General features: G+C 55.4%; 49 protein-coding genes (1 of these 49 running past the window's edge). 18 read left to right on the forward strand and 31 right to left on the reverse strand.

Annotated elements, in window-relative coordinates:
• Positions 1-34: 34 nt before the first annotated feature.
• Together SHIM_RS08280 and SHIM_RS08285 are read right to left on the reverse strand one after the other, a co-directional pair.
• Positions 35-490, reverse strand: coding sequence for a cupin domain-containing protein (locus SHIM_RS08280; RefSeq protein ID WP_054002185.1), 456 nt, complete (start codon positions 488-490; stop codon positions 35-37).
• Between the two features lie 90 nt (positions 491-580).
• Positions 581-1,012, reverse strand: a complete 432-nt coding sequence (locus SHIM_RS08285; RefSeq protein ID WP_054002186.1) for a DUF1489 family protein — start codon at positions 1,010-1,012, stop codon at positions 581-583.
• Between the two features lie 189 nt (positions 1,013-1,201).
• Between SHIM_RS08285 and SHIM_RS08290 the strand changes: the two genes are divergently transcribed.
• The 5 genes from SHIM_RS08290 to SHIM_RS08310 all read left to right on the forward strand — a co-directional run bounded on the left by SHIM_RS08290 (position 1,202) and on the right by SHIM_RS08310 (position 8,520).
• On the forward strand, positions 1,202-3,484 hold the full coding sequence (locus SHIM_RS08290; protein ID WP_054002187.1) for an adenosylcobalamin-dependent ribonucleoside-diphosphate reductase: 2,283 nt from the start codon (positions 1,202-1,204) through the stop codon (positions 3,482-3,484).
• Positions 3,485-4,210: 726 nt separating this feature from the next.
• Entirely contained in the window at positions 4,211-5,215 is a 1,005-nt protein-coding gene (locus SHIM_RS08295; protein WP_082358332.1) for a lipase family protein, read from the forward strand.
• Positions 5,216-5,357: 142 nt separating this feature from the next.
• Entirely contained in the window at positions 5,358-6,401 is a 1,044-nt protein-coding gene (locus tag SHIM_RS08300; protein ID WP_054002189.1) for a catalase, read from the forward strand.
• The gene (locus tag SHIM_RS08305; protein WP_054002190.1) at positions 6,398-7,114 is read left to right on the forward strand and encodes a hypothetical protein; all 717 of its coding nucleotides are present in this window, start codon (positions 6,398-6,400) and stop codon (positions 7,112-7,114) included. Before SHIM_RS08300 ends, SHIM_RS08305 begins: the two co-directional genes overlap by 4 nt.
• Entirely contained in the window at positions 7,114-8,520 is a 1,407-nt protein-coding gene (locus SHIM_RS08310; RefSeq protein WP_054002191.1) for a Dyp-type peroxidase, read from the forward strand. Before SHIM_RS08305 ends, SHIM_RS08310 begins: the two co-directional genes overlap by 1 nt.
• On the opposite strand, the gene SHIM_RS08315 is transcribed toward SHIM_RS08310, so the two are convergent.
• The 12 genes from SHIM_RS08315 to SHIM_RS08370 form a co-directional block, all read right to left on the reverse strand.
• Positions 8,517-11,714 (reverse strand): ATP-binding protein, encoded by a 3,198-nt coding sequence (locus tag SHIM_RS08315; RefSeq protein WP_082358333.1) that lies wholly within the window; start codon positions 11,712-11,714, stop codon positions 8,517-8,519. The genes SHIM_RS08310 and SHIM_RS08315 overlap by 4 nt on opposite strands.
• A gap of 120 nt (positions 11,715-11,834) precedes the next feature.
• The gene (locus SHIM_RS08320) at positions 11,835-12,812 is read right to left on the reverse strand and encodes an SMP-30/gluconolactonase/LRE family protein (RefSeq protein ID WP_054002193.1); all 978 of its coding nucleotides are present in this window, start codon (positions 12,810-12,812) and stop codon (positions 11,835-11,837) included.
• A 726-nt stretch (positions 12,813-13,538) separates the two neighbouring features.
• Positions 13,539-14,474 (reverse strand): 3-keto-5-aminohexanoate cleavage protein, encoded by a 936-nt coding sequence (locus SHIM_RS08325; RefSeq protein WP_054002194.1) that lies wholly within the window; start codon positions 14,472-14,474, stop codon positions 13,539-13,541.
• Between the two features lie 12 nt (positions 14,475-14,486).
• Positions 14,487-15,506: a branched-chain amino acid ABC transporter permease gene (locus SHIM_RS08330; RefSeq protein ID WP_054002195.1), complete on the reverse strand. Its 1,020-nt coding sequence runs from the start codon at positions 15,504-15,506 to the stop codon at positions 14,487-14,489.
• Entirely contained in the window at positions 15,503-16,366 is an 864-nt protein-coding gene (locus tag SHIM_RS08335; RefSeq protein WP_054002196.1) for a branched-chain amino acid ABC transporter permease, read from the reverse strand. The genes SHIM_RS08330 and SHIM_RS08335 overlap by 4 nt, the downstream gene beginning before the upstream one ends.
• A gap of 1 nt (position 16,367) precedes the next feature.
• Positions 16,368-17,075: an ABC transporter ATP-binding protein gene (locus SHIM_RS08340; protein WP_054002197.1), complete on the reverse strand. Its 708-nt coding sequence runs from the start codon at positions 17,073-17,075 to the stop codon at positions 16,368-16,370.
• A complete protein-coding gene (locus SHIM_RS08345; RefSeq protein ID WP_054002198.1) occupies positions 17,068-17,796 on the reverse strand; it encodes an ABC transporter ATP-binding protein in 729 nt (242 codons plus the stop codon). The genes SHIM_RS08340 and SHIM_RS08345 overlap by 8 nt, the downstream gene beginning before the upstream one ends.
• Before the next feature lie 61 nt (positions 17,797-17,857).
• Positions 17,858-19,138, reverse strand: coding sequence for an ABC transporter substrate-binding protein (locus SHIM_RS08350; protein ID WP_054002199.1), 1,281 nt, complete (start codon positions 19,136-19,138; stop codon positions 17,858-17,860).
• Between the two features lie 46 nt (positions 19,139-19,184).
• Positions 19,185-20,111, reverse strand: a complete 927-nt coding sequence (locus SHIM_RS08355; protein ID WP_054002200.1) for a 3-hydroxyacyl-CoA dehydrogenase family protein — start codon at positions 20,109-20,111, stop codon at positions 19,185-19,187.
• 3 nt (positions 20,112-20,114) lie between these two features.
• A complete protein-coding gene (locus tag SHIM_RS08360) occupies positions 20,115-20,900 on the reverse strand; it encodes an SDR family NAD(P)-dependent oxidoreductase (protein WP_054002201.1) in 786 nt (261 codons plus the stop codon).
• A 3-nt stretch (positions 20,901-20,903) separates the two neighbouring features.
• Positions 20,904-21,260, reverse strand: coding sequence for a cupin domain-containing protein (locus tag SHIM_RS08365; RefSeq protein ID WP_054002202.1), 357 nt, complete (start codon positions 21,258-21,260; stop codon positions 20,904-20,906).
• A gap of 60 nt (positions 21,261-21,320) precedes the next feature.
• Positions 21,321-22,157 carry a cyclase family protein gene (locus SHIM_RS08370; RefSeq protein ID WP_206541359.1) on the reverse strand — a complete coding sequence of 279 codons (837 nt, stop codon included), beginning with the start codon at positions 22,155-22,157 and terminating at the stop codon, positions 21,321-21,323.
• A 214-nt stretch (positions 22,158-22,371) separates the two neighbouring features.
• Here SHIM_RS08370 and SHIM_RS08375 point away from each other — a divergent pair, with 214 nt between their 5' ends.
• Positions 22,372-23,127 (forward strand): IclR family transcriptional regulator, encoded by a 756-nt coding sequence (locus tag SHIM_RS08375; RefSeq protein WP_054002204.1) that lies wholly within the window; start codon positions 22,372-22,374, stop codon positions 23,125-23,127.
• Positions 23,128-23,609: 482 nt separating this feature from the next.
• Here the strand turns inward: SHIM_RS08375 and SHIM_RS08380 are convergent, their stop codons facing one another.
• From SHIM_RS08380 to SHIM_RS08405, 6 genes are all read right to left on the reverse strand, one after another.
• Positions 23,610-25,133, reverse strand: a complete 1,524-nt coding sequence (locus SHIM_RS08380) for a mannitol dehydrogenase family protein (protein ID WP_054002205.1) — start codon at positions 25,131-25,133, stop codon at positions 23,610-23,612.
• Between the two features lie 45 nt (positions 25,134-25,178).
• Positions 25,179-26,183 carry an ABC transporter ATP-binding protein gene (locus SHIM_RS08385; RefSeq protein WP_054002206.1) on the reverse strand — a complete coding sequence of 335 codons (1,005 nt, stop codon included), beginning with the start codon at positions 26,181-26,183 and terminating at the stop codon, positions 25,179-25,181.
• 9 nt (positions 26,184-26,192) lie between these two features.
• Positions 26,193-27,026 (reverse strand): carbohydrate ABC transporter permease, encoded by an 834-nt coding sequence (locus SHIM_RS08390; protein WP_054002207.1) that lies wholly within the window; start codon positions 27,024-27,026, stop codon positions 26,193-26,195.
• Positions 27,027-27,037: 11 nt separating this feature from the next.
• Complete coding sequence (locus SHIM_RS08395) at positions 27,038-27,784, reverse strand: carbohydrate ABC transporter permease (RefSeq protein WP_446740602.1); 747 nt, start codon at positions 27,782-27,784, stop codon at positions 27,038-27,040.
• Positions 27,785-28,128: 344 nt separating this feature from the next.
• Positions 28,129-29,412 (reverse strand): ABC transporter substrate-binding protein, encoded by a 1,284-nt coding sequence (locus tag SHIM_RS08400; protein WP_054002209.1) that lies wholly within the window; start codon positions 29,410-29,412, stop codon positions 28,129-28,131.
• Positions 29,413-29,528: 116 nt separating this feature from the next.
• Positions 29,529-30,560 (reverse strand): LacI family DNA-binding transcriptional regulator, encoded by a 1,032-nt coding sequence (locus SHIM_RS08405; protein WP_054002210.1) that lies wholly within the window; start codon positions 30,558-30,560, stop codon positions 29,529-29,531.
• A gap of 952 nt (positions 30,561-31,512) precedes the next feature.
• Here SHIM_RS08405 and SHIM_RS08415 point away from each other — a divergent pair.
• Both SHIM_RS08415 and SHIM_RS08420 read left to right on the forward strand, forming a co-directional pair.
• Positions 31,513-32,805: a 3-deoxy-D-manno-octulosonic acid transferase gene (locus tag SHIM_RS08415; RefSeq protein ID WP_193749889.1), complete on the forward strand. Its 1,293-nt coding sequence runs from the start codon at positions 31,513-31,515 to the stop codon at positions 32,803-32,805.
• Positions 32,802-34,127, forward strand: a complete 1,326-nt coding sequence (locus SHIM_RS08420; protein ID WP_054002213.1) for a 3-deoxy-D-manno-octulosonic acid transferase — start codon at positions 32,802-32,804, stop codon at positions 34,125-34,127. Before SHIM_RS08415 ends, SHIM_RS08420 begins: the two co-directional genes overlap by 4 nt.
• Before the next feature lie 315 nt (positions 34,128-34,442).
• Here SHIM_RS08420 and SHIM_RS08425 read toward each other — a convergent pair whose 3' ends face one another.
• Positions 34,443-36,335 (reverse strand): propionyl-CoA synthetase, encoded by a 1,893-nt coding sequence (locus SHIM_RS08425; RefSeq protein ID WP_054002214.1) that lies wholly within the window; start codon positions 36,333-36,335, stop codon positions 34,443-34,445.
• 290 nt (positions 36,336-36,625) lie between these two features.
• On the opposite strand from SHIM_RS08425, the gene SHIM_RS08430 reads away from it, so the two are divergent.
• Positions 36,626-37,861, forward strand: coding sequence for a hypothetical protein (locus tag SHIM_RS08430; RefSeq protein ID WP_054002215.1), 1,236 nt, complete (start codon positions 36,626-36,628; stop codon positions 37,859-37,861).
• Positions 37,862-37,935: 74 nt separating this feature from the next.
• Here the strand turns inward: SHIM_RS08430 and SHIM_RS08435 are convergent, their stop codons facing one another.
• A complete protein-coding gene (locus SHIM_RS08435) occupies positions 37,936-40,215 on the reverse strand; it encodes an NADP-dependent malic enzyme (protein WP_054002216.1) in 2,280 nt (759 codons plus the stop codon).
• A 149-nt stretch (positions 40,216-40,364) separates the two neighbouring features.
• On the opposite strand from SHIM_RS08435, the gene SHIM_RS08440 reads away from it, so the two are divergent.
• Genes SHIM_RS08440 through upp form a run of 6 tightly spaced genes read left to right on the forward strand, consistent with a single transcriptional unit; the run spans position 40,365 to position 46,012 of the window.
• Positions 40,365-41,456 carry a cupin domain-containing protein gene (locus tag SHIM_RS08440; protein WP_054002455.1) on the forward strand — a complete coding sequence of 364 codons (1,092 nt, stop codon included), beginning with the start codon at positions 40,365-40,367 and terminating at the stop codon, positions 41,454-41,456.
• Positions 41,453-41,872: a cytidine deaminase gene (locus tag SHIM_RS08445; protein WP_054002217.1), complete on the forward strand. Its 420-nt coding sequence runs from the start codon at positions 41,453-41,455 to the stop codon at positions 41,870-41,872. Before SHIM_RS08440 ends, SHIM_RS08445 begins: the two co-directional genes overlap by 4 nt.
• A 15-nt stretch (positions 41,873-41,887) precedes the next feature.
• Positions 41,888-43,192, forward strand: a complete 1,305-nt coding sequence (locus SHIM_RS08450) for a thymidine phosphorylase (protein WP_193749890.1) — start codon at positions 41,888-41,890, stop codon at positions 43,190-43,192.
• Complete coding sequence (locus tag SHIM_RS08455; protein ID WP_054002219.1) at positions 43,192-44,400, forward strand: phosphopentomutase; 1,209 nt, start codon at positions 43,192-43,194, stop codon at positions 44,398-44,400. The genes SHIM_RS08450 and SHIM_RS08455 overlap by 1 nt, the downstream gene beginning before the upstream one ends.
• Positions 44,397-45,383 carry an adenosine deaminase gene (locus SHIM_RS08460; RefSeq protein ID WP_054002220.1) on the forward strand — a complete coding sequence of 329 codons (987 nt, stop codon included), beginning with the start codon at positions 44,397-44,399 and terminating at the stop codon, positions 45,381-45,383. The genes SHIM_RS08455 and SHIM_RS08460 overlap by 4 nt, the downstream gene beginning before the upstream one ends.
• Positions 45,380-46,012, forward strand: a complete 633-nt coding sequence (upp, locus tag SHIM_RS08465; RefSeq protein ID WP_054002221.1) for a uracil phosphoribosyltransferase — start codon at positions 45,380-45,382, stop codon at positions 46,010-46,012. The genes SHIM_RS08460 and upp overlap by 4 nt, the downstream gene beginning before the upstream one ends.
• 382 nt (positions 46,013-46,394) lie before the next feature.
• On the opposite strand, the gene SHIM_RS20390 is transcribed toward upp, so the two are convergent.
• Entirely contained in the window at positions 46,395-46,655 is a 261-nt protein-coding gene (locus tag SHIM_RS20390; protein WP_193749891.1) for a hypothetical protein, read from the reverse strand.
• Positions 46,656-46,734: 79 nt separating this feature from the next.
• Between SHIM_RS20390 and SHIM_RS20395 the strand changes: the two genes are divergently transcribed.
• The gene (locus SHIM_RS20395) at positions 46,735-47,427 is read left to right on the forward strand and encodes an SPOR domain-containing protein (RefSeq protein ID WP_193749892.1); all 693 of its coding nucleotides are present in this window, start codon (positions 46,735-46,737) and stop codon (positions 47,425-47,427) included.
• A 47-nt stretch (positions 47,428-47,474) separates the two neighbouring features.
• Here the strand turns inward: SHIM_RS20395 and SHIM_RS08475 are convergent, their stop codons facing one another.
• Together SHIM_RS08475 and SHIM_RS08480 are read right to left on the reverse strand one after the other, a co-directional pair.
• The gene (locus SHIM_RS08475; RefSeq protein WP_054002223.1) at positions 47,475-48,482 is read right to left on the reverse strand and encodes a hypothetical protein; all 1,008 of its coding nucleotides are present in this window, start codon (positions 48,480-48,482) and stop codon (positions 47,475-47,477) included.
• 106 nt (positions 48,483-48,588) lie between these two features.
• Positions 48,589-50,220 (reverse strand): AMP-binding protein, encoded by a 1,632-nt coding sequence (locus SHIM_RS08480; RefSeq protein ID WP_054002224.1) that lies wholly within the window; start codon positions 50,218-50,220, stop codon positions 48,589-48,591.
• Positions 50,221-50,578: 358 nt separating this feature from the next.
• On the opposite strand from SHIM_RS08480, the gene SHIM_RS08485 reads away from it, so the two are divergent.
• Both SHIM_RS08485 and SHIM_RS20400 read left to right on the forward strand, forming a co-directional pair.
• Positions 50,579-51,217, forward strand: a complete 639-nt coding sequence (locus SHIM_RS08485; RefSeq protein ID WP_054002225.1) for a Hint domain-containing protein — start codon at positions 50,579-50,581, stop codon at positions 51,215-51,217.
• Between the two features lie 255 nt (positions 51,218-51,472).
• A complete protein-coding gene (locus SHIM_RS20400) occupies positions 51,473-51,634 on the forward strand; it encodes a hypothetical protein (RefSeq protein WP_193749893.1) in 162 nt (53 codons plus the stop codon).
• Positions 51,635-51,743: 109 nt separating this feature from the next.
• On the opposite strand, the gene SHIM_RS08495 is transcribed toward SHIM_RS20400, so the two are convergent.
• The 6 genes in view from SHIM_RS08495 to SHIM_RS08520 are tightly spaced (at most 59 nt apart) and all read right to left on the reverse strand, a layout consistent with a single transcriptional unit that may run on beyond the window.
• Positions 51,744-53,942 (reverse strand): 3-hydroxyacyl-CoA dehydrogenase NAD-binding domain-containing protein, encoded by a 2,199-nt coding sequence (locus tag SHIM_RS08495; protein WP_054002227.1) that lies wholly within the window; start codon positions 53,940-53,942, stop codon positions 51,744-51,746.
• Between the two features lie 24 nt (positions 53,943-53,966).
• Positions 53,967-55,178, reverse strand: a complete 1,212-nt coding sequence (locus SHIM_RS08500; protein ID WP_054002228.1) for an acetyl-CoA C-acetyltransferase — start codon at positions 55,176-55,178, stop codon at positions 53,967-53,969.
• A gap of 10 nt (positions 55,179-55,188) precedes the next feature.
• Positions 55,189-55,482 carry a hypothetical protein gene (locus SHIM_RS08505; protein WP_054002229.1) on the reverse strand — a complete coding sequence of 98 codons (294 nt, stop codon included), beginning with the start codon at positions 55,480-55,482 and terminating at the stop codon, positions 55,189-55,191.
• Between the two features lie 4 nt (positions 55,483-55,486).
• The gene (locus tag SHIM_RS08510; RefSeq protein WP_054002230.1) at positions 55,487-56,125 is read right to left on the reverse strand and encodes a glutathione S-transferase family protein; all 639 of its coding nucleotides are present in this window, start codon (positions 56,123-56,125) and stop codon (positions 55,487-55,489) included.
• Positions 56,126-56,162: 37 nt separating this feature from the next.
• Positions 56,163-56,375 carry a hypothetical protein gene (locus tag SHIM_RS08515; protein ID WP_054002231.1) on the reverse strand — a complete coding sequence of 71 codons (213 nt, stop codon included), beginning with the start codon at positions 56,373-56,375 and terminating at the stop codon, positions 56,163-56,165.
• Between the two features lie 59 nt (positions 56,376-56,434).
• Positions 56,435-57,671: the 3' portion of an acyl-CoA dehydrogenase C-terminal domain-containing protein gene (locus SHIM_RS08520; protein ID WP_054002232.1), read on the reverse strand. It continues 539 nt past the right edge of the window; 1,237 of the gene's 1,776 nt are visible here — the last part of the coding sequence; its start codon lies beyond the right edge, outside the window; the stop codon is at positions 56,435-56,437.

Raw genomic sequence — 57,671 nt, forward strand, 5'->3', positions numbered from 1 at the left:
CCATACGGGCCGCGCTTTTGTTTTTGGTGCTGGCCTATAGCGGCGGGCCGACAAATTCCTGACCGTTGTCCTGTGCAATTTGTGCCATCACGTCTTGGGTGATTGCGCCGGTTTGCGCGGCGGCATGAAAGGCGCGGAACATGGTTTCCATTTTCAATGCGGGGGTGAAGACATACCGCAGGCGGCCTTTGGTCGCGCCGACATTTTTAAACGCATGCACCGTGCCGCGCGGGATAAAGGCGACGTCGCCGGGGGACATTTCGTGCAATACCCCGTCGATTTCGACAACAAAGTCACCTTCGAGGAAAAAGAAGGTTTCGTCCTGATCGTGATGAATGTGGCGACCGGGACCGATGCCGGGATGCACGATGTCCTCAAAGATCTCCTGTGCACCGCCAGTGTCGTCCCCGGTCAGCAAAATACGCAAGGTAATCGCGCCGGGAAAATCCAGTGTTTCGGCGGTGGCGTAAGCGGTGTGAGTGGTGGGCATGGCGTGTCTCCTTGTGTTGGAGACACGATGACAGATGTGTGAATTTGCATAAATACCGCCATCGATAGAGGTATCTGTGCAAATTTGCGGCTATAGCACGCCGATGTCCGCCAGTGCGCGGTTGAGGTCGTCGGGCAGGGTGTCGTCGTTGGCGCGCGACTTCGGAAGATCTGCGGGGGCGTCCTCAGGTTTGAGATACCGCCAGCCTTGGAAGGCACGTTTGGTGGCGTTGGCAGTGCGGCGAATTTCCGGGTCCAGCACAATTGCACAGCGGCGGATGCCGTCGTCGCCTCGCACCTCGTCCAGACGCATAATCCGTTGGCGGCATTGGATAACCCCTTTGATCACCCAAAAAATGGAGCCGCCCGCCAAAATCTCGACCTCGCGTTTGGGCCACATCCGGGTCACGTGCCGAGGCAGCGAGTCGGGCATTTGGGCGCGCCGCATCTCCTGCCATGCGATCAGGCTGTCGACACTTTCGGTGCCGACGCTGAGTTTTACGAGGTTGATTAAATTATCCACAGGTTGCCCACAGATTCGTCCCAAGGTACGCATGATATTGTATGTTATAGGGGGGGCGCCGCAACCTGTTGTGCCATCTTCGTGAAATTCTTTGTGCGTTCCCTCGCGTTCACAGTTGTGCCGCGCGTGTGATCCATTATAGATTGGGGCCTCTTCACAATAATGCGCAGAACCTACAGGGAATCCACAATGAGTCGTTTCGCCGCCCCCATCGCCGAGCAAATCTGGGACATGAAATATCGTTTCAAAGAGGCGGATGGTGCTCCGATCGATATCACTGTGGAAGACAGTTGGCGCAGGATCGCGCGCGATCTGGCGAAGGTTGAAAAAGACCCCAAAGCTTGGGAAGACAAGTTTTACGCCGCGCTGGAAGATTTCAAATATCTGCCAGCAGGCCGCATCACTGCGGGCGCGGGCACGGCGCGTCAGGTGACACTGTTTAACTGTTTTGTGATGGGCACGGTGCCGGACAGCATGGGCGGCATTTTCGACATGTTGAAAGAGGCGGCCCTGACGATGCAGCAGGGTGGCGGGATCGGCTATGACTTTTCCACCATTCGCCCGCGTGGTGCGGATGTGATGGGTGTGGCCGCGGATGCTTCTGGTCCGTTGTCGTTCATGGATGTGTGGGATGCGATGTGCCGGACCATTATGTCTGCCGGTTCGCGTCGTGGCGCGATGATGGCAACCATGCGCTGTGACCATCCCGACATTGAAAGCTTTATCACTGCGAAATCAGACCCCGCACGCCTGCGTATGTTCAACATGTCCGTTCTCGTGACGGACGCATTTATGGAAGCGGTCAAGGCCGATGGTCCTTGGGAGTTGACCTTTGGCGATCGTGTTTACCACACGGTTGAGGCGCGTGATCTGTGGAACAAGATCATGCAGGGCACATATGATTACGCGGAACCCGGCGTGATTTTCATCGACCGCATCAACCAGCGCAACAACCTGAGTTATGTCGAAGAGATTGCCGCGACAAACCCCTGCGGGGAGCAACCTTTGCCGCCATATGGCGCGTGTTTGTTGGGGTCGATCAACCTTGCGCGGTTGGTCAGCAATCCGTTTGAAGCCAATGCAGAGCTGAACGAAGCAGCGATGTCTGACCTTGTGGCAACGGCCGTGCGGATGATGGACAACGTCGTTGACGCATCAAAATTCCCGCTGGAACAGCAGGCCCAAGAAGCTCAAGCCAAGCGCCGGATTGGCCTTGGCGTGACGGGTTTGGCGGATGCGTTGCTGATGCTCGGGCTGAAATACGGCTCGGAAGAAGCGGCGCAGCAGACTGAGGCCTGGATGAGAGCGATTGCGCGGGCGTCTTATCTGGCGTCGGTGGATTTGGCGAAAGAAAAGGGTGCCTTCCCGCTGTTTGACAAGGATAAGTACCTTGCTGGTGGCATGGTGCAGGATCTGGACGAAGATGTGCGCGCGGCGATTGGCGAGCATGGCATTCGCAACGCGTTGCTGACGTCGATTGCGCCAACAGGCACAATCAGCCTTTATGCAGGCAACGTCAGTTCCGGCATCGAGCCGGTGTTCGCATACGCCTATACGCGCAAGGTGTTGCAGAAAGACGGGTCACGCACCGAAGAGGAAGTCGTTGATTACGCTGTGCAAATGTGGCGCGACAAGTTTGGTGACAAGGAGTTACCGGACTATTTTGTGAATGCACAGACGCTTGAACCTGCCGCGCACGTGCGCATGCAGGCGGCGGCGCAGAAATGGATCGACAGCTCGATCTCCAAGACCATCAACTGCCCCGAAGACATCGGTTTTGAAGAGTTCAAAAACGTCTACATGCAGGCGTGGGACACCGGCTGTAAGGGCTGCACCACCTATCGCCCCAATGACGTGACTGGTTCGGTTCTGACCGTTTCTGAAAGCTCCGAGGACGCGCCGGGTGAAAAGCCCGCGGATCACGTCGCAGACGGCGGTGAAGTGATTTATATGTCTGACCCGCTTGAGCGTCCGCAAAGCCTTGAGGGCGCGACCTACAAGCTGAAATGGCCTGATAGTGAGCACGCGATTTACTTGACGGTGAATGATGTGATCATCAACGGTCATCGTCGGCCGTTTGAAGTCTTTATAAACTCCAAAAACATGGAGCATTATGCGTGGACACTGGCGTTGACACGGATGATTTCGGCGGTGTTCCGTCGCGGTGGGGATGTGTCCTTCGTGGTTGAGGAGCTGAAGGCGGTGTTTGATCCGCGCGGTGGCGCTTGGATGGAAGGCAAATATATCCCGTCCATTCTGGCCGCGATTGGTGGCGTGTTGGAGCGTCACATGATCGCGATTGGCTTCATCGAGGGCGAAGGCATGGGGCTAAAGGCGGACCCGCAATCTGAGGTTATGGCAGTCGGTGAAGCGCCACGCGGCAAGGCGTGCCCGAGTTGTGGTCAGTTTGAATTGCAGATGGTGGAAGGCTGCATGACGTGCCGCAGTTGTGGCCACAGTAAGTGCGGGTAGACCAAGCTGCTCTGTTTGTTTGTGGTCCGACAAGGAAAGTCCATTCTTGCGACAAAAGACGGATTTTTGAGACCCCCTGTAGATTGAGCCTAGGCTAAGAGTGGATGGCGGCACGGTTGTGTCGCCATTTCCTTTTTGGCGGCCTGCCGTTTTAGGGAAAAATGCATCCGTCGGAACGGGACAGTTGGTGCCAGAGGACCGACGCAATTGTACTCGCTTCGGACATTGCGCGGTACAAGAATTGGAACTAGCTCAATAACTTGGGGCCAGGTCAACTTTGGCCCACACCGGACCTTGGCCAGATGTCTAACCGCTGCGTTGCAGCTTCCCCGAAGCGGCCGTTGGCGCATAGGAGCAACATTGTGGATCTGCCAAGGTCAACAGTGGGGGACAATGTTGACTGTTGCGCGGTTCGCCTTGGATGAACATCGCTCCGGAATGAGCCACGCTTCGTAATCCAGTCAGGCGCCGACACCGGCCCGCGCGCCTTGGGAGGAACATCCCCCCTTAACAATCACAGAGAGACCAAAATTCTGCGCGATAGACTCAACGGCGACCGCACGATAGTGTTAACTTCTGATTAATAGAAAGTTGTTTAGCGAAGATCCAACAAGGAACCGCATCTCTGGAAGCCCGGCCGCAAGGCCACATGTGGCGCAATCTAGCTCGTTCAACCTCGATTGGTGGGATTGGCCGTAGGCTGTGCCAAGGAAGGGAGAGACCCAAGTGATAGCAGATCCGAACATGGCGCGCAGGATGATAAATGCCTGCGTTTGCGCCTACGAGATCCACCATGACGAAGAGGAGGCCGCCGTCTCCTCCAATATCCTGCGGCGGGTCGATAATGGCGATGGCTGCGTTTATGACGTTGATGCGGAAATACAAGGTGCGGTTGGCTTTGTAGAAGGCCCCGAGACTTATGCACCTGCTTTTATTTGTTCAGGCGAAGACCACATCAATGGGTGTCTCGTTGGGTTGACCGAAGATGGCTATGCGGTTGTATCCGTGCGCGGCACCCTTCCACCGGAGCTTGATCATCATAACATTATGGGGTGGGTCAAGGACTGGGTTAATGACGCCCATATGCGCCCGCTGAAATGGATTTTGGGAAAGGCGCATCTGGGTCACGCAGAACGCGGATTTGCTGAAGCGGCGCAGGAATTGTGGCCTTGGGTCCAAGAGCAACTGGGTTTGATCCTCGATCAGGCTCCAAATGGTGTGCTTATTACCGGGCACAGCAAAGGCGGCGCGATGACCTATTTGATGGCGTCACTCGTTCACCAAACCTGGCCGGATCTCGAAGGCAAAATCGAAGTTTACGCCTTTGCTCCGGCCGTATCAGTCGACGAAGCTTTCGCCGAAGGCTATTCGGCTTCTGGCCTTGCCGAAAAGACCTATCGGTTTCAGCACGAAAACGATCTCGTACCCTTTTTGCCCAATTGGACAAGAGCCAGCATATGGAAGGCCGTGAGCTTTAAGGGCTTCCTGCACGAGGCCGAATGGCTCGCCCTGACCGCTTTCGTCGGATCCCGGACCGGTGCCGGATATTGGGCTCCAGGTCATTTAATATATTTCGACAGCAATTTCCGTTACGTGGATGATCCGAACCCGGTTGACCGAGCACTGGCAGCTGTCGCCTCGGCCTTGCAGGCAGGGGAGTTCAAAAAAGTTGGCGCTGCCCACAGCGCACGTGACAGTTATTTGCGATGTTTCCCGCCTGCCGCGGAATAATATTCTTCCGCGCCATTTTTGGTTTTACGCCGTCCGAATTGCTAACCGAGCCGGCCAATTTTTTCGGCTGAACCGAAGGCTGTAACTATTATCCGCACACCGTTGTGCTCAGCTTGTCAAATCCTGATTGCAGAGGAATGCCATGGAAGATCCACAACTTGTTGAAGACATCGTTCACGCCTTGGATTTGCCTCCCCCTGCGGGCTCCACCAAAAGACGCCCGGTACACACTGTTGGCGTGGGTGTTCAAGGACACTTCGTGCCGTCAGCGGTTGCGTCCGGCTACTGTGTCGCCGAGCATTTCCAGACCAGGACAGACGGAAAGGCATTAAAGGTCAATGTCCGATTTTCCAACGGCATGGGGGTCGTGCAAGAGCATGATGGCTGGTCCGATGTGCGGGGCATGGCCGTGCGTTTTCATCTCGACGACAAACGGTCTACCGACCTTGTGGCGATGACATTGCCAGTGTTCTTTGCCCCCTCGCCCAAAACATTCCTCGAATTTGCATTGCACGCCCGGCCAGCGCCGTGCAGGCGCCTGACACCCTGGGAGAAAATCAAGCAGTATCTAAAACTGCAATTGCCGATGCCCGACCCCTATCCGGATCAAGACGAGCGACCGAATGAAGGCGCGACCAGCTATGCCGACGCTCACATTTGGGCCCAACCTGCGGTTCTGGACGCATCAGTGATCGGCGCGCCGGTGAGCTACGTGCGCACGGCGTATCATGCCGTGCATACATTTGTCGTTACGGGCAGCAACAAGGAAAAGCGCTACGTTCGCTTCACTTGGGCTCCGGTTGCGGGTGTCCTGAACAAAGATCCCACCAAACCCCCAGAAAATGAATATTTGCAGAGTGAACTAAAAACCCGGCTTGAGAATGGCACGGCACGTTTTTCTTTGATGATGCAAGTCGGCGAAACCGGGGATGATTTCAACGATTCCACACGCCAATGGCCGCCTCATCGCAAAAGGATCATGATGGGCACGCTAACGCTTGAGAGCATGCCTGAAGATCAACAGACATATAATGAAAAACTGAGCTTCAACCCTTGCCACCTCATTGATGGGATTGAGCCGTCAGGCGATCCTGTGCTGCACATTCGCAAGGACGTCTACGAATATTCAAGCAACAGACGCGGCGGTAATCCGTGTCCATTCAGCGGCCAGGGAGGTACGTCATGAGCGACCAAGGTGGATGGCTGAACAGCTATATCAACAGCCTGCCGGAGCGGGGATGGTTCCAATTCCTGTCCAAGTACGTTGTTGTGCCCTATTGGGTGTGGCGAAGCGGCAAAAAGAAGCTTCCGGGTGGACCCCGTGAAACGATGCAACCAAGCGACAGTTCACAACGCATGATGAACCTGCTCATGCCCCTAAAGGACAAGTCGCCGATCGGTCGTGCAAAGGCGGTCATGGCGCTGGCCCAGAACGTGGACGAAGTGTTCGCCGGTCTGGATAATGTCGGAACAGTTCATTCCGCGCGTTTTCTTTTGGTCGAAGATTATATTTGTATGATTTCTGTCTACGACGGAGACTTCAGCAACTATATCCGCGATTTCATTGCGACGATCGGCAGTGTTTTTGATGCCCTGATGCTTGTCGTCGAAGGCGGCGACAAGGTGTATCCGTGCGAAGAAAATGTCGAAGCGTTCATCGATTGGGTACGCGACCACGACCTGTTTCAGGCACCTGACTATCCGATCGAATTGTTTGGCCTTCAGGACATGGCAGAAGGTCGAAAACCCAACGACCCTCCACACGCGTTGGAAAGCCTTCCTCGCGAACTGATCCTGCAGTTACACGCGAACCCGAACATTTCGTTGGGCGGTGGCTATCGAGGGTATCCGGGCTTCTCTGCCGCACAAATTCGCAACAAACTTGGGGTGGGATGGTAATGACCAAATTCAATTCTGAAGAGGTTCAGGGCAATATCCTGCGAGGATATCGCAAGAACAACGTGCGCCACCTCATGCTGGAAGTGACTGATCGCGGCAAAGCGCGGCAATTTCTCGCGCAAAGCGCCGATGGAGATCACCCGCAGGATGTGCCACCTATTACTCGGTCTGCGAATTGGGACGATGCCCCTCAAGTTTGCTTCAATGTCGGAATCACCTTTGAAGGTTTGCGCGCACTCGGCCTGCCTCGCCGGAGCCTTGACACCTTTCCGACGGAGTACAAAGAAGGCATGGCAAATCGTGCAAACAAGCTAGGGGATGTCGGAGCCAGCGCGCCCGACAAATGGCCAGTCCCCTTTCGTGAACTAGATCGCATTCACCTTGTGGTTTCGATCTATTCCAATGATACGGGCGACTTTGACAAGGTTGAAGCGCAAGTCGCGAAAGCCTTTGACGTTCTCGGTGTGCGCAACGGGCGCAACCTTCCCGAAGGAAAGGTATTTTTCGGTTATAAGGACGGTATTTCACAACCGAAGTTCAAGCATATATTTGACCCCGAAAAGGTGGACGTAAACGAACCGAAAGACCCTTTGGGAACAGTTCTTTTGGGCTATCCCACCAACCTTGAGGGCGTGGAATTCACTGTCCCGTATCCCAAAGAGGTTTTCTGCAACGGAGCTTTCAACGCCTTTCGCATTCTAAAACAGGATTCGGCCGGGTTCGAAGACTATTTGACCAAGGTCGCAGACAAATTGATGACACATCCCGACGTGGACAAGCTTCTCCCGGAGGGGGCCGAGAAGGACATCTGCGGCGGTATTGGCCGGCGCGATGCGCTGCGCGAAGTTGTGGCCGCACAAATGTGCGGGCGCTGGCGCAATGGCACAACCTATGAACTGTCACCTAATTCAGACAATGATGACGGCATTTCTGCTACCAATTTCGACTATACGCGCAACTCGCGCTGTCCGGCAGGAGCACATATGCGCCGCGCCAATCCACGAGGCGGCCCGATTGTCCAACGGATCGCCAACCATTCACGTCGTCTGGTTCGGCGCGGCATGTCTTATGGTCCGGATTTCGATCAAGCCCCTCGGACTGTCGAAAATGACAAGGCGGAACGCGGACTTCTCGGCAATTTCATAGGTGCAAATTATGGAGCACAATTTGAGGCTGTTGTTTGCGACTGGATCAATTACGGCCTGCAGGACCCGAATATCACAGGAACGAATGACCCGCTTCTGGGGGCAAATGTGACCGAGACAAGCGCTTTTGATCTGACGTTAAGCGACGGAGGGAGCATCAGGCTGAGCGAGTTTCCGCGATTTGTGGAAACGCGCGGAGGGGCCTATACGTTTTTGCCCAGCCTGCCAGCCGTCCGGTATCTTTCGAAACTAACCGGTTAGGCCGTCAATTCCTCCAACGCATCTTCGATTCTAGCAAGCATGGGGGTTTTGCCACTTGGGGCAATTACCCTCTGTGCGGTTTTCAGGTGCTCAATCGCCTGTGCATTTCGTTTTTTGTGCTTGTGCATCAGGCCAAGGATCATCTCGCCGCGACCAAAGTAGTGGCCATCAGTGTCAAATTGGGTGTTTTCTCTAGCCTTACCAATCAACGCTTTGATCCGTTTTTCGCCCGACAGCATGACCCCGAGCAGCGACCGGAAATTGCGCAACAAAACACCTATCGATGCGTCCCCTTCGCCTGAAAGGATCTGAAGATAGATTTCGCTCAAGAGCAATCGGTTCCAGTCGGCAGCAATGAGAGCCCCTTCCTTTTCGCGGATCTCAATAACACTTTCGATGTGGTGCAGCCCCTCACTGACCTTTCCTTCCAGAGCAAGCCCGACACCCAGCATCCCCTGTGGAACACCGGCAAATAAGGTGCAGCCATCGGCTTCGCGCAAATCGACGTACGTTTGCAGCGTGTCGCGCGCGCCAGGCCGTTCCAAAGCGACCAGCGCGCTAACACGCGAAGATTCCGCGATCGCGATTTCAAACTCGGCGCGCGATAACTCAAGCGCTTCGGTAGACAAATCAAGCGCTGCTTGGTGATCATCCGTGAGGACAGCCACCAAAGCTTTCATGGCCGTGCCGTATCCAAGCGCCCTAGGGTCTTTACGCCGCGTGCCTTCGGCGACCATCTGTTCGGCCGTGGCACGCGCGTTGGCCACACGCCCACGGGTCAGCTCGTTCCAGCCGACCGTCGCCAGATAGAAATTCTGCAAGTATGCATCATCGAAATTGCTCAGTGCGTCCTCGATGATCTCCCTTTTCTCCTGGAACTCTTCGTTTGAAATCGGTGCGGAATAGATCGAGACGGACAGTTCATTGACCATGGCATAGGAAATAGATTTCGGATCTCCCAGCCGCTCCGCCATGGCAGTCAGTTCTTTTTGGACCCTCAGCGCCTCGATAAATTGGGTATTGCACACCAAACAAGACACGTAGTGGTGCAAGAAAAGAATATGATTGGGATTGTCTCCGATCCTTGCCAGAATGGGCTGCATCCTTGGGGCCAGCTTGATCATGGTCATCACATCAAGAGAGATGTTCGTGCAGAGCGCGAAGTTCCCGAGAAACTCTGCAAAAACGTCGTCGGTCGCGCAGCTTGGATCTTGTTCGTATATTGCCAGCGCCGCGGCAAAATATTGATTGGCCTGATCGTCAGAGAAGACGCCCAAGCTCTTCACTCCAGCCAAAGCCGAATAGTGAAAAGCCAAATCTGAACGGTCGGTCTGAGCATAGTGGTAAGCAAGCGTTTCCGCTGCTTCTGGTAATCTGTTCGCGTTGCGGGTTTCCAGCGCTTGGGCGATCGCAAAATGCAGATCCGATCGATGATCGCTCAATAGGCTTTGATAGACGGTATCGCGCAAGAGAACATGCCTGAACATGTAGTCCGAAGAACTCGCCTCGCGGTGAACCAGATCAAGCGCTTCCAACCGCCGTAGCGAAACCCCGGTTTCCTCGGGACGCTCGACGACCAGAGACAACAATCCGGGGTCAAACCGACGCCCGATTGTTGCAGCCGCCTGCAAAAAAGCGCGGTCATCCGGTTGGAGTTGCTGAATGCGCGCTGAAAGCAGGCTCTGCATGCCTGCTGGCAATGCAGTTTCACCTTGCTCGACATCGAAACTAACGGAACCGTCGGCCACCTTCAGTGCACCCTGTTCGACAAGGAAGCTCAGAACCTCCTCAGCAAACAGGGGATTGCCACCGGCGCGTTCCACGACCTGAGACACAAGAGTATCGGGAAGGGACGCAACCCCAAGACGGGTTTGCACAAGGGTTCGAATGTCCTCGGCTTCAAGTGGCTTGAGCGTGATCTGCTTCAAAGCCGGATGGTCTAGCCAGTCAGGTACATATTCGGGGCGTCGCGTGTAAAGGATCAGCAAGTTTGTCTGACCCTCTCGAATGATCCTGCGTATCAGGTCCTCTGAAGCGCTGTCGACCCAATGCATGTCTTCAACCAACAGGATCACAGGCCCCGCATCACATTGCGCTTGCAGCAACGCGGGCAACAGATCCCGCGTCCGCAGGCCGATCAACACCCCGTCCAAACCGTCCAGTTCCCCGTCCTGCAAAGCCAAACCCAAGAGGTTCTTCAATAGCCCCAGGTTTTCGTCTGTAAGAAGATCTGTCCGCTTCAAACCCCGACGCAGCTTAATCGCGATCTCGGTTGGATTGTCCTCATCGTAAAGCTGGAAGGCCCCTCGTACGACCTCAAGAAAGGGAAGAAACGGCACCCGCTGACCCACGGCATTGCACTGACCGGTGAAGATGGGGACATTCGAGGCCTTTGCACGCGCCAAAAATTCAAAAACCAGACGGGTTTTGCCAAGCCCGGGTTCAGCCACAAGATCGGCTACGCACACACCATTCGGAGTTTGCCCAAGCGCTTCTGACAGGACCGAGAGCTCCTTGTCGCGGCCGACATATGCGCTTAGTCCGCGTCCAAGAGATGCGTCAAATCGGGTTGCACCATCATGGACGGCTTGCAGCTGCCAAAGCTTTTGGCGCTTTGACACGCCTTTCATGGTGTGTTCACCGCCAAAACTCAGATCAACCAGCCACTCGACCATTCGGCGGGTGTCGTCGCAAATCAAACAGCCCCCTTCTGGAGCCAGAGCTTGAATGCGCGAGGCGCGGTTTACGGTGTTGCCTACGGCCGTTACGTCCGCGCCTTCGCCTTCGACGGTTGCCATAATAACAGACCCCGAACAGACTCCGACTCGCATAACGGGACGTTTTCCAAATTTCTTGTCAAAGGCCTCACCCGCATCTTCAAACGCCTGGTGAATGGCCATCGCCGTGACGCATGCTCGCAGTCCGGCATCTTCCAATGCTTCAGGTATTCCAAAGATAGCCATAATACTATCTCCGGCAAACCCGCGCACAGTGCCGCCATTTTCCTCCACGACCTTTGTCAGCAACTCATGGAGCGCGCGCGTAAAGTGAACAGCCTTTTCTGCTCCGAGCCCCTCTACCGTCGCAGTGTAGCCCACCATGTCGGTGAACAGGACAGAGGCTATCCTGCGCTCAGCCCGACGACTTTCTGGCATCTTGGAAGTCTCAGCAGCATGTTCCATGGGCTTAAACATATCACGGAAACTGACCGGTCTATCAATTTTCGGCAGCTATTTCACGGATTAAGAGGCGATATTCTATCCAAAGTTGATTCGCTTCTGAAGGCATGCAATTCAAGAATGCAGATGGGGCAATCAGGCCGTGTAAGCAAGTTTCAGACCGGGGCGCGGCCATCGGGTTTTATAGATTTTTTGGGTGCCTGACGCGGTAATCCAAACGTCGCGCATGTCTTCGCCGCCAAAGCACAGGTTCGTCGTGAAGGGATCGGGCAACTCCAGATGCTCAACCGCGCCATCGAGGCTGAAGATGCTGATCCCACCGGTGATGAGCGTGCCAACACAAACTCTGCCGTCCGCTTCCACCTTGAGGCTGTCCAGCCATTGATACCCGTCGAGGGTTTGAATCACTTTGCCGGGCATCCCGACCAACGGGCCTGGTTCCACCTTACCAGCCCCCACAATATTCATCGCCCAAAGCCGCCCAAAAGACGTATCAGAGACGTATAGCGTATCGCCATCTGGTGAAATGCCGATCCCGTTTGGTGTCGGAATGGACGCGACCTTCTCCAACGTCTGACCATCAATGGTTGCATAGTAGACTGCCCCGAAATCGCTGCCTTCCGCGTGCACCGTACCGGTGTCGGTAAACCAGAAGCCCCCGTTTTTCTTGTCAAAAACGATATCATCCGGTGCAATCAGACACTTTCCCTTGTACTTGCAGTAAAGCGTTGTGACCTCTTTTGTTTTCAGATCTACCCGCTGGATTTCTCCGCCCTGGTATTTTGGATTCATCGGGATCGGAACGTTAACCACTCGCGCTGGGTTGGCTTTGCGCCCAGACCCCGGAGGCGCGGAAGGATCCATTTTGGCAAACCCGTAGACACCACCATTGTTGCAGACATATGCGGCCCCATCCGGCCCGATGGCCAGACCGTTCGGCCCACCAGGAAGTGTCGCAATTTCTTCGAGCGTCCCGTCCGGGTGCAGTTGCATCAGGGTTTGGTATTCAATGTCCACGAACAGGATCGACCCATCATCCATCGCCACTGGGCCCTCAGGAAACCCCAACTTGCTCGCCACTTCTTCAACGTTGTCTTCAAGCTTATATGACATCAAAACACTCCATTGAGGTTTTGGCACGCGAGCAATTTTCCGCGTTACCATCTGAACGAATGTACCGTTGAGCGCCCCTATCAAGTCAACAAGTATTAACCCAAGGGTGCCTTTGGCACTTATTCGACCTCGACCCGCCGTCTCAGGATGTCGCGACAGATACCTATTTCGAAACTATCAAGATGTTCGTTCCTGCCGCGTCGCGGAAAAGCAAAGCAGAAACCGTCGCGGCGTTGATCTTTTGAATTTTGATCCAGAACCAGTGATCGGCATTGCCGTTTGAGGAGCTGGGCGTCAATCAGTTGCCGCAATACGATAAAAATGCTGCCCAAGTATCATAGTCGTTTTCTCCATTAGCTATGCTCTGCGGCCGTTGTCCCCGTGGATTTTTCTAACGAAAATGACCGCAGGCAAAAGCAGGTGAAAGTCCGGCAATTTGACATTTGTACGTTACTGAACTTTGAAAGGCTCGGCTCCAGTGCACAGCCGACCTTGGTCCACTGCGCAGCATTTGGGGACACTTCAGGGCGGCCTGAATGGCGGTTTCCAACTGTTCGCGACGGGGATTTTTCTGTTGCTGCTAAAGTCCGGTTTCCGCCCATACTGGCGGGTGACCGATGATTAACTTTGGATGGTATCAAGCACCCGCAACCAACAAAACCAATCGCCAATGCTCTTCATTCAGGCGCCGGGTCATCAACTCTTACCTTATCGCTTGCTACCCTTTCAGAAAGAAACCTTGTCGCCACCTTTGAGGTCCAGAATTTCACGGGCTTCGTCCGGGGTGGCGACTTCGCATCCCAAGTCCTCGACAATGCGCCGGATTTTGGCGACTTGCTGAGCATTGCTTTCAGCCAGTTTTCCGCGGGTGATGAACAGGCTGTCTTCCAGCCCGACGCGCACGTTGCCGCCCATCTGGCTTGCAGTCGAGGCAAGGCCCATTTGAGATCCGCCAGCCCCCAGAACGGACCAACGATAGTCATCGCCAAACAGCCGATCGGCCGTGCGCTTCATGAAGACCAGGTTGTCCACCTCGGGGCCAATGCCGCCAAGGATGCCAAAGATGAACTGAATAAACACAGGCGCCTTGAACAGGCCGATGTCCATGCAGAATTTCAGATTGTAAAGATGGCCGACATCATAACATTCATGTTCGAATTTGATGTCATGCGGGGCGAGGGTGTCTGCGGCTTCTTTGATGTCACGGAACGTGTTGCGAAAGATGTTTTGATCCGAGTTGGCAACATAGTCTTTTTCCCAATCGAATTTCCAATCATCGTCTTTGTAACGGTTCGCCAACGGATGGAACGAGAAGTTCATCGACCCCATATTCATCGAGCACATTTCTGGCGAAAAAGTTTTGGCCGGCGTGATGCGGTCTTGGATCGCCAACGTCAGTGAACCGCCGGTGGAAATATTCAGAACGGCATCTGTCGCTTGCTTGATGCGCGGTAGAAACGGCGCAAAATCGTTAGGGTTCACCGAGGGCGCACCGGTTTCGTTGTCGCGTGCATGTAGGTGCAGGATGGAGGCGCCGGCCTCTGCGGCATCCATCGCCTGTTGGGCGATGTCGTCATAGGTATAGGGCAAGGCGTCCGACATGGTGGGCGTGTGGATCGCGCCGGTTACGGCACAGGTGATGATGGTTTTTTGTTTTGCCATTGGTCTGGCTCCTTAGGATGGGTTGCGTTTGATAACGCGGTAGCCAAGTGGGAAGATTTGGATATCAAAGCGGCTGCGGATCAGGCCCCAGAGACCTTTGGGGGCCTTGAGCATGACAACAATTGCGACAACGCCGAGCACAATCAGATAAGTGGTGCCTAAGTCGGCGAGCGTTTCGCGCAGCAGGAAAAACACCAATGTACCGATGATCGGACCTTCGATGGTGCCGATGCCGCCGATCACAACGATGAAGATCACAAAGGCGGTCCAGTCGTTCACGCTGAAGGCGGCGTCTGGAGAAATCCGCAATTTCTGCAAGAAGATCAGCGCACCGATCATGGCTGTGAAAGCTGATGTCACCACATAGACGATAAATTTGGTGCGCCAGATGTCGATGCCAAGGCTGCTTGCAGCGGTTTCGTTGTCGCGGATGGCAGTCAGAGCCAAGCCTTTGCGAGAGCGAAGGAAGAAGTAGACAGCGGTGATGACCAACACGGCAGCGCCTAGCGCAAGCCAGTATGACAGGCTTTCACGCAAGGCGCGCTTGCTGGCCAGTGATCTGACAATCGCGACGGGTAAGGATGATCCCGAGCCGCCGCCGAGTGTTGATATTTGCGCAAACCCCAGTCGGAACACCTCTGCGATGACCCAGGTGCCGATGGCGAAATACGCGCCGCGAAGGCGGAAAATAAGGACCGCCACCGGGATCGAAATCAACGCGCCCAGAACTCCGGCAAGGGCAATAGCAGCAACAGGGTGCAATCCGCCAAACATTGTCAGTGCAAACAACATGTAGCCGCCAAAGCCGACATATGCCTGTTGGCCGACAGAGACCAAACCTGCATAGCCCGCCATCAGGTTCCACAGGCTGGCAAGCGCAAGATAAAGAAACAGCTCTCCCATCAAGCGCATATCGGCGCGGCCGGCCCACCACGGGGCGGCGATCAGAAGAATGAGAACAAGCCCGCCAAGTGCGGCGCCAACGCGGGCCGCCTGTGAGGAGCGGGTGACGGAATAGGTGGGCGTGGTCATGCCGAAATCCTCGGAAACAGGCCGTTGGGTCGAACGGCAAGGATGATCAAAAAGGCGATGTGGCCGGAAAGGATTTGCCAACCGGGATCGATTTTAGCGCCCACGGTTTGCGCCACGCCCAGGATGACGCCACCAGCAAGCGTGCCCCAAAGGTTGCCCAGACCGCCAATGATCACAGCCTCAAAGCCAAAGATCAGGCGCCCACCGCCGATAGAAGGATCAAAGCTTGTACGAATACCTAGAAGGATGCCCGCAACAGCCGTCACCGCCAGCGCAAGCGCCATAGCGAGGCCAAAAATGTGTCGCCGATTAAGGCCCATCAGCTGCGCGATATCCTGATTGTCGGACACCGCGCGAAAGGCGCGTCCCAAAGGCGTGTGATAAAAGACGCGTTGCAGACCCCAAATCACAACAACGGCAATCGCAAAAGTCAGTGCTGGCAACACACCAAGTGTCAGCCCGCCGAGGCCAAAGCTTGCAGTCTCCAATGCGCCTGCGCTCAGTTTTTGCGGATCCGCGGTGTAGCCTTCCAAAAGGGCGTTCTGGATGATCACACTCAGCCCGAATGTCACCAGCAAAGGCGGCAGAAGATCATCGCCCAGAGTTTGGTTGAGCAAGCCGCGTTGCAATGCGTAGCCGATGGCGGCCATGACAGGGACGACCAACACCAATGCCAGCAAAGGATGCATTCCGGTTGCTGTGGTGACCGTCAGCCCCAAATAAGCTGCCAAAACTATTAAGTCGCCATGGGCGATGTTCACCAAGCGCATGACCCCGAAGATCAGGGACAGCCCCGCGGCAAAGAGCGCATAAAGCCCGCCCAAGAGGGTGCCTTGCACGACTGCGTTCAGCCAATCCATATTATTCGATCCCGAAATAGGCGCGGGAGATATCCTCGCGCGACACAGTGTCAGAGCCGCCTTCCAGCGACACGCGTCCTTCTTGCAAGCAGTAGACCCTTGAGGACACAGAAAGCGCCTTAGTGATGTCCTGTTCGACAATGATGGCGCTCATGCCTTGGCCGATGATGCCGGGCAGAGCTTTGTAAATGTCTTTGATGATCACGGGCGCGAGGCCGAGGCTGATCTCGTCAAACAAGATCAGGTCAGGGTTGGCCATCAATGCCCGGCCAATCGCGACCATCTGTTGCTGCCCACCCGAAAGTGACGTCGATTGCTGATCCCTGCGCTCTTCCAAAATGGGGAACAGATCATAGACGGCATCCAGACTCCAAGGCCCATTGCGCCCGACTTGCGCCCCAATCATTAGGTTTTCTTTGACTGATAGCGACGGAAACAGCTGCCGCCCCTCCGGCACCATTGCAATGCCACGCATGGCAATTTCATCCGCTCGCAGACCGCCGATATCAACACCGCTATGGCTAATCTGGCCAGGCCCGCTTTTGAGCAGGCCCGTAATGGCGCGCATCAGCGTGGTTTTCCCGGCACCATTGGCGCCAATGATGGCGAGCACTTCGCCAGCATCGATGTGCATGTCCACGCCATAAAGCGCCTGGAAATCGCCATAGTGGGCATCAAGCCCAGTCATGTTCAAAAGAGCATCAGGCATCAGCTTCGATCCCCAGATAAATCTCTTTGACCTGCGGGCTTTCCATGATGGCCTTGGGGTCGCCATCTGCGATCAACTTGCCGAAATCAACCACGATCAGACGGTCCACCACGGAGAGCAGCGCGTGCACGACGTGTTCAATCCAAATGATGGTCACGCCGCTGGCGTGAATGTCTTTTATGGTGTGAATCAACGACTGACATTCCGCCTCAGTCAGGCCGCCCGCAATTTCATCCAGCAAAAGGAGGTCCGGTTTTGTGCAGAGCGCGCGGGTGAGTTCCAACCGCTTGCGCTCCAGAAGCGTCAAGCTGCCTGCCAACACGTTGGCTTTCCCCATCAACTCGGTTTGCTCCAGCACTTCGATACAGTGGGCTTCTGCCGCGTGACCATGGAGGCCCGCCGATTGTGTGGCCGCGATCATTGCGTTCTCAAACACTGTCATGCCAGAGAACGGTTGCGGTACCTGAAAGCTGCGTGCGATGCCTGCGTGACTGCGCCGCGCGGCGCTCCAGCCTGAGATGTCTTTGCCTGCAAACTCGATGCGTCCGCTGTTTGCTTTGAGCGTGCCGGTGATCAGGTTGAACATCGAGGTTTTGCCTGCACCATTGGGGCCCAAAATCCCAAGCGCTTCTCCGCGTTGCACCTCATAGCTTTGATTGTCGGCAACAGTGACGGCACCAAATGCTTTTTTGAGGTTTTGGAGTTTTAGGATTGCTGTCATCCGGACTGCTTTCTTGAAGTAAATCCGCGGCGCCAAAAAAGTATGGCGCCGCGCAAATGCGTTAGCCGAGCAGTTTAAGGTCGGCTGTGACAGGGATTTGAGGTGCCGCCGAATTGGCGACGATTTCCAGCTCAAAGCCGCTGTCGCCCTTCTGCCACTGACCTGCGACTAGAGGCGTCTTTGTGACGTTGTTGATCGGGCCGTTGGACCAATCGACAGGACCTACAATTGTGTCCAGCAGCGTGCCGGCAATTGCGGCTGTAATTGCCTTGGGATCTTCGAGATCTGCGGCGCGTTTCACCACATCTGCCACCACTTCAAACAGCGCGTGCTTAAAGCCGATCGGCTGCGTCCATGGGCGACCGCTGTCTGCGGTATAGCCCATGGCCAGTTCTTTGGCCGAAGCGCCCGTCAGTGAAGAGGCAAACGGATGGTTTGGTGACCACCAAACCTCGGAGCTGAGCCCGTCGCCGCGATCTCCTAGGCTTTCGATGACGGATGGGAACAACAGGGCCTTGCCGATCGTCACGATCTTGGGATTAAAGCCCTGCTGGGCCGCTTGCGCCCAGAACGTGGCAAAATCTGGTGGGATCATATTGCCGGTGACGATTTCACAGCCAGCCTCTTTGAAGGCCGCAATATAGTTTGAGAAATCATCTGACAGCGGTTGATACCGACCCGGATCGACCAAGTCATAACCAGCTGCCGCCAAGGGCGTGGGCAGGCCCAGTTCCGGATGTCCCCAAGCGTTGCCGTCTGCGTCGTTGGGGAACAGCCCGCCGACATTTTTGGCGACGCCGCTGCCGCCCCACATGTCAAGAAACGCCCCGATGACGTCCTCAAGTCCCCAGAAGAAGTGATACGTTGAGGCAAAGCCTTCGCCGGGCACGCCGTTGCGGCCAAAGAAATATGGCTGCCACGGACAATCGGTTGTGATGCACGGCACTTCGTTGATCTCGGCCTGATCGGCGACGGGGTTCACGGTGTCTGGCGTTGACGCCGCGACAATGATGTCGACTTCTTCGCCAAGGATCAGATCCGCGGCAACTTCGGCGGCGCGGTTCGGGTTGGACTGACTGTCCTTGGAGATGATCTCTACGTTCCAGTTTTTGCCGTTGTTTTGCAAACCGGACGACAGCGCGGCCTCAATTCCCTTGAGCACAAAATCGTCGGCCTCGGCAAAACCGGCCAGCGGGCCGCTGCGTGGGCTGACATGGCCGATTTTGAGCGTTGGTGTGGCAGCATAGGCCCGCGTTGATTTGAGCAACGCAGGCGCAGCAATCGCTGCTGTTGCCCCGGTCAGAAACGCTCGCCGCGTAGGTGTTCTGAATATCTTGGTCATGTGGTGGTCCTCCCTTATCCCCAGCCTCCCCGCCGGGGTTTCTGATTTATGTTTCCAGAATGGTCTCTAGTTTGGTCAGATGGCTGGCGACTCGCGCCCGCACATCGTCGGCTTCCTGCTGGGTCCAGGTGCGAAACCCCTGACCTGATTTCATGCCAAGCTTGCCGGCCTCGACCAGCCCTTGCAGATACGGCGAAGGGCCTTGTCTCGCTTCGAGATCAAAGAGCACGTTTTCGTGGATATCGAGCGTCAGATCCGTGCCCACCAGATCGGCGTTCTCCAACGGGCCAAGCACGGCCAGACGTCGACCAAAACTGGATTTGATCACCGTATCTACGGCCTCGGCGTCGCAAATGCCGTTTTCCACAAGGCTCACCGCCTCGCGCCACAGCGCATGTTGCAAGCGATTGCCAATGAAACCCGGCACATCTTTGGCCACCATTACCGGAGTTTTTCCAGCGTCAGCCAACAGATCGAACATGGTTTGTGCCACCGCCGTATCCGTCCATTCGGTTTTCACGACTTCGACAAGCGGGATCATGTGTGGCGGGTTCCACCAATGGGTGCCAACTGCGCGGTTTTTCAAACGCAGATCGCTCATGATCTCTGTGATCGGCATCACCGACGTGTTGGACGCCAGAATGCAATCATCCGGAGCGTGCGCTTCGATCTCCGCGAAAATCGCTTTCTTCAGCGTCATCTTTTCAGGCGCCGCTTCAAACACCACGTCGGCGGACGCAACGGCTTCGGCGGTGCTGACTTCGACGTTGATGCACGCTATGGCGCTTGGTAATTCACTGTCTGCGCAGCCCATGTCGGCCATGCTTTGGGCAATACGGTCTTTGACGGACTCACGCGCCGCGTCGACTGGGTCCGTGATCGCCACTTTGTGACCCGCCCGCGCCAAGGTGAGCGCGATACCGTGACCCATCAGGCCGGCGCCGATTACCGCGATGTTTTTGCTAGTCCCCATGGGTCAGCCCGCCGTATATCCACCGTCGGCATACAAAATATGCCCGGTGTAGAAATCGGATGCCTTGGAGGCGAGGAACAGCAGCGGCCCGCCCAGGTCTTCGGGCTCACCCAACCGTCCTTTGGGGACGCGCGCGAGAAACCCGTTGCGTACTTTGGTAGCTTCTTCGGTGTCTTCGTACATCCATGCCGTCAGCGGTGATCTGAAGACGGTTGGCGCAATGGCGTTGACGGTGATCCCTGTGGGACCAAGTTCACATCCAAGCGCCTTGGTGATGCCGTCCACTGCCGCCTTTGACGCGCAATAGGCGGTATAACCGGCTGGATGACCCAGCAAGCCGCGTGCGGAGGAGACGAGCACAATTTTCCCGCCATCACCTTGGGTTTTCATCTGTGCAGCTGCCGCGCGGGCCAATAGCCAGCTTTGTGTGACATTGGCGTCCATCACGGCGCTGAAATCTGACGGCGTCATGTCATTGATTAACGCCACTTTGTTCATGCCAGAGGCAACAACGAGGATATCAAGCCGCCCAAAACCCGCCACCGCTTCGGCGATTAGGGCTTCACAAGCGTCTTCATCGTTAGGGCGGGTGTTTACGGTTACAACAGCCGCACCGATCTCGCGGCATTCTGCGGCGATCTCATCCAACGCAGTCTGGTTGCCAGCGGCCAATACAAGGTTGCAGCCCGATCCGGCCAAAATGCGGGCGGCGACCATGCCAAAGGCGCCGGAAGCGCCAGTAATGAGGGCGACGTCATCCTTAACGTCAAACATTGAAAGCGGGTTCATGGCTTATGCCTCTTGCTTGGTTTCTGGCGGATAGGGGATCACAACGAGCATGGTGCAGGTGTCATTGCGTCGGTTTTCGATTTTGCGGATCTCGCCGGGCGGAATGGTGCAGCTGTCGTGTTTGCAGAGCGTGGTTTCGACGCCATCTATGATCACGGTCATCTCGCCATCCAAAACGACATAGACCTTCTCGAAAGGCGTGGAGTCCGGACCAGCCCCGCCGCCGGGCAAAAACTGGCTCAACCCGACCCATTGGTTGGTGGGGCCACCTTCTTCAAACCCTTGCAGCCGCAACCCATGACAGCCGAAATGGTTGGGGGCCTCATAAGGCTGTGCATCCTGAAAGCGTTTTACGTGCATCTGCGCATTCCTTCGAAAAAGGCCGCCGCCTAGGCAGCGGCCAGTTGGGAGTGGTGTTGCTTAGAAGCCTTCGCCGGGTTCGATGCGGTAGCCTTGGCCTTTGTCCATCATCGCCACGAGGCGAATGATGCAGCCGTCGCCGCGATCCCAGTTCCAAGGGAAGAACGCGAAGGTACAGCGTTTTCCGGTGACCGCATCCAGATCGCCGCCGACATTCTCGATGCCGAGAATTCCTTTGGAGAACAGAAGGTTGTGAACAGGTTCCCACTCGGGGAAATCAACGTCCCAAGGAACGCCGCCGGACCATTCGAGATATTCTTGCTCAAGATGCGGCAAAATCGGGCCGTTGCGTTGTGGACCGATTGCAGTCGCCAAGGGGTGGTCATTGGCCTGTGTATCGTGTCCAACAACTTTGACACCCTTTTCGATCATCCATTCAGCGGCAGAGGACACGAGGCCGGGGCAATAGGCAAAATAGTCGCCGTCCTCATATTGCTTGTGCCAACCGGTGTTGATGATCAACACATCACCCGGTCGGATCGCGTGACCGCACGCTTTCTCAAGGTCGTCGCCCGTGATCTTCTCCCACTTCTTTTTGGGGATCGACACAACCAAACCGGACCCAAAGAAATGCGGCAGCGGCACTTCGTCAATGAACGGTGTGCCGGGGACAACGTGGGCCGGCGCGTCGATATGCGTGGTCACGTGCATTGTGGTGGTGATTGTTTGGCTCAGAACACCGGACTTGGCCATGTAGTGCTTTCGGTCAATCTGAACATCTTTGAAATAGGGCCAGTTCGGGCACTGGAACCCATAGCGGTGGCTGAGGTTATAAAACTCCAGCCCCATGTCGTTGTCAGTGTTTCCCTGAAACTCAATGCCGCGAACTTCTACCATTGGGCACATCTCCTCTGTTCGCCGACCAGCGGCGTTTTCGATTGCAAAATGTCAGGGTGGCTCCTCCCACCTGTCTCGCATAGTGATGCATATGCACCGTATCGCGGTCAACATGTAAATCACAATACGGTTGACATGACCCGCATTGCGGTACAGTAGTGTGTGGCGTGACGAAGTAAGAGGCGCGTACACTTTCTAGCAATCGAGAATTTAAGTGGCTGATACAGAAGACAAAAACTCTAGATCTGGAATTCAGGTCATTGCCCGTGCCGCAGCAGTCCTGCGAATCCTGAAGGATGCTCAAACAGGAATGAGCCTTGGCCAAATCGCAGAACGCGTTGGCTTGCCCCGCTCTACGGTACAGAGAATCACAAGCGCTTTGGCCAAAGAAAACCTTGTCATCGCCGCGCCCCAGGGACGTGGATTGATTTTAGGCCCCGAATTTTCGTCGCTCGCGGGCGCTGCCCCTTACAACATTGTCGAGCATTGCCGCCTGTTGCTGACCGAATTGACGCACAAGACCGGTGAAACCGCTGACCTCGCTGTCATGCGCGGCATTGGTATGGTGTTCTTGGACCAGGTTCCCGGGACGCATCGTTTGACTACAGTTTCGCAGGTCGGTGAGGTTTTTCCTTTGACCACCACGGCAAATGGCAAAGCGTGTTTGGCGCGCCTTCCGCGAGAGGAGGCAATTCCGCTCATTCAAAATGAATGGAGCCGAAATGGCATAACTGGCGACATCGAGGCTTACTTACTTGATCTGGAGAAAGTCGCGCACGAAGGCCTTGCCTATGATTTGGACGAGCATTCAGGAGGCGTGTCTGCAATCGGCTTTGCCTTTGAAGACTGGGCTGGTGATTTACATGCCATTTCGGTGCCAGTTCCCTCGTCGCGTTATGATGCGCAATGCGGCATAATCGAGCGGGCCTTGCGCGAAACCGCGGCCAACATTCAGGCGACTTTCGACTGAAGAAGACTTGGTGTCCACGACGCGGCTCTTCAAATCTTCGGCTTTGGATTGTGGTGTGAACATCCAGTGGACATGCGTTTGATGCGGTGCATGACTGTTTCGCTCGACGGGGTCGACCCAATTCGCCACGACAACGCCTGCCCAAACCCGCACATAATTCAGAAGCCGTCAAACACAGGCAGAAACCAAGAGCTTGAAAGGGAAGGGACAGTTGCAGTGGTTTGAATTGCAGCGCGTCCTTTGCTTCCAACCCAGACGATGTTGCCTGTGCTTTTAAAACGACCATCGCCGCTGTTTGGCCCATCAGTGCGAAGCGGTGATCTCCTGCACGCAGGTTGCCTTGGAGAGCGCAGAACCTAGCTGAAATGTGCTCTCGGGGTGGGCTTATCAAAGTTTCACGCAGGGCGGCAGTTTCCTCGGGCATTTGCGCAAGCGTTTTGCCCGCAAAGCGCTCACCAATGGAGCAGTTTCTTTCATGCCAATCAATTTGGGCTGTACGAGCCGTCTAAGTAGGCCGTAATTGCTGCCTCGCTTCCGGCGTCGCAGATCAGAGTGAACCAGAATTCAAAAGCGCTAGAAAAGCGCGGGTAGTCAGCCAGATCACCATAGATGTGACTTTGCAGTAGCCAGGTTCGAGGAGCGTCGCGCGCCGTTGTGGCAGCCGCGGTCAGCTGCGTCCAAAAGGGATCGTTGGGAGCAATTTTAGATCCGTCTTCACGGGTTCCCCAACACATACGGGCCCACAAAGCCTCAACCAAACTAAGCCCGTCGATGGGGCCTCCAGCAGCTAATGCGTCGCGTAGGATTGGTAAAACAAAACCCGTGTGCCGTGACGATCCGTCGAAGGCCACGCGCCGGGTTGTATCGTGCACTTGCCGGTTGGAAAAACGAATAGCAATGCTAGCGACATAGTCCTTTGGAAGAATGTCTGGCACCGGTGAAACATACGGTGCGATCTCGCTGTGCTGGACCTTGTTAAAAAACGCAAAAATCACCGGATGGTCCATGCAATCTGCTATGGTTTGGACCGACAAAAGCTCACCTACGTTGGCCAATACCTGATGTCCAGCATTCAGGATGCGGATCTTCATAGCTTCAAAATCGTGCACGTCGTCCGTCAGGGTCGCGCCAACTTTGTCCCAGTCCGGTCGCCCGGCGCAAAAGTCATCTTCTATGACCCATTGGCGATAGTTTTCATGGGTCACGGGTGCGGCATCGATGATGCCGACCTTTTCGGCGAGAGCAATCTCTTTTGGGCCGGTCGCTGGTACAATGCAATCCACCATCGAGTTAGGGAATGCGCCGCGAGTTTCGATCCACTTTGCGAGCTCAGGGTCTGAAAGGCTGGCCAGCTTGGTCACCGCTTTGCGGGAAAGTGTGCCGTTGCCTTGAATATTGTCGCAGCTTTGTACCGCGAACGGCTCCAATCCGGTGTCTCTTCGAAGTTTTAGAGCCGCGACCATGGCGCCAAAGACTGTCCGAGGAGCGGTTGGTTGGCGCGTATCATGGCGTATGTCGGCATGATCAATGTCAAATTCTCCGGTGGCCGGGTCAACAAAATAGCCCCCCTCAGTCACAGTGAGCGCGACAATGCGGATACGCGGATCTGCCATCATGGCAATAAGCGCACCATTGCCATCTTCGATCGGTAGAAAGTCGATCATAGATCCAATCACTTCGGCGGAGATGCCTTGCGGATCCAGTTCGATCAGTGTCGTCAGGCAGTCCTGCGCCAACAAACGCTCGCGCATTAGAGAGTCTTGTGGGCGCACGCCGGCCCCGATAATGGCCCAGTCCATAGCCAACCCTTGTTGCATCAAACGATGCAAATACCATGCTTGATGGGCGCGGTGAAAGTTGCCCACACCCACGTGCACAATACCCGGCGAAAGCTCCGAACGATCATAATTTGGCCGCGCTACGCTTGCAGGCAGCGAACCCAATGCGGCATTCGAGAGCACAACGGGTAGGTGCTCCGCACTCGGGTCCTGCGGAGAATCAACCATGGCTGTCCGGCGCCTTAGAGTTTTGGGCGTCGCGTCTTATAGCCGTCATGTGATCCGCAGCCCGACTGCATCAAAGCGATGGATTTTTTCTGCCTTTGGCGTGAGATAAACCGTGTCCCCATGGCGGGCGGAGAATTCGCCATCCACGCGTACGGTCATCGCCTCGCCGCCATCTGTTGGATGCACGTACAAGAAAGTGTCTGAACCCAAATGTTCGGCCACGCCAACCGTGGCTTTCCATGCGCCGTCGGTTGTCGAAATTGCGACGTGTTCCGGACGTACCCCGATAGAATGTGCGCCGAGCTTCGCAGCTTCGTCGCCTTCCAAAAAGTTCATAGTGGGCGAGCCGATAAAGCCCGCCACAAATCGGTTGCAGGGCGTATTGTACAGCTCGAGAGGGCTTCCAACTTGTTCGATCACTCCGGCCTGAAGTACCACGATTTTATCGGCCATGGTCATGGCCTCGATTTGGTCATGGGTCACATAGATCATTGTAGTTTGGAGTCGCTCATGCATCTCGCTGATTTCAAGACGCATGCCGACCCGTAGCGCGGCGTCGAGGTTAGAGAGGGGCTCGTCAAACAAAAACGCAGAGGGATCCCGCACAATTGCGCGTCCGATGGCCACCCGTTGACGCTGCCCACCTGAAAGCTGACCGGGGCGGCGATCAAGGTAATCCGTCAGGTTCAATGCCTTTGCAGCAGCATCAATCCGACGTTCTTGTTCTGCGGCGTCGACTTTGGCCATACGCAACGGAAAGGCGATGTTTTTGCGCACTGACATATGCGGATAAAGCGCATAGGATTGGAACACCATTGCCAGCCCCCGCTTTGACGGCGGCACCTGTGTGGCCACTTCTTCGTCAATGATCACGTCGCCAGAAGTGACTTCTTCCAGCCCGGCAATCAGGCGCAGTAATGTGGATTTTCCGCACCCAGACGGGCCGACAAAAACCGCAAACTCTCCGTCTTCAATTGTCAGATCCAGAGGCGGGATGACTTCGACATCACCAAACTTCTTACTCACTTTATCAAGCACAATGCGTCCCATGATCTTTCCTTATTTCACAGCGCCAAAGGTCAAGCCCTGGACCAATTGTTTCTGACAGAACCACCCGAGGATGATAATCGGACCCACAGCTGCGGCCGAAACCGCAGACAATCGGCCGAAGAACAATCCTTCAGGCGCGCGGTTGCCTTCAATAAGCTTGGAGAGCGTCGCCGCATCGGTGGTGGTGAGCCGGACAGTCCAATAGGCTTCGTTCCAGCAGAAGATGAAGCACAACAGCGCGGTGGACACGATGCCTCCCCAAGCCAGCGGCACCAGAATTTCCTTGAATTCACCCCACGTGTTGACCCCGTCCATCTGCCCTGCCTCGATGATGTCCTTGGGGATTTCCTTAAAGTAGGTGAACAACATCCAAACCACGATTGGCAGGTTGATCAGGCTGAGGACGAGGATCACCAGAAAATGGGTGTCAAACAGGCCGAGTGATTTGGTGAGAAACGTCATCGGATAAAGCACAGCGGCGGCTGGCAACATCTTAGTCGACAGCATCCACATCAACACGTCCTTGGTGGCGCGGCTGGGATTGAAGGCCATTGCATAGGCGCAGGGGATGCCAATAAAGAGTGTGAAAAGCGTGGCCGCGACTGCCGTGATGACCGAGTTCTTGGCAAAGCGCCAGTAGTCGTAGTTCTCGGTCATATTCAGATAGTTTTCCAGTGTTGGTTTGAAAACAAACAGAAATTCTGGCTTCACCGCGTCTGCATCGGTTTTGAAGCTGGTCAAAATCATCCAGAAGATCGGGAAGAAGAACAACAACCCGACAGCCCAAGCCAAGACGGGGCGCCCGACTTTTCCATATTTCGAAGGAGGTGCAACAATTGCCATGATTTTCTCCTCTATTCCATCAACGTCTTGCCAACCATGCGCAGCAAGAAGATCGCGACGATGTTGGCGAGAATGACGGCAAAGATGCCGGTGGCGCTGGCGGCGCCAATGTTGTTGTTGGCGAACTCACCAATTAGGTAGGGCAAATTTTTGTTGCCGTTGCCGCGGCTTACGATCTCGATTTCAGCGTAAAGTGACAGGTGGAAAATCGCTTGGATCATCACCACAATCGCGATCGGACGACCGAGATGCGGTAGTGTCAAAAAACGGAATTGCGACCAAACTCCAGCGCCATCAAGCACGGCGGCCTCTTTCTGCTGTTGGTCTTCTGATTGCAGCGAAGTCATGAATATCAAAACCGCAAAGGGTGTCCATTGCCACGTGACCATCATAATTACCGCATAAGCCGAAGTTTGCGTGGCACGGAAGGAAATCGGTTCAAATTCCGGCCAGAGTGAAAAGAAGCCCCCTACAAGCGGTGCGTTCTGTAAGTTTGCTATAAGGTCGTTGATGCCAGCGACGGCCAATCCATTCAGGCCCAACACCGGATCAAGGATCATATTGATCCACAACACCGCATTTACCGCCGGCATAACGAAAAACGGAGAGATCAAAAGCACTCGAACGATACCCTGACCGGGAAACGCTTTGTTGATCAAGATGGCGATCAGAATGCCTAGAATGACGGTCGCAAATAAAATGCTACAGACAATGAACAGGCTGTTTTGAATGGCGAACCAAAAGTCCTTGGAGTTCATTACGAACTCATAGTTGCCAAAGCCCCGCCAGTTACTCAGGCTTGGCTTTGTCCATTCAGGACGGCGCAAACTATTCAATACGTAGCGGATAAAAGAAAAATAAAGGGTCATCCCAAGTGGGACCAACATCCACACCAAAAGCAGCAAGACCGCAGGCGATTGCAAGAGCCTTGGAAGAGTTCTCGTAGACATGAGGCAGTCCTCCCAGCAAAACGAAGCCGTCGCTTTGCTCGTAAAGTTAAAGGTGCAAAAGATCGGATTTAATTGTCGCTAGTTTGGACACGCAAAACAAGCGACGAATTGGGTTGCCGAGGCCCATCGCAACAGGCCCCGGCGGGGAGTGATCAGTAGTAGCCAGCTTCGCGCATGATCGCATCAGCTGCAGCTTGGGATGCGGCAAGCGCGTCATCCACCGACTTGGCGCCAGACAGAGCTGCCGCCATTTCCTGTGCCACAGCCGAACCCACTTCTGGGAACTCTGGGATCGCTGCAAACTGAACACCAACATATGGTTTCAAATCTGTTGCAGCGGGTGCCGCAGATTCAATTGCTGCCATCTCAGCTGCTGCAAATCCGGCAACCGCTTGGAACTCAGGATAGGCGTAAGTTGAAGCGCGTGTGCCGGTTGGAACCGAGCCCCATCCAAAGTCAGGGTGGTCGGCCACAGCTTTGATGTAAGCTTTGGACGTTGCCCACTCGACGAACGCATGTGCCGCCTCAGAGTTAGGTGAGCCGGCAGGCACAGCCATCGCCCAAGCCCAGAGCCAGTTTGCACCCACTGGGTTACCCGCATTCGGCGATTGTGCATATGCCACGCCGTCAACTTCGAGGAAGGACGCCGCGATTGTGGCGTCAATCCACATGCCGCATTTGCCTTCGTTATAGAGCGCAAGGATTTCGTTGAACGAGTTGCCCTCAGAGCCGGGAGGACCGTAGTTGCCCAGCAAATCTACGTAGAAATTGATCGCAGCCTTCCACTCGTCGCTGTCGATAGTGGGTTTGTAATCCGCATCAAACCACGCGCCGCCGAAGGAGTTAACAACAGTGGTGATAAACGCCATGTTGTCACCCCAGCCTGGCTTGCCGCGCAAACAGGCACCGTACACACCGGTATCAGGGTTGTGAATGGCCGCCGCCGCCGCTTTCACGTTATCCCAGCTGTCGTTGTCCGCAATGGACACACCAGCGGCATCTGTCAGGTCTTTGCGATACATAACCATCGAGCTTTCGCCGTAAAATGGAGCGGCATATAGTGTGCCTTCGTGAGACAGGCCGTTGCGCATCGCCGGCAGCATGTCGTCGAGGTCGTAATCAGCACCAAAATTCAGTGGCTCGATCCAACCCGCGGCACCCCAAATTGGGGCTTCCTGCATGCCGATGTTGATGATGTCGTATTGCCCGCCGCCGGTGGCTGTATCTGACGTGACCTGCTCGCGCAGTACGCCTTCTTCCAGAGAAACCCACTCAAGCTCCACACCGGTTTCTGCGGTGTAGGCTTCAGCAACTTTTTGCATGTTGATCATGTGACCGTTGTTGACGATCGCAATCGTCAGGCTGTCAGCGTAGGCGCCACCCGCTGAAATCAGCGAGAGAGCGGTCGCCGCCCGAATTGTGTTCTTCAAGGACATCCGTTTCCTCCCAATGGTTGGATGTTGCCCTAAAAAGCTACTGCCGAATCTCTCGCTGCGTCAATCGAAATTTAACGCGCGTAAACTTTATTAATTTTACTTCATTAAATCAAATGCTAAGCGGACTCTCTTCGGATCAGTTTGCCTTCAAGCAAGGTTTCCACGCGACGGATTGGGCGCGCATCCGACTCAATCATCTCAAAAAGTGTTTGAGCACTTTTACGTGCAATCGCCTCATAATTTTGGGACACAGTGGTCAGAGTTGGGCACGTATAACGCGAGAAAGGATGGTCATCATGACCGGCAACTCGCAAAGCGTTTCCCGGCCCCGATCCAACCCGCAACCCAAGCTGAAAAGCTGCGGACAGAAACCCAATGGCTAAACGGTCGTTGCTGCAGAGAATGGTGTCAGAAGGCAGATTTCGCTCCGAAATTGCGCGCGTACCATTCTGAAAACCAATTTCCTCGAAATCCCATCCCTCGCCAGGCACCTGAATCAAATGCGGCACATGGCCAAGAGTGTTCATTGCATGCACATAGGCACTTCGTCGTTTTAGCGCGTTCGGGTTAGAGGGCGATTTCATTTCGAAAAACGCGGGCGGCTCACCGGTCTCACAAAGGTAGTCCACCATAATGCCAACACTCTGATTGTTGTCAGACCCGACAAAGGCTTCTCCCACGGTTTCGATATTGGCGTCAAACAGCACAGTTGGCACGTCCGCGCAAAAAGCGCTCAGGCGTTCCGGATCGGACACGCGACCCAAGGGAGCCAGCAGAACCCCGGCAGGTTTGATTACCCGCAGGTTTTCAAGGTTCTCAATTTCCTGATATGGATCACCATGCGAACCAAGCAAAATTGGGCGATATCCAGCCTCCAGAACAAGATTTTCAACGTTCCGTGCGATTTCTGCAAAAAACGGGTCGGCCATATATGGGATGACGATGCCGATGTTTTTAGTTAACCGGCGGTTTTGGTTCATTGCATAGAAATTTGGCTGGTAGTCAAATTTCTCGAGTGCGCCTTCTATGCGAGATCTTGTTGACCGCCGAACACTTGAAGGGTTGTTGAAATATTTGGAGAGCGTTGGACGAGAGATGCCGCTCACAGCGGCGAATTCTTCCATATTCTTGATTTTTGGTTCTTTCATGCGGCTGCGCGCCCTTCGCTCGTTTTCGTCAACCGTAGGCTGCTCATAATTTCTAGATAAGCAGAACCAAACCAAGTTAACAGCAAAGTTTACGCGCGGAAACGTGGATTGTTTTTTGGGGGGGCGCTTGAGAATTGCAAATTCAATTGAACGGGCAAGACTTGGCTGTCAAAAAGCTCGGGTCGTTCCATGTAGTCTTTCGAGGCTCATTCTTTTGCGCGGGAAATGCGTTCCGAGTCCACATAGCCGCTTTGCCAAGCACCAAAACGTGTCCGGTTCTCGAACCCCAAATTTGCCCCAGAAAGTGTTTGGCTCCTGTAGTTGCGGGTTACCGATATGAACTCGAAGTAGCGATATCGGTCCCCTTTTCTGGCCTAGAGAAACCGACTTAATCCAAGTTTAGGAAGACTGAAATTTTCGTAATTGGGTCGATCGGGCCTCAATGGGCAAGAGCGCCGAGTGGTTCCGGAAATTCAAGCCGAACTCCTTAACTGGGGTTGATCAAGTGGAATTGCACGGTCGTGCAAAGCTAAAGACTGCCCTATGAATTCAACCGCCCTCGCTCTAAAAGTGGTGTAGGTTTTGAATGGCCAAGATCGACTTTTCTCAAGAAGCAGGGACAATAGTAGACTATGCGACAGCCCTCGCTACAAAACCCGATCAAAACGCAGGCCACCAATTATTGTGAAATAAGTTTGAGCGACGGTGCGACGCGGCGGGTACCGCAACTGACCCCCAACCGAGTTAACGACCTGAAAGCAAAGAATTTCATTCCGCACCTTGTTCGAGGCCACAGCCGTTCTCGCACCGCAGATAATTTGGTAGAGTGCGACGGCGATACCCAGCCAGGAAACTGGAATCTGGGAGCATATGATCCACAAAAGAATGCCTTAAACATCAACAGTTGGCGGTTGATCGTTGCCAATTGCGAGACGCTTTGATGCAGCGAGGCATGAAAATTGGAGCACAGCTTGGTGCATACCTGCTCCTGAGACCCTTACTGCAACCGTTGATGCGTTTTATCGTTCGTCGCCGGGTAGATAAGGGCAAGGATGACGCCGTTCGAAGCGGGGAAAAGCTCGGCGAGACAAAAATGGCTCGTCCGGAGGGAACCGTTATTTGGGTTCATGCTGTCGGGTTGGGCGAGGTCCTCGCGTTGCGTCCTTTGCTGAACGAATTTCACCGACGGGCGCCCGATATGCATTTTGTCATAACGTCTACAGCGCGTTCCTCAGCAAAAGTGATTGGTGACAACTTGCCACCCAATGCGGTGCATCAATTTCTGCCGTTGGACGGGCCAAAATTTGTACGTCGGTTTCTGGATCACTGGAGGCCTGCCCTTTCGATCTGGTCCGAACAGGATTTTTGGCCTGGCGCGATTTACGACACTTCGCGGAGAGGCATTCCATTGGCCTACATCAACGCGCGAATAAACGCTAAAAGTTACGCAAAACGGCGAAAAATGAAGGGCATATATCGGGCGCTTCTTCCTGAATTCGCGGTTGTCACGGCGCAAGATAACGATACTGCCCAGTACTTGCGTCAGTTAGGTGCGCGCACACCGCAAGTTTCAATGTCGCTTAAGCCCGCCGCGGAACCGCTTCGCGTGGATGACGGCGAATTGGCTCGGTTTCGAGGCAAAATTGGATTGCGCAAAGTTTGGGTGGCTGCCTCAACGCATTTGGCAGATGAAGAAAAGGTGCTTGCAGCGCAAGCGCTGTTGGCGAAGGAAGACAATGCGCCGTTGCTTGTTCTTGTCCCTCGCGTGCCTGACCGCGGCGCGTCGATACGTGAAACAGCCATGGCAAATGGTTTGAGTTGCGTTCAGCGCAGCAAGTGTGAATATCCTGAGCCAGAAACGGCAGTTTTTCTGGCCGATAGCTTTGGTGAACTTGGGCTTTGGTATCAATTGGCGGACGTTGCCTTTGTTGGTGCTTCCTTCGGTGGTCTGGGCGGCCACAATCCCTGGGAGCCTGCTTGTTTTGGGCTCTCAGTTCTTCATGGCCCCGCTACGCAAAACTTTGCCACAGATTATCAAGAGCTGGCCAAAGCAGGTGTCACGCGATTGGTTCCCGAAAATCAGTATACGGCTGAGCGGATTGCAAAATATGTAGAGATGACAATCTGTGATTCCGCTCAATACGGGAAAGAGACCTCGAATGCGGCTCACCTTGTTTCTGAGGCACGTGCGGCCCTTGTTCCACTTGCTGACAAACTTCTTTCTCTGATAGGCCCAACGTCATGATACTGAAGATTTTTATGCTGTTTTACAGATTTCTTTGGGCTGCCTTGCTGCCTTTGATTTTGCTCTACCTCTATGTCCGGGGACGCAAAGACTCGATTTACAGGCTAAACATTGCTGAACGTTTCGGGTTTTATAAAAACGTGCTGCCGCAGAACCCAATCTGGGTGCACGCCGTGAGCCTCGGCGAGGTGCGTTCCGGCATCGCCCTAATTCAAGCGGTGCTTGAGAGAGGCGATACGGTTTTAGTGTCAAATTTCACTCCGGCCGGAAGGCGAGAAGCAGAAAAACAGTTTGCCGCGGAAATTGAGGCAGGTCAGCTTGCCGTGATTTGGGTGCCATTCGACATGAGCTGGTGTCATCGCCGGCTCATAAAGGCATGCCGTCCACGTATTTGCCTCCCATTGGAGGTCGAAGTCTGGCCGGCGATGATCGAAACAATGCGCAAGGCCAAGGTCCCGCTCTACCTGTGTAACGCCCAATACGGGAGCCAACCAATGGCGCGCGACGACCGAGGTCTTCGTGTCCGACGGAAGATTATTGCCCGTTGCACGGGGGCATTTGTGAAATCTGGCGTCCAAAAGGATCGTTTTGAAGCCATCGGTTTACGAAACGTGGTGGTAACCGGGGAGCTGCGATTTGATCAGCCGATACCAAGCGACCTTACCGAGGCGGCTTCTTCGTTACGGCATGCGCTTCAGGCGCCAGAACGCCAAATCTTCACAATCGCCAGCGGTGTGGCTGACGAGGAAGACCTTTATCGCGAAATGATCCTAAGCCTGAGGAAGAAGGCAAAGACGCAGGGTCTGGCTCTGCCGCTCGTCGTTTATGTGCCGCGCGCACCGGAAAGGTTTAGAAGCGTCGGGGACAGCCTGGAGCGCGCAGGACTAAAGGTTTGCCGCCGCTCTGAAGCCTTCTCTGTAGGTACAGAAAACCTGAGCCGCCTGCCGACCTCGTGGGCATCAAATGTCGATGTGTTTTTGGGCGACAGCCTTGGCGAAATGTATTTCTATCTTTCGTTGGCCGACAAAGTCATCGTAGGGGGCGGATTCAATGAGCGCGGTGCCCACAATATCATTGAACCACTGGCGGTGGGAAAGCCGGTTTTGGTCGGACCTCATACATGGCCCATTGAGTTTCCATTTGTGGAGGCCGAAGCAGCGGGCGTGGCGCGTAGTTTTGCGAATCCTGAAGATATGATGTCCGCTCTCCTTTCAGAGGAAAACGTCAGTCCAGCAAAGCTTTCCAGCTTTGTAGGCGAGCATCGCGGTGCCAGTGCGCGTACGTTAGAGGGGATAGATGAGGTTGCGGTTCAGTCTGAGTAAAACAAGAAACTAACACAAGCAGCTGACCTGATCGTATCCACCCGTGGACGCCGAAGGCGGATTAACTCTTGGTCCAAGGGTCACTGAGACTGACGACTAATTTGTTCAACCGGTACCACTTGGCCTATCAAGACACACTTCTTGTCTTAGACGTTCTAAGTTTAGTGGCTGATCTGCATTTGCGTCATCGGAGCGCTTTGTCCGCCTCTGTAGTACGAAGTTTACCCACCGGCCGCGATTTTGGACTCCGGGAGCGGAACAATGGGCGGCGTAAAGTTGCCGCCCATAGGTATGGTAGATGCGGGCACGGCCGCATTAGGCGGCTGCATAGCCGATGCTTTTCAACGCCTCTGTGATTTCGTCCAGAATGGCGGGATCGTCAATGGTTGCGGGCATTTTCCAAGGGGTGCCGTCCGCGATGTTTACCATTGTACCACGCAGGATTTTGCCGGAGCGTGTTTTGGGCAGGCGGTCAACGACAACCGCTATTTTAAAGGCGGCGACTGGGCCGATTTTTTCGCGCACCAGTTTCACCACTTCTGACACGACTTCGCGGTGGTCGCGGTCTGCGCCGACGTTCAGGCAAAGGAACCCAACGGGCATCTGGCCTTTTAGTTGATCCGCCACACCAATCACAGCGCATTCTGCCACGTCCGGGTGGCCTGCAAGGACTTCTTCCATTCCGCCCGTGGAAAGGCGATGACCAGCGACGTTGATGACGTCGTCTGTGCGCGCCATTATGTAGAGATACCCATCTTCGTCGATCATGCCAGCATCGCCGGTTTCGTAGTAGCCCGGAAAGGTCGTGAGGTAGCTTTTTCGAAAGCGTGCCTCGGCATTCCAAAGGCCTGGAAGCGTTCCGGGGGGCAGGGGAAGTTTTATGGCAATGGCGCCAAGTTCGTTTGGACCCATTTGGTTGCCGCCTTCGTCAAGGATTTGAACGTCATAGCCCGGCATAGGTTTGGAGGGGCTGCCTATCTTGACGGGAATCTCTTCGACGCCCAGCGGGTTCGCGGCAATGGCGAACCCGGTTTCCGTCTGCCACCAATGGTCCACCACGGGCACTTTCAGATGGTCAAACGCCCATTGAATGGTGTCTGGGTCGGCGCGCTCGCCGGCGAGAAATAGAGCGCCAAGGTTGGACATGTCGTAGTCCTTGATCAGTTTACCTGTCGGGTCTTCGCGTTTTACAGCTCGGATCGCAGTGGGGGCAGTGAAGAAGCTGCGTACTTTGTGTTCTTCGATCACACGCCAGAAGGAGCCAGCGTCCGGTGTGCCCACAGGTTTGCCTTCGAACACGATGGTGGTGTTGCCATGCAGCAGCGGACCGTAACAGATGTAGCTGTGGCCCACGACCCAACCGACATCCGAAGCGGCCCAGAACACATCGCCGGGTTTGACGTTGTAGATCTTCTCCATCGTCCAATAGAGCGCCACCATATGGCCCGCGGAGGCCCGGATCACACCCTTGGGTGCACCGGTCGTACCAGAGGTATAGAGGATGTAGAGCGGATGATTGCCTGGAACCGAGACACAGTCGGCTTCCGGAGTGTCTTTCTGGAATTCATGCCAATCGACATCGCGGCTTTGATTCAGTTCAGCGTGCTCCTCGTCGCGCTGGAGAATCACACAGAGGTCTGGTTTGTGATCGGCGAGTTCAATTGCGCCATCTACGAGGGGCTTGTAGTGCACGACACGACCTGGCTCCAACCCGCAGGAGGCAGCGATGATCGCTTTGGGTGTGGCGTCATCGATCCGAACAGCCAATTCGTTAGAGGCGAAACCGCCAAACACCACCGAATGAATTGCACCAAGCCGGGCGCAGGCCAGCATCGCCACCAGGGCCTCTGGAACCATGGGCATATAAATGATCACCCGATCGCCCTTGGTTACACCTTTAGCTGCGAGGCCCCCTGCGAGTGAGGCCACTTGATCGCGCAACTCCGCAAAAGAAACATTGCGCTTTTTGCCGGTGATCGGACTGTCATATATGATGGCGGTTTGATCGCCGCGGCCTGCCTCGACGTGGCGATCCACGGCGTTGTAACAGGTGTTGCTCATGCTGTCAGAGAACCATTCATACAGGCCGTTGCCCTTGTCAGTCAGGGCCTTGCTTGGGGCTTTGTCCCAATCGATGTAGCTTGCGGCCTCAAGCCAAAAGCCTTCGTGATCGTTTTCCCAACTCTGGTAGACGTCTTTGTATGACATGGGGGTCCTCCTCTTCCTTGCTCTAGGCATAGGGGAGCGGATGCCGTGGCGGCAAGGGGCGCGCGCAGCCCCGTGTCAGATTATCGCAGGAAATTTGCAGAGTTTGCGATAGTGCACTGCAAAGTTTTGCAAACTTGCGATGAGTGGGGTTGGGCGCAAATAGTCGGGAGGGTATTTGCAAAGTTGCAAACTTGGCCGTCTTGCCAATTCGAATCAACGTGGAATTCTGGGGCGCGCTGTTGACAGGTTCGAGGCGCGCGCGTCATTGTTCAGGCAATTCGAGGAAGGTTATGACAGACATCAATTTACAAACAACCCACGGCACCGGGCTGGGCAGGTTTTTCAAAATGAACTGGGTGTTCAGTGCGCGGCGGGATCTGATATTTTTGATTGGTTCGGTCTTGGCGGGCTGGGCTGTGTTTGGCATGTACCTGGTCATGGGCTGGAATATGATATTGGTCTGGCTGATCTGGGTGATCGTGTTGGACACACCGCATTTCTTTGCCACCTACAGTCGGACCTATCTGGACCGTGAAGCCCGCAAACAGATGCCACGGCTGTTGATCCTTTCGCTGGGGGTGTTTCTGATCGGTCCCGCGGCCCTCATCTTGTCATATGGACTGCAGGGGCTGGGCGCACCATTCTGGAAAACGCCATGGTATGGCTTCATGATAATGGTCAGCCTATGGGCGTATTGGCACGTGACACGCCAGCACTATGGTATTCTGCGCCTGTATCATCGGGTGAACGGCGAGACGGGCACCAAGGATGCGCGGATCGACAGTTGGGTACTTTATGGGTGCTTGCTGGTGCCATTTGTGGCGTTCTTGGCCCGTCATGGCGGCGCGCGGCGGCGGGTCGGGTTAGAAGGGCGCCTGACCTTTCCAGAGCGTGAAGTGGGGCAGGGTTGGATCGACTATGTCGCTGCATTGCAGTGGGAGCTTTGGGTGGTATTGGCAACGATTGTGATCGTTGTGGTATTGCTAGGTGTGTTTGCGGCGAGGCAAGTTCAACGCGTGATACGCGGCGAAAAAATTGCCCTGCCCAAGCTGGCATTTTTGGCAGCTGTGCTGCCGCTGCATCTGTATATGTGCTATTCGGACCATCTGCTGTTCACTGGTCTTTTGGTGTTCACTATGATTGTGACGATTTATCACGACTGTCAGTATCTGGCGATTGTCTGGTTTTATAACGAGAACCGCTATGGCGGTAATCCGCAGAAGGCAGAGAAAACATACGGCATCGCGGCCAAGCTGTCGCGAAATTTTTGGATTTACCTTGGCTTTGCGATTGCGACGATCTCGGTGCCGGTTTGGGGGCTGGGATGTTTAATCGGGCGTATCAATGTTTGCTCTCCAGGACCGGTCTGGGGCGACCAGCTGCAAATTGGAGGCACCACTTGGATAGCGTTTTACGTGATGCTGACACTCGGTTTTCAGATGCACCACTATGTTTTGGATCAGTTCATCTGGCGACCAAGCAAAGACAAAAAGCTGCGCGAAGACTTAAAGATGGAAGAAGCGTAGTCTACGGAACACTGACAAGTTTGTAGTTGTGAAAGTGTACGCCCTCCCGGAAAACCAGGGGAGCGTTTTACATTTTAACCGTAGTGTGTAACAGGCGTGCCAGCGATGGCGGCCATGTTGAGTAAGCCGCGAGCGGTGATGGATTGGCTGACGATGTGCGCTTTGTTGCCCATGCCCATCAAGATCGGACCCACCTCCAGCGCATCGGCACGCATCTTCAGGATATTCCGTACTGCAGAGGCGGCGTCAGCGTGAGCGAAAATCAACACATTGGCGGCGCCTTCGAGGCGGGTGCGGGGGAATATCCGGGCACGCAGGCCTGCATCCAAGGCCGTATCGACGTTCATTTCGCCTTCATAGGCAAAATCACGTGGTCGGCTGTCGAGGATCGCCAGAGCCTCTCGTAAACGTTTGCCGGACCCCTCACGGTGATTGCCGAACTGGCTTTGTGAGCAAAGCGCAATGTTGGGCTCAAGACCAAAACGACGCACATGGCGAGCAGCGCCTTCGGCGATACGGGCAATGTGTTCGGGACTCGGCAATTCGTGCACCTGTGTATCGGCGATAAAAAGCGGACCGTCTTCGAGAATCATGAGTGACAGAGCGCCATCGGGTGCGCGCTGCGCGTTCCCCAGCATTTGTTGCACATAATTCAAATGCCAGCGGTATTCGCCGAAGGTACCGCAGATCATGCTGTCCGCTTCTTCACGGTGCACCATAATGGCGCCAATCGCCGTGGTGTTTGTTCGCATGATGGCTTTGGCCAGATCAGGGGTGACCCCTTCGCGTTCCATTAGCTCGTGATAACTGTTCCAGTAATCAAAATAGCGCGGGTCGTTCTCCGGATTAACAATCTGAAAATCAGTCCCTGGGCGAATTGTGAGGCCAGCACGCTCGCAGCGTGACTCGATCACCTCGGGGCGGCCAATCAAGATTGGCGTTTCTGTGGTTTCTTCTAGAATGGCCTGGGCGGCGCGCAGCACACGTTCGTCTTCGCCTTCGGCAAATACAATGCGGCGCGCGGCGTTTCTGGCGGCTTCAAACACGGGGCGCATTAACAACGCTGACTTGAAAACGGATTGATTGAGTTTGTGCGTGTAAGCCTCGAGGTCTTCGATCGGGCGTTTTGCCACTCCGGACTTCATAGCCGCGCTGGCAACTGCGGCGGAAACCACACCCACAAGACGTGGATCAAACGGTTTCGGAATCAGGTAATCTGCGCCAAAAGTGAGCTGCTCGCCCTTGTAGGCAGCAGCGGCTTCAGCGGATGTGGTCGCACGGGCCAATTCGGCGATGCCGTCGACGCAGGCCACGCACATTTCGTCGTTGATCTCGGTTGCACCGACATCCAATGCGCCGCGGAAGATGAAAGGGAAGCACAGGACGTTGTTGACCTGATTGGGGAAGTCGGAGCGGCCGGTGGCGATGATCGCGTCGGGGGCGACCTTGCGGGCGGCGTCGGGCATGATTTCTGGCGTGGGGTTCGCAAGCGCAAAGACAATCGGGCGCGGGGTCATCCGGGCTACGTGCTCGGGCTTGAGAACGCCTGGGCCGGAAAGGCCAAGAAACATGTCTGCTCCATCCATAACGTCATCGAGCGTTCGCAAATTGGTTTTTTGGGCAAACTCGACTTTTTGCGGGGTCATATCTTCGGTGCGGCCCTCGTAGACCAAACCGTGAATGTCACAGAGCCAGACGTTTTCGCGCTTCACGCCGAGTTTCAGCAGCATGTTGAGGCACGCGATGCCTGCAGCGCCGCCACCTGTCGAGACGATTTTAATGTCCTCGAATTTTTTGCCGGCAACTTGTAACGCGTTGGTGGCGGCTGCGCCGACCACGATGGCAGTGCCGTGTTGGTCGTCATGAAAAACGGGGATGTTCATGCGTTCTCGGCAGAGCTTTTCGACAATAAAGCAGTCTGGCGCCTTTATGTCTTCGAGATTGATCGCGCCAAAAGTAGGTCCCATTGCGCAAACAATGTCCGCCAGCTTTTCCGGATCTTTTTCGTCTAGTTCAATGTCAAAACAGTCGATGTTGGCGAATTTTTTGAACAGAACCGCTTTACCTTCCATCACAGGCTTTGAGGCCAGTGCGCCGATGTTGCCTAGTCCCAATACCGCGGTTCCGTTGGAAACAACAGCAACCAGGTTCTGTCGAGCGGTGTAAAGTGCAGCATTGGCTGGGTCGTCTTTGATCTCCAGGCAAGCTTCAGCCACGCCGGGTGAATAGGCGCGTGAAAGGTCGCGCCCGTTTGCCAATGGTTTGGTGGCACGAATTTCAAGCTTACCCGGCTTGGGTTTTGCGTGGTAGAACAGGGCCGCATCGCGGAGTGACTGGGTGCGGTTGTCGGACATTCGAGATACCTCGGATCAGGGATTTCAGAGATAGTTGAGCCTTAAACTAGTTTTGTAACGGTGGAAATGGGCAATCCTGACGCGGCGGCAGTGTATTGAGTATTTGACCGTTTGGTTTATTATTGATTGAAAGACTCGAGGGAGTGGTGATTTTGGACATACGGGCTGAGGTGCGACTCCCAACATATGAGTTGCGGGACGATATCCCTTTCTACACCAAAACGTTGAAAATGCGGATGGATATGATTTATCCGGCGGACGACCCAACTGTGGCGGTGTTTTCGGGCCATGGATTGCGGCTGCGTATCGAAAAGGGGGCGGTGGAAGCGCCGGGAATGATCCGGGTTCTAACCGATGACCCGGACGGGTTTGCGGATGGCGCTCGGACGTTGGTTGCGCCCAACGGCACCAAAGTGGAAATCGACGAATTGAATCCGCCTTTGGTCTTACCGAAGGTGCAACATTCGTTTGTGGTTCGGAGGCTTGCAGATCAGGCCCCTTGGGTTATCGGTCGGGCAGGTATGCACTATCGCGATCTGGTGCCGGACAGGTTGGGCGGCGCGATGATAGCCAGCCACATTCGCATCCCTGACGGTGGTCCGGTGCCAGATATGGTGCATTTCCACAAAGTGGGGTTTCAACTGATCTTTTGCGTGAACGGCTGGGTTGATGTGCTTTATGAAGATCAGGGCGGAATGCGACGTCTGCATGAAGGCGACTGTTTTATCCAGCCACCGGAAATTCGACATATGGTTTGTGAGGCGAGTGACGATCTACAAGTGATTGAAATTGGCGTGCCGGCGGATCATGTAACCGAGGTCGATCATGAGATGACCCTGCCGACGCCGCATGACAGGCCAAACCGGGAATGGGGCGGGCAGCGGTTTGTACACAATTTGGCAGAGAATGCCGAGTGGAAGGACTTCCGCTTGTCGGGGTTCGTTTGCCGAGACACCACGATTGCTGCCAACACCATGGCGGTCGCCGGTGTTCAGGTGATCCGGCGAGGAGCTGGTGAGCCACAATGGGCGCGTCATGATGCGGATATTCACTTTACCTTTGTGATGAAGGGCACGATGGTTTTGCAGGGGGAGGGCCGCGATCCCTTTGCCTTGGAAACCGGAGATGCCTTTGTAATCCCGCCTGGAATGAAAACCTTATACGCCGAGCCGAGCGTAGACATCGAGTTGCTCGAAGTCACGCTTCCCGGTGCTTTCAAGACGAAAGAGACCAATCAATGAGTGCAGATATTCAATTGGACAAGACGGCGTTTGCTGTGCGCGAGCATGCTTATGCGCCATATTCCAGCTTTAAAGTTGGCGCGGCCGTGCGGTCTGTCAGTGGCGTGGTTTATTCAGGTTGCAACGTAGAAAACATTGCCTACCCCGAAGGCACTTGTGCCGAAGCAGGGGCAATCGCTGCGATGGTCGCCGCAGGCGAAACCCGACTGGTTGAAGTTTTTGTCGTGGCAGACAGCAAGGAGCCTGTAAGCCCTTGCGGTGGCTGTCGTCAAAAGTTGGCGGAGTTTTCCGGCGGTGATGCTGTCGTGACACTCGCCAATCTAGACGGTGTACGTGTGCATATGACCATGGCTGAATTGTTGCCTGGGGCATTTGGTGCAGATCACATGGATGCCGACCACAAAGACCGCGATTAAAGCAGGAGACGCTTGATGGATGCGCGAGCAATTATTGCGGAGTTAAGGCGTGGCGAAGCCCCCAGCGGCGAGGAGTTGGCTTGGTTTGCCCGTGGGCTTTCCGACGGCACCGTGAGCGACGCGCAAGCGGGGGCGTTTGCTATGGGCGTGTGTTTGCGCGGGTTGAGTGAAGAGGGTCGTGTGGCTCTGACATTGGCGATGCGCGACAGTGGAGACACTTTGGCATGGGATGTGCCGGGTCCAGTGCTGGATAAGCATTCCACAGGTGGCGTCGGTGATTGTGTGAGTTTGGTGTTGGCACCTGCATTGGCGGCTTGCGGGGCTTACGTTCCGATGATTTCGGGGCGTGGGCTGGGCCACACCGGAGGAACGCTGGACAAATTGGAGGCCATTCCGGGATATCAAACCGGATTGGACGAAGCGCGGTTTTCGCAAGTGGTGCGTGAGTGTGGTGCATCAATAGTCAGCGCGACCGCCGATATCGCACCAGCGGACAAACGGCTTTATGCGATCCGAGATGTGACCGGCACGGTAGAAAGCCTCGACCTGATCACAGCCTCGATATTGTCCAAGAAGCTGGCCGCTGGATTACATGGCCTTGTGTTAGACGTGAAGGTCGGCTCCGGTGCTTTCATGAAAACTCACAAAGAGGCAGAGGCTCTGGCAGAGTCGTTGGTGAGCACCGCAAATCTTGCGGGGTGTCCAACAAGTGCAGTTATCTCGGATATGAACCAGCCGCTAGCGCCGGCACTGGGCAATTCGCTTGAGGTCGCCGCCAGTATGGAAGTTTTAACCGGAGGTGCTGGCGGTGCAATAGCCGAGCTGAGCGTGTCGTTGGGTGGCGTGTTGTTGGCCAATACGGGGCTTGCGGAGGACGTCGAGGCAGGCGTAGCAAAGATGGTCGAGGTGCTGGCCAGTGGCCGCGCTGCGGACGCCTTTGGAAAGATGGTGGCCGCTCAGGGCGGACCGGTCAAATTTGTCGAAGAGTGGCAGAGGTTCCTGCCCGAGGCGTCTGTGATCCGACCTGTGAAAGCGCTTCGCGCAGGGTATGTCAGCGCGATTGATGGTGAAGCGCTTGGCTTGGCCGTTGTTGGCCTGGGCGGCGGCCGCCAAGTGGAAAGTGACGTGATTGACCCCGCAGTCGGGTTTTCCGAAGTTGCGCGATTGGGGGATCGGGTTGAGCTTGGGGATACGCTGTTGCGATTGCACGCCAGCCGTGAGGACAAGGCGGAAGCCGCGCAGGCGGCGGTGTTTTCAGCAATCACGATTTCGGATGAAATGCCCGAACTCCCGCCGCTTGTGCATGAGAGGAGCCGGTGATGGCGAGAGCGTTTTTGGTGGTGATGGATTCCGTTGGATGCGGTGGCGCGCCGGACGCTGGACGGTTTTACAACGGCGTTGTGCCCGACACCGGATCAAATACGCTGGCGCATATTGCGCAAGCTTGCGCCGCGGGCACAGCCGAGGAAGGACGGTCAGGTCCTTTGAAGGTGCCAAACCTCGACGCGCTGGGGCTTGGTGCAGCGACGCGCCTTTCGAGTGGCGCCAATGTACCAGGATTGGACGCGACTCCGTCCGGCGCCTGGGGCGCAGCGACAGAACACAGTCTGGGCAAGGATACGCCGTCGGGCCATTGGGAGTTGGCCGGTGTGCCGGTGCCGTGGGATTGGGGCTATTTTTCTAAGACAACGCCCTGCTTTCCCGAAGCGCTAGTGGCCAAGGTCTGTGCGTTGGCAGGAACGGAGGGTATCCTTGGGAATTGCCGTGCGTCCGGCACAGTTATCATCGAAGATCTTGCGGAAGCGCATCTGCGAACCGGGTTCCCGATTTGCTATACATCGGCTGACAGCGTGTTTCAGATTGCCGCGCACGAAGAGCATTTCGGCCTGGATCGGTTGCTAAAACTGTGCCGCGATCTGGCGCCAACTCTCCATGCCATGAAAATCGGCCGCGTGATCGCGCGCCCTTTTGTGGGTGATAGAGACGCGGGGTTCTCACGAACCACAAATCGCAGGGACTATGCGATTGCACCGCCGGAACCGGTTTTGACCAATTGGGTGCAGGACGCAGGCGGTAGCGTGCATGGGGTTGGCAAAATCGGCGACATTTTCTCCATGGCGGGCATCGACGACTGTTCCAAAGGCGAGGACGTGACGCTAATGCAGGATTTGCAAAAATGGGCGCATAAAGCCGAGGACGGCAGCCTGACATTTGCGAATTTTGTTGAGTTTGACAGCCTGTATGGTCATCGGCGCGACATCTCGGGCTATGCATGCGCCTTGGAATGGTTTGATGCAGAGATCGGAACATTTATGGACAAAATGCGGGAGGGTGACCTCTTGATCCTAACTGCGGATCACGGCAATGACCCAAGTTGGTCAGGCACGGATCACACGCGCGAACGCGTGCCTGTGCTTTGTGCCGGAGCCGGAACCAAGGAGGTGGGGATCGTCGATTTCATTGATGTCGCTGCCACGATTGCCACACATCTGGGGGTGACCCCACCGCGCGGAAGGACTTTTTTGTGAGCGTAGCTGATCTGCCTAAAATCGAATTGCACCTGCACCATGAAGGCGCTGCACCTCCGGAGTTCATCAAGCAATTGGCTCATGAGAAAAAAGTCGACCTGAGCAAAGTGTTTACTGCCGACGGAGGTTATGCGTTTGAGAATTTCGTGCATTTTTTGAGCGTCTATGAGGCGGCCAGTTCGGTTTTGACCGGGCCGGAAGATTTTGCACGGCTGACCACCGCAATTCTTGAGGCAAGCGCCGCCAATGGCGTGGTCTACTCCGAGAGCTTTCTGAGTCCGGACTTCTGCGGTGGCGGGGATGTCGGCGCGTGGCGGGAGTATCTTGCAGCTATTCAGGAAGCGGCGGAAGCAGCCGAAGTCAAACACGGCATCACCTTGCGTGGTGTGGTCACGGCGGTGCGCCATTTCGGTGCCGAGAAATCCAAAGCCTCGTCGCTGTGCGCAGCGGAGACCGCGGGAGGTTTCGTAACCGGCTTTGGGATGGGTGGTGACGAGGGACAGTTCACGCAGGGTGATTTCGGTTACGCTTTTGCGCAGGCCAAAGAGGCCGGTTTGCAGCTGACAACTCATGCTGGGGAGTTCGGTGGGCCCGAAAGCGTTTGGGATGCGATTCGGGATTTGAATGTGGAACGTATCGGTCACGGCGTGCGTGCAATTGAAGATCCCGAATTGATCAAAGAGCTGGTTGAGCGCGAGATCACTCTAGAGGTTTGTCCGGGATCAAACGTCGTTCTCGGACTGTTTCCAGATTTCGCCAGCCACCCAATTCAAAAATTGCGAGACCTGGGCGTGAAGGTCACAGTCAGTACCGACGATCCGCCGTTTTTCCACACCACGATGCGACGGGAATACGAAGAGCTTGCCAAAGCTTTCGGCTGGACCGAAGAAGACTTTCGCGCATTGAATGTCACCGCTCTTGACGCGGCGTTCTGCGACGGCGAGACAAAGAAAACAGTAGCCAAGAGACTGGAGAGAGCCTGATGAACCATCTGACCGTTGTTGATCACCCGCTGGTGCAGCACAAGCTGACGATTATGCGTGACGTGGCCACGTCGACCGGTGAATTTCGCCGCTTGCTGCGCGAAATCAGCCAGCTTTTGGCGTACGAAGTGACACGTGAATTGCCGATGACGACCAAGCGCATCACAACGCCAATGGTGGAAATGGACGCGCCGACGCTTGCGGGTCGTAAGTTGGCTCTGGTGTCAATCTTACGGGCGGGAAATGGCTTGCTGGACGGCATGCTGGAGCTGGTGCCGTCAGCGCGGGTTGGATTTGTCGGCCTTTACCGCGACGAGGAGACTTTGGAGCCAGTACAGTATTACTTCAAAGCGCCTGGTGAGCTTGATGAACGGTTGGTGATTGCGGTCGATCCAATGTTGGCCACCGGCAACTCTTCGGCAGCGGCGATAGACCTTCTCAAAAAGGAAGGTGCCAAAAATATCCGTTTCTTGTGTTTGCTTGCGGCGCCTGAAGGGGTTGCGCGAATGAAAGAGGCGCACCCGGATGTGCCGATTGTTACAGCATCGCTGGATGAACGTCTGAACGAGAAAGGTTATATCCTACCCGGTTTGGGAGACGCAGGCGATCGGATGTTTGGCACCCAGTGAAGCAAATTTAACGATATCAGCAGTTTACTCGTCTAGATATTTCCGGCAATGTTGCCCCTACATCTTGTGGGGGCAAAATGAAACTGACCAGAGTCATCGCGGTCAATGTGATCGTGGCATCTTTGGGCTTAGGCGTGGTTCACGCACAGTCCTTTTCGCCAATGGATTCTCCGGCTGAATTTCCGCCGGGGAGCTATAAAGGCAAGCAATACGTTGACAGCCGGGGATGCGTATACATCCGCGCAGGGATCGACGGAAGTGTGACTTGGGTTCCGCGTGTGTCACGGGACCGAAAGGTCATTTGTGGTTTCAAACCGACGTTTGATAAGCCGATGGCAGGCACGGCCGCGCCGGCAAAGGTCGACGCCAACGTGGTGCAGATTCAACCTGCGGCTCCGCCGACGGAAAGCAAGTCGATTTTTGGCTCAAACAGCGGTGCACCGAAATCCAAGACCGTTGCAGCTCCAGCCCCCAAAGTGAAAACGGTGTCGCCCGCGCAACCGGCAGCCGTTGCGACAAAGCCTGCTCCGAAACCGATCAGGCGTACCAGCAAGAAGAATCCTTTGTTCACTACGCCAGTGGCCGTGCCGCCGTCGGCAAAACCATCGGCCACCAACGTTGCGCCAGTGCCCAAGACGGTCAACCGCCGTCCGGTAAATCAGGCACCGCGCGCCGCAGGAACAGCGTCTGATTGTCGAGGTGGGGCAGCGACTCACAAAGGCATGAAAATTCGCTGCGGGCCACAGACCGAATTGCCCTATACGCCAGGCACTGGCGGGCCGACATCGCAGCCGCCCAAGATGCGTTTTGATCAGCATAACTCTTCAATGCGGCGTCCTGCACCTGGAACGGTTGTGCGCGAGGGCGAGGTCGCTCGAAACGTACGAGTGGTTCCAAAACATGTGTACGAAGCCAACTTGGTGAATAACGTGGCCACCTCCGTACCAGATGGATATCGTTTGGCCTTTGATGACGGTCGGTTGAACCCCCGACGCGCGGAAATGACGTTTGAGGGTAAAGCGTTGAGTGATCGGATCTGGGAACGTAGAGTGCCGCGCAGATTGTTGCAACGCGAGGTCGCCGAGGGCCCCGTTGTGACGCGCAGCAGCACGCAAGAGAGACCGTTGACGGTTGGGCCTGTGGTGTCCTCCAAATCCGGTACCCCGGAAAAAGCGCTGCGGCTCGCCGGAACACCTTATGTGCAAGTGGCCACTTTTAAAGATGCGCGGGCGGCGCAAGCCGCGGCTCGAGAGATCCGCAAAATGGGGTTGCCGGTCCGTATCGGTAAGTTCGAGCGCGCGGGTGCAGTACACCGTATGGTGTTGGCGGGCCCGTTTGGCGAGCAATCAGCGGCCGAGGCCGCGCTTGCAAAAGCGCACGGCAATGGTTTCGTAAATGCGTTCTTGCGACGCTAAAACTTGTTGATTTGACGTGGTAATCCGGTGACGCGCTTGGACACGCTTTAGGCGTCACAAATGCCTTGCAGAGCCACCCACTCGCCGTCAGTCAACACAGGCTCTGGCGTCACTGTGAATGGGTCCGCCTCGATCAGTTCCAAAGTGTCCTCTCCTGAAGGGTCCAACGCAAAAGCATAGGGGCTAATTCGAACCTTTTGGGTTTTAAAGGCTTCGATCATGGCCTCATTGCTAGGCCGATCAGGTTGCGCCAAAATTACGTTTTCCATATGGCTGCGCAATAGATCCTCAGGCAACGTTCCTGTGGTCAGAAGCCGCAAGCTGGCGCGTATCCCACTGTTTTCCAACAACTGCCGCAGGGGGTCGCCAGTGGCAAGAAGGGCTGCGATGACAAATCCGGCCACGACGTCAGGTTCTTCGAAGTCTTCAACCGTCGCGCGGTTCAAAAGCACAGTGCCCCCGGGAAGCACGGCCGCTTCGCGCACACCTGAAGTCACGACCATAACTTTTTTGACGCCGATGCGTTGTTCCAATTTTCGCAGGGCTGCCTGACCGAGGGGGTCATCGCATGCCTGACCCGTGACACGAGTGGTGTGCTTTAGCAATGAAGCGCCAATGTCTTGACGAATTGCGCTGGGCGCCACTCGCAGCGCATGTTCAAGCAGAGCGCCAGGCAGCCAGAAGACGGCGAGCGCTGCGAATGCTGCGAGGCTGACCCCAAAAATACCAAAGCGCAGGCGCCCGGGGCGTGGTCGGCGGCGAGCGACGGCGGAGCAGAGTTCCTCGATGGCCTCAATCATATCAGCTTCGTCTTCGCCAACTTCGAGCGTTTCGTCATCGTCGCCGTCAGGGTGAAAGAGCGCAGGCCGCTCACCGGGGTTCGCGCGACGCACAGCTGGGATAGACCAGTGGGTCAGTGCTCTATCCTGAAGATCGGAAATTACAAGCGTGGCATCGCCGATGGACACAATCACATCTCGGCGTTGCGCGTCTTTGGAAGCGCGCCAGATCGCGGTGGCCTCAAGTCGGTCATACTTGTGGAGTGCTGTGCTCATGAAAGGCCTGCTCTGCCCTTATTGGTGTCCTTTGGCTTATCACAGGCGGATTGAAGCCGGCAATGGTGCTTAAAGCTTGGGCAGGTGCACAGATCCCCCGGCGATTTCATTTTAATTGCCGAGCGAGGATCCTGAGCTCAAATTTCTGTATCTTGCCAGTGGAGGTCTTGGGCAATTCCTGAAAGATAATGTGTTTCGGGGTTTTGAAGCCGGCCAACTGAACGCGCGCAAAGGAGATGATCTCGGCCTCGGTCGCGCTGCTGTCTTCGAGCAATTCAAGGAAGGCGCAGGGCACTTCACCCCATTTTTCGTCTGGCTTCGCAACTACGGCTGCGAGTGAGACGGCTGGATGGTGCATTAGAACGCCTTCGACTTCGACAGAAGAGATATTTTCGCCGCCCGAGATGATGATGTCCTTGGCGCGGTCTGTGATTTGCACATATGTGTCATCGTGCTGAACTGCGATGTCTCCGGAATGGAAATAACCGCCTTCAAAGGCTTTTTCGGTCGCGTCGACATTTTTGAAATAGCCTTTCATCACGCCATTGCCGCGGATCATAATTTCGCCGGGTGTCTCTCCGTCCATTTCGGTTTGCGTCATGGTCTCGTCCATCACTGTGACATCTTCGATAAACGGCATGGCGATACCTTGTCGCGCTTTTATGGCTGCGCGATCTTTGGGGGCCAATCCTCCCCAGCGCTCGTCATCCCAAAGACATTCAGTGGCGGGGCCGTAGACTTCGGTCAGGCCGTAAACCTGCGTTACGTTGAATCCCATTGGTTCGATTTTCTCGAGCGTCGCAGCAGCAGGAGGGGCACCTGCGGTAAAGACCTCGACAGTATGATCAAAGGCGCGACGCTCGGGGGGCAGTGCATTAACCAGAGTGTTGAGAACAATCGGGGCGCCGCCAAAATGGGTCACACCTTCGTCGGCGATTGCGTCAAAAATGTTTTTTGCGGTGATGTCACGGCAACAAACTAGGGTGCCGCCGACCATTGGCATCATCCACGTATGACACCATCCGTTGCAGTGAAACAGTGGCACAATTGTCAGGTAAATTGGATGCAGCACCATGCGCCAACTGAGAACTTGTCCCATGGCGTTCAGATAGGCACCGCGGTGATGATAGACCACACCTTTGGGATGGCCAGTTGTGCCGGAGGTGTAGTTAAGGGCGATGCTTTCCCATTCGTCCTCGGGCATATGCCAGCTGAACGACGCGTCAGCACCCGCAAGCACATTTTCGTATTCTGGATGTCGACCACTTGCAGGGGCACCGTGGTCTGGTGCAGCGACTTCGACAATCTTGGGAGGGGATTTGCGCATTTCGACACAAGCGGCTTCGGCCAAGTGAAGAAATTCGCTGTCAACCAGCACAACCTTGGCTTCGCCGTGATCAAAAATGTAGGCGACAGTGGTCACATCCAAACGGGTGTTGATAGCATTGAGGACGGCCCCGCAGGCCGGAACGCCGAAATGAGCCTCGGCTGCGGCCGGAATGTTGGGCAGGATTGTCGCAACCACATCACCTGACTGCACACCCATCTGGTCCAAAGCCGAAGCAAGTTGCGTGCACCGTGCATGGTACTCGGTGTAGGTTTTGCGATGGGTACCGTGCACGACGGCCAATCTGTTGGGGAAAATACTGGCCGCGCGGGTGAGGCCGGACAGCGGCGTCAGTGGCACATAGTTTGCGGCCCGTTTTCCAAGGCCTGTTTCATCAGACATCCAGCCCATTATTGCCTCCTCCCTTTTTGACTATTGTCGTGCGATTGTGCCGATAGAATGCCGTCTTGGAAAGTTGGTAATTCTACGCAGGTTCCTTTGGGGAATCGGTATGGTGTGGGCCAATTATTGTGGCGATCGGGTCGTGGAATGATGTCAGAATTATACCGCGCGCTGCCATTCCAAGGGCGCAAATAAGGTGATTAAGGGATGAGTTGGTCGCAAATCATGGTTAATCCGGGTTAACCATGGCGAGTGTTTCCAGAGCGTGAACAGTGCCATATTTTTTCCCGATTTACGGCCAAATCGTTCCCAAAATCTTAGCAGTATGGCCTCTAAGGCATGACAAACATGCGCCCGGGGAAGACAAATGGATACGAGTGAAAATTGGTGGAAGGACACGGCACCGCGCAGATCTGCGATTTCGCCGGTCTATTCTGGACCGGGCTTTGGTCTGTTTGCAGACACGCCGATCGCCACGCCAGACGGCTGGATCGCCGCAGGCGAGTTGGAGCGCGGTGACGAGGTATTGACGTTTGATGCAGGGTTTCAACCGTTGAGTGCCGTGGTGCGCGAAGATCGTATTCGGTCGGGTACGCGTTGGCCTGAAAACCTACGTCCCGTGCGGGTGCCGGCGGGAGCATTGGAAAACCGGGAAGACGTAATGATGCTACCACATCAGGGTATATTGCTGGAAATCGAAGATGTAGCCGACCCGTTTGGCGACCCTTATGCGGTGATCCCAGCTGCAGCACTGGAGATTCTTCCCGGCGTAGAACGGGTGTCGCCATTGTCGATGCAAGATATTGTTCTTCCGGTATTCTCTGAAGATCATATGGTTTTTGCTGCAGGCGGCATGCTGACCTTTTGCCAATCCCATTGGGGGACCCGCGCTGGTTTGATGCCCCGGTTCGGAATGGCGTCTAATTACAACATGCTACCGGTCAATGCTGGCAAGCTGTTGGTCGAAGAGCTTCTGACTGAATTCGAGGGTGAGGCAATCGCCTGAGACACATTCCTAGGTCAGAGGAAAACGCCCGCCGGGGGGATCGGCGGTCGTTTCTTTTTCTGCTATTAGATTGTTGGGTTTTTATAAACCGACCAATTTTTTCTGAAATTTGAATTGGTGTGCCGATGTATTCCACATCGTGGGGCGTGCCGTTGGGAGGGCTTTGCAGTGTTTTCGGTCGAAATTCGTAACCCTGAGGAAGTGAGTGAAGAGGGACAGACTGTCCACCTATTTCTCGGGACGGAGGATCTCCAGATGCTGATCGCCAGTCTCGAAGCAATGAGAGGCGATCTTCCTAGAAGCAATCCGCTCACTTTGTTTTCGGAAGAGTGGGGTAATGGGGCAATGTCGACTGAAAAGGTGATCGAGGATGCGCAAATAGCGCTCTGCCTCAAGATTACCAAGCTTGAGCGCTAAGAGAATTCTTCTAAGCGATTGCGGCGGGAAGTAATTTGGAAATGTAGATGAGGCTACGGACTTTGGAGCCTAGAAAGGAAGACGGGGGCCGAAGCCCCCGCCATTTGTCTTATGCGGCTTTTTCTGCCTGAGGGCCGAAGCGGCCGTAGAAGGACTGACCTTTTTCGGCCATCTCGCGCAGCAGAGGTGGGCAAGTGAAGCGGTCGCCGAATTTGGCGGTCAGCTCGTCGCAACGCTCGGCGGCCCAAGGGGCGCCGACGATATCGAGCCAGCTGAACGGGCCACCGGACCATGGCATGAAGCCCCAGCCCAGAATGGCGCCCACGTCGCCTTCGCGGATGTCTTCCAGAACACCAGCTTCCAGCGCGCGCACTGCTTCAAGAACCTGCGAGAAGATCAAGCGGTGTTGGACTTCGATTAGCTCAGGCTGGTCTTCCAGTTTCGTGAACTTTTGGTTGAAGCCTTCCCAGTAGCCCAGACGCTTGCCTTTTTCGTCGTAGTCGAAGAAGCCGGCTTTGGCTTTTCGGCCCAAGCGGCCTTCGTCGACCATCCAGAAGGTCACATCGTCGGCGATGGACTTCGGATAGGCGTCGCCCATCGCAGCCATGGTTGCTTTAGCGATTTTCGCGCCAAGATCCATGGAGGTTTCGTCCACCAGTTGGATTGGACCCACTGGGAAGCCAAGTAGTTGAGCCGCGTGGTCCAGAAGCGGGAGACCCACACCTTCGCCTGCCATCATCACGCCTTCGTTTATGTAAGGAATGATGCAGCGGTTGGCGTAGAAGAAGCGCTCATCGTTGACAACGATGGGCGTCTTGCGGATCTGACGGACGTAATCAAGCGCTTTGGCAACCGCACGCGGACCGGTGTCTTGGCCTTTGATGATCTCGACCAACGCCATTTTCTCGACAGGTGAGAAGAAGTGGATGCCGATGAACTGATCTTTGCGCACGGAAGCTTCGGCCAGACCGGTGATCGGCAGGGTCGACGTGTTGGACGCAAAGATGGCATCCTCGGGGATGATTGCCTCGACCTTTTTGGTCATTTCGGCTTTCACGCCCACATCCTCAAAGACGGCTTCGATGATCAGGTCGACGTCTGAAAGCGTGTTAAGGTCTGTGGTCGCAGTGATGCGGCCTAGCATGGCCTCTTTCTTCTCGGCAGTGACTTTGCCACGCTTCATGCCTTTGTCCAGGTGGGCCTCGGTGTAGGCTTTGCCGCGATCGGCCGCTTCTTGATTGGTGTCGATCAACACAACGTCCATGCCAGCCTGAGCTGACACAAGCGCGATGCCTGCCCCCATCATGCCTGCGCCAAGAACGCCGACCTTTCTGACTGTCTGGTCTGGCACGTCAGGACGGTTGGCGCCTTTTTCCAGGGCTTCTTTGTTGATGAACAAAGACTGGATCATAGCCGAAGACGATGGGTTCATCAAAACGTTGGTGAACCAGCGGGCTTCGATTTTCAGCGCGGTGTCGAATGGTACCAAGGCGCCTTCGTAACAAGCCGACAGCAATGCCTTGGCCGCAGGGTAGACGCCCCATGTGTTGGCGTTGACCATGGCGGATGCGCCAACGTAGGTCATGAAACCTTGTGGGTGATAAGGATCACCGCCGGGCATTTTGTAGCCTTTGGCATCCCATGGTTTCACGAGATCCGCATCAGATGCGCAAAGCACCCATTCGGTCGCCGCGGCAACCGGATCGGCCACAACTTCGTCGATGATGCCAGCGGCTTTGGCTTTCTTGGGGTCAACCATTTTGCCTTGCAGCAGGTACTGCGACGCGGCCATGAAGCCCATTTTGCGCACAAAGCGTGTGGTGCCGCCCATGCCTGGGAAGATACCGACCATGATTTCTGGCAGGCCGATTTTGGCCTTGGGGTTGTCAGCCGCAAAGATGCGGTGTGTGGCCAAAGGCAGTTCCAGACCAATGCCAAGCGCAGTGCCGGGCAGGGCAGCTGCAATTGGCTTGGCGCCTTTGTTGGTTTTTGGGTCCATGCCGGCGCGTTCGATTTTGCGCAGGAATGTGTGGCCCATCATGGTGAAGTCAAACAGCGCTTTGGCTGGCTCGTCACCTGCGTTTTCGCGGATCGTGCCAAGCGTGTTGAGGTCCATGCCGCCCGCAAAGGTGTCTTTGCCAGAGGTGATCACGGCGCCTTTGATGGACTCGTTGCCCAGAACTTCGTCGATCAGCGCTTCCAGCTCACCGAAGGATTCTTGACGCAGGACGTTCATGGATTTGTCAGCCACGTCCCAAGTGATGATGGCGACACCGTTGTCGCCGACGTTCATTGTGAAATCTGTCATGTCTTTTATCCTGTTGTCGGCGGATTACACGCGTTCGATGATGGTGGCCGCGCCCATACCGGAGGCAATACAAAGTGTGGCCAGACCCACTTCTTTGTCCTGACGCTCCAGCTCGTCGAGCAATGTGCCGATGATGATCGCGCCTGTGGCACCCAGAGGGTGACCCATGGCAATCGAGCCGCCGTTCACGTTGATCAGCTCGGGATCGACGCCAAAAGCTTGTTGGAAACGCAGCACCACGGATGCGAAAGCTTCGTTGACTTCAAAGAGGTCAATGTCGGAGATCGCCATGCCGGAATCCTGAAGGATTTTCTGGGTCGCGGGCACGGGGCCGGTCAGCATGATGGTTGGGTCCAGACCGATTTTGGCAGTCTGACGGATCACGGCGCGTGGCTTGAGGCCGTATTCTTCGCCAAATTCCTTGTTGCCAACCAGAACACCAGCGGAACCGTCCACGATGCCGGACGAGTTACCAGCGTGGTGGATGTGGTTGATCTTTTCGAGGTGTGGGTACTTCATCAGCGCCAGTTTGTCGAAACCGGGCATGACTTCGCCTTGTTCTTTAAACGCAGGCTTCAGGCCGCCGAGCGACTGCATGTCAGTGCCGGGGCGCATGTATTCGTCTTCGTCCAGAATGGTCAGACCGTTGACGTCTTTCACAGCCACGATGGACTTGTTGAAGCGGTTGTCTTCCCACGCAGCAGCGGCGCGACGCTGGGATTCAACAGCCAGTTGGTCAGCCTGATCGCGAGTGAAGCCGTATTCGGTCGCGATGATATCGGCCGAGATGCCTTGGGGCACAAAATACATGTCCATTGCGATGGAGGGGTCAACCGCCATTGCAGCACCGTCGGAACCCATTGGAACGCGGCTCATGGCTTCGACGCCACCAGCGATATAGGCTTTGCCTGCGCCGCCTTTGACTTGGTTGGCGGCGATGTTCACAGCTTCCATGCCGGATGCACAGAAACGGTTGATCGCGAGACCGGGGATGCGTTCGTCAAGATCAGAGGCAAGAACAGCCGTCCGCGCGAGGCAACCGCCGTTCTCTTTCACTTGGGTCACGTTGCCCCAGATCACGTCTTCGACGGCGTGGCCTTCGAGGTTGTTGCGCTCTTTCAGCGCATTGAGAACTGTTGTGGACAGGCTCAGCGAGGACACCTCGTGCAGGCTGCCGTCTTTGCGGCCCTTGCCTCGCGGCGTGCGCACGGCGTCATAAATATAGGCTTCGGTCATGGGAACTCCCTCATGAGCTTTGGATGAAACTTACCGCTTCGAAGCAATCGAAGCAGACGAAGGTGAAGAGAAGGCCGACGTCAGCAAACGCCAGATCATCTCCGATTGAGTCGAGCTGCGAGACGAAGCTGGTCTCTTTCCCGCAACTCGGGCATGGCGGGGCGGTTGCACCTTCAGGAAGGTCGGGCGTTCCGCCGATTTTTGAGCGCTGCCCCACGCGATCGTCGGCCCATTTGAACCCCATTGTCCGAGTGGCTTCTTCGGACTTTGGCGTCAGGTCGATTTTGAATTCGGGCAGCGTCATGATTTCAGGCCCTGTCGCTCGGATTGCCGGGCATCAGGTCGTAGGGGTGTTTCCACCCTGGTGTTTCGGAAATGTTGGTCAGCCAACGGTCGATATTCGGCCAGTCGGCGCGGTCAAAGCCAAACGGCTCTGGGTAATAGAGGTACGAACAGCAGGTCAGGTCGGCGTTGGTCAGGCTGTCGCCCACGATCCAGTCGCGGCCCTCAAGGTGCTTATTCAGAATGTCATAGGCGCCTTTGAGGCGGCCGAGGTTGAAGCCGATGACCTCTTTGGGCTGCTTGTCCTCGGGCAGGAAGTTCATCAGGAAGCGGGTCATGCCCGACACTGAAGAAAATTTGTGGTTGTCCCAGAACTGCCAGCGTAGGATTTCGCGGCGCTCGGCGTCGTTTTGGCCTGCGAATTTGCCAGATTTTTCGGAAATGTAGTCCTGAATAACCGACGCCTGTGAAAGGCTTACGTCGCCATCCACCAAAACTGGTGCTTCGCCCATTTCGTTGACATTTTGGCGGTACTCGTCGGAGCGAGTTTCGCCCGCAAAGAAGTCAACTTTGACCGGTTTCCACGCGAGGCCCGAAAACTCGAGCGCCAGCGCAGCTTTGTAGGAATGTCCAGATTCACCGAAACAATAGAGTTTGATCGTCATGCCGTTCTCCCCTTGGGCATTGCCGGTGGCGTCGCCGTCACCGTTTTCTCTCGTCCAACGTTGCGTTGAACTGGCGCAAACGATGCGCCAGCAAATCTTCGTCTGTGACCGCGTCGAAGTTTTCAAAGAGAAAGGACAGTGCTTCGCCTTCGTCCAGACCGGCCTCAGTCGCAAAGCTTTTCAGCTTGCGATATCCATCCTCGGTCATGGAGACCGGAAAGCGGCGGGTCAGGCGGAAACGTTTGGGCATCTGTCCTCCTCAGATAAACCGGACGTGGCAGAAAGGGCGGCTTTCCCCGCCCATCCCGATCAGAAGTTTTCGGCAGCCAGCGCCATCACGGTGTCGCCACCGGTCTGGATACGGGCCAGGTGCATGCCAGTCGCAGGCAAGCGGCGCGCCATGTAGTAGCGGCCGGTCGTCAGCTTGGTTTCGTAGAACGCTTTGTCCGACGCACCATTTGCAAGGGCTGCGTTTGCGGCTTTGGCCATCTGTGCCCACATCAGGCCGAGGCAGACGTGACCAAAGAGGTGCATGAAGTCGTTGGACCCCGACAGAGCATCGTTGGGGTTCTTCATGCCAGTCTGCATGAAGTACATGCCTGCTGCCTGAAGGTCCTTGGATGCTGCTTTCAGAGGCTCAACAAAGTCTTTCATCGCGTCGTCGTCGCCGTTTTCCTTGCAGAAGGTTTTGACGAGGTCAAAGAACGCCATCACGTGCTTGCCGCCATCAACCGCCAGTTTGCGACCCACAAGGTCAAGTGCCTGAACGCCGTTGGCCCCTTCATAGATCATCGCAATGCGAGCATCGCGGGTGAACTGGCTCATGCCGTGCTCTTCGATGTAGCCGTGACCGCCATAGATCTGTTGGGCTTTGACAGTCATGTCGTAGCCTTCGTCGGTCAGGAAGCCTTTGATGATTGGTGTCAGCAGGGACACGAGGCCGTCTGCGTCTTTGTCTTCTTTTCGATGAGCGTCGTCGATCATCTGGGCGCCCCAGAGGATAAACGCACGTGCGCCTTCGGCGAAGGATTTCTGATCCATCAGGGAGCGGCGGATATCTGGGTGTACGATCAGCGGATCGGCGGGGCCTTCTGGGTTTTCAACGCCGGTCACGGCGCGCCCTTGCAGGCGGTCTTTGGCGTAGATGACAGCGTTCTGATAGGCAGCTTCCGCCGCGGCCAGGCCCTGCATGCCGACACCCAGACGGGCTTCGTTCATCATGGTGAACATGGCGCGCATGCCTTTGTTCAGATCACCCAGCAAATAGCCTTCGGCTTCGTCGTAGTTCAGCACGCAAGTCGAATTGCCATGGATGCCCATTTTCTTTTCGATGTTGCCAACTGACACACCGTTGCGCGCGCCGATGGTGCCTTCGTCATCCACAAGGAACTTGGGAACAATAAAGAGCGACACACCTTTGATGCCTTCGGGGCCACCGGGAACTTTGGCCAGCACGAGGTGCACAATGTTGTCGGCCATGTCGTGATCACCCGCCGAGATAAAGATCTTTTGGCCGGAGATTTTGTAGGAGCCGTTGTCCTGTGGT

It is taken from the genome of Shimia sp. SK013 (assembly GCF_001292625.1).
Lineage (GTDB): Bacteria > Pseudomonadota > Alphaproteobacteria > Rhodobacterales > Rhodobacteraceae > Shimia.

Excerpts from the sequence above, each read along its gene's own strand:
- SHIM_RS08505 (WP_054002229.1), bottom strand. The coding sequence starts at position 55,482 with ATGACGCTGCCCGAATTCAAAATCGACCTGACGCCAAAGTCCGAAGAA.
- SHIM_RS08290 (WP_054002187.1), top strand. The coding sequence starts at position 1,202 with ATGAGTCGTTTCGCCGCCCCCATCGCCGAGCAAATCTGGGACATGAAA.
- SHIM_RS08400 (WP_054002209.1), bottom strand. The coding sequence starts at position 29,412 with ATGTCCTTGAAGAACACAATTCGGGCGGCGACCGCTCTCTCGCTGATT.
- SHIM_RS08320 (WP_054002193.1), bottom strand. The coding sequence starts at position 12,812 with ATGTCATATAAGCTTGAAGACAACGTTGAAGAAGTGGCGAGCAAGTTG.
- SHIM_RS08350 (WP_054002199.1), bottom strand. The coding sequence starts at position 19,138 with ATGACCAAGATATTCAGAACACCTACGCGGCGAGCGTTTCTGACCGGG.
- SHIM_RS08370 (WP_206541359.1), bottom strand. The coding sequence starts at position 22,157 with ATGGTAGAAGTTCGCGGCATTGAGTTTCAGGGAAACACTGACAACGAC.
- SHIM_RS08305 (WP_054002190.1), top strand. The coding sequence starts at position 6,398 with ATGAGCGACCAAGGTGGATGGCTGAACAGCTATATCAACAGCCTGCCG.
- SHIM_RS08310 (WP_054002191.1), top strand. The coding sequence starts at position 7,114 with ATGACCAAATTCAATTCTGAAGAGGTTCAGGGCAATATCCTGCGAGGA.
- SHIM_RS08345 (WP_054002198.1), bottom strand. The coding sequence starts at position 17,796 with ATGACAGCAATCCTAAAACTCCAAAACCTCAAAAAAGCATTTGGTGCC.
- SHIM_RS08495 (WP_054002227.1), bottom strand. The coding sequence starts at position 53,942 with ATGACAGATTTCACAATGAACGTCGGCGACAACGGTGTCGCCATCATC.
- SHIM_RS20400 (WP_193749893.1), top strand. The coding sequence starts at position 51,473 with ATGCTGATCGCCAGTCTCGAAGCAATGAGAGGCGATCTTCCTAGAAGC.
- SHIM_RS08510 (WP_054002230.1), bottom strand. The coding sequence starts at position 56,125 with ATGACGATCAAACTCTATTGTTTCGGTGAATCTGGACATTCCTACAAA.
- SHIM_RS08335 (WP_054002196.1), bottom strand. The coding sequence starts at position 16,366 with ATGGATTGGCTGAACGCAGTCGTGCAAGGCACCCTCTTGGGCGGGCTT.
- SHIM_RS08380 (WP_054002205.1), bottom strand. The coding sequence starts at position 25,133 with ATGGTTGATTCTCCGCAGGACCCGAGTGCGGAGCACCTACCCGTTGTG.
- SHIM_RS08280 (WP_054002185.1), bottom strand. The coding sequence starts at position 490 with ATGCCCACCACTCACACCGCTTACGCCACCGCCGAAACACTGGATTTT.
- SHIM_RS08480 (WP_054002224.1), bottom strand. The coding sequence starts at position 50,220 with ATGGGCTGGATGTCTGATGAAACAGGCCTTGGAAAACGGGCCGCAAAC.
- SHIM_RS08385 (WP_054002206.1), bottom strand. The coding sequence starts at position 26,183 with ATGGGACGCATTGTGCTTGATAAAGTGAGTAAGAAGTTTGGTGATGTC.
- SHIM_RS08455 (WP_054002219.1), top strand. The coding sequence starts at position 43,192 with ATGGCGAGAGCGTTTTTGGTGGTGATGGATTCCGTTGGATGCGGTGGC.
- SHIM_RS08300 (WP_054002189.1), top strand. The coding sequence starts at position 5,358 with ATGGAAGATCCACAACTTGTTGAAGACATCGTTCACGCCTTGGATTTG.
- SHIM_RS08405 (WP_054002210.1), bottom strand. The coding sequence starts at position 30,560 with ATGAAAGAACCAAAAATCAAGAATATGGAAGAATTCGCCGCTGTGAGC.
- SHIM_RS08395 (WP_446740602.1), bottom strand. The coding sequence starts at position 27,784 with ATGAACTCCAAGGACTTTTGGTTCGCCATTCAAAACAGCCTGTTCATT.
- SHIM_RS08315 (WP_082358333.1), bottom strand. The coding sequence starts at position 11,714 with ATGTTTAAGCCCATGGAACATGCTGCTGAGACTTCCAAGATGCCAGAA.
- SHIM_RS08445 (WP_054002217.1), top strand. The coding sequence starts at position 41,453 with ATGAGTGCAGATATTCAATTGGACAAGACGGCGTTTGCTGTGCGCGAG.
- SHIM_RS08500 (WP_054002228.1), bottom strand. The coding sequence starts at position 55,178 with ATGACCGAAGCCTATATTTATGACGCCGTGCGCACGCCGCGAGGCAAG.
- SHIM_RS08340 (WP_054002197.1), bottom strand. The coding sequence starts at position 17,075 with ATGCCTGATGCTCTTTTGAACATGACTGGGCTTGATGCCCACTATGGC.
- SHIM_RS08330 (WP_054002195.1), bottom strand. The coding sequence starts at position 15,506 with ATGACCACGCCCACCTATTCCGTCACCCGCTCCTCACAGGCGGCCCGC.
- SHIM_RS08430 (WP_054002215.1), top strand. The coding sequence starts at position 36,626 with ATGACAGACATCAATTTACAAACAACCCACGGCACCGGGCTGGGCAGG.
- SHIM_RS08450 (WP_193749890.1), top strand. The coding sequence starts at position 41,888 with ATGGATGCGCGAGCAATTATTGCGGAGTTAAGGCGTGGCGAAGCCCCC.
- SHIM_RS08420 (WP_054002213.1), top strand. The coding sequence starts at position 32,802 with ATGATACTGAAGATTTTTATGCTGTTTTACAGATTTCTTTGGGCTGCC.
- SHIM_RS20395 (WP_193749892.1), top strand. The coding sequence starts at position 46,735 with ATGAAAATTCGCTGCGGGCCACAGACCGAATTGCCCTATACGCCAGGC.
- SHIM_RS08325 (WP_054002194.1), bottom strand. The coding sequence starts at position 14,474 with ATGGCAAAACAAAAAACCATCATCACCTGTGCCGTAACCGGCGCGATC.
- SHIM_RS08425 (WP_054002214.1), bottom strand. The coding sequence starts at position 36,335 with ATGTCATACAAAGACGTCTACCAGAGTTGGGAAAACGATCACGAAGGC.
- SHIM_RS08390 (WP_054002207.1), bottom strand. The coding sequence starts at position 27,026 with ATGGCAATTGTTGCACCTCCTTCGAAATATGGAAAAGTCGGGCGCCCC.
- SHIM_RS08360 (WP_054002201.1), bottom strand. The coding sequence starts at position 20,900 with ATGAACCCGCTTTCAATGTTTGACGTTAAGGATGACGTCGCCCTCATT.
- SHIM_RS08435 (WP_054002216.1), bottom strand. The coding sequence starts at position 40,215 with ATGTCCGACAACCGCACCCAGTCACTCCGCGATGCGGCCCTGTTCTAC.
- SHIM_RS08485 (WP_054002225.1), top strand. The coding sequence starts at position 50,579 with ATGGATACGAGTGAAAATTGGTGGAAGGACACGGCACCGCGCAGATCT.
- SHIM_RS08355 (WP_054002200.1), bottom strand. The coding sequence starts at position 20,111 with ATGGGGACTAGCAAAAACATCGCGGTAATCGGCGCCGGCCTGATGGGT.
- SHIM_RS08475 (WP_054002223.1), bottom strand. The coding sequence starts at position 48,482 with ATGAGCACAGCACTCCACAAGTATGACCGACTTGAGGCCACCGCGATC.
- SHIM_RS08365 (WP_054002202.1), bottom strand. The coding sequence starts at position 21,260 with ATGCACGTAAAACGCTTTCAGGATGCACAGCCTTATGAGGCCCCCAAC.
- SHIM_RS08515 (WP_054002231.1), bottom strand. The coding sequence starts at position 56,375 with ATGCCCAAACGTTTCCGCCTGACCCGCCGCTTTCCGGTCTCCATGACC.
- SHIM_RS08415 (WP_193749889.1), top strand. The coding sequence starts at position 31,513 with ATGAAAATTGGAGCACAGCTTGGTGCATACCTGCTCCTGAGACCCTTA.